Origin of the sequence: Hyphomicrobium facile, from assembly GCF_900116175.1 — a bacterium.
Classification (GTDB): domain Bacteria; phylum Pseudomonadota; class Alphaproteobacteria; order Rhizobiales; family Hyphomicrobiaceae; genus Hyphomicrobium_B; species Hyphomicrobium_B facile.
This window is the reverse complement of record NZ_FPCH01000001.1, coordinates 1,313,764-1,371,434: the sequence shown is the minus strand read 5'-3', so window position 1 is coordinate 1,371,434 and position 57,671 is coordinate 1,313,764. Positions and strand designations below refer to the sequence as shown.

At 59.2% G+C, this 57,671-nt stretch carries 52 protein-coding genes (2 of these 52 only partly in view); 15 read left to right on the top strand and 37 right to left on the bottom strand.

Translation table 11 applies throughout. From position 1 onward, the window contains the following. Both BM399_RS06610 and BM399_RS06605 read right to left on the bottom strand, forming a co-directional pair. A protein-coding gene (locus tag BM399_RS06610) for an ABC transporter ATP-binding protein (protein WP_092865799.1) crosses the window boundary here: on the bottom strand, positions 1-643 show its 5' portion. Its footprint begins 164 nt before the window's first position; 643 of the gene's 807 nt are visible here — the first part of the coding sequence; the start codon lies at positions 641-643; the stop codon falls past the left edge of the window. Position 644: 1 nt separating this feature from the next. After that, positions 645-1,367: an ABC transporter permease gene (locus tag BM399_RS06605; RefSeq protein ID WP_210186952.1), complete on the bottom strand. Its 723-nt coding sequence runs from the start codon at positions 1,365-1,367 to the stop codon at positions 645-647. Between the two features lie 103 nt (positions 1,368-1,470). Between BM399_RS06605 and BM399_RS06600 the strand changes: the two genes are divergently transcribed. Then, positions 1,471-1,761 (top strand): hypothetical protein, encoded by a 291-nt coding sequence (locus BM399_RS06600; protein ID WP_092865796.1) that lies wholly within the window; start codon positions 1,471-1,473, stop codon positions 1,759-1,761. On the opposite strand, the gene BM399_RS06595 is transcribed toward BM399_RS06600, so the two are convergent. The 4 genes from BM399_RS06595 to BM399_RS06580 all read right to left on the bottom strand — a co-directional run bounded on the left by BM399_RS06595 (position 1,758) and on the right by BM399_RS06580 (position 6,767). Continuing rightward, positions 1,758-2,726: a LysR family transcriptional regulator gene (locus BM399_RS06595; protein ID WP_177228060.1), complete on the bottom strand. Its 969-nt coding sequence runs from the start codon at positions 2,724-2,726 to the stop codon at positions 1,758-1,760. The genes BM399_RS06600 and BM399_RS06595 overlap by 4 nt on opposite strands. Before the next feature lie 202 nt (positions 2,727-2,928). After that, positions 2,929-3,840, bottom strand: a complete 912-nt coding sequence (gene folD, locus BM399_RS06590; protein ID WP_092865790.1) for a bifunctional methylenetetrahydrofolate dehydrogenase/methenyltetrahydrofolate cyclohydrolase FolD — start codon at positions 3,838-3,840, stop codon at positions 2,929-2,931. 149 nt (positions 3,841-3,989) lie between these two features. After that, entirely contained in the window at positions 3,990-5,666 is a 1,677-nt protein-coding gene (locus tag BM399_RS06585) for a formate--tetrahydrofolate ligase (RefSeq protein WP_092865787.1), read from the bottom strand. Between the two features lie 237 nt (positions 5,667-5,903). Beyond that, complete coding sequence (locus BM399_RS06580; RefSeq protein WP_092865784.1) at positions 5,904-6,767, bottom strand: DMT family transporter; 864 nt, start codon at positions 6,765-6,767, stop codon at positions 5,904-5,906. Between the two features lie 20 nt (positions 6,768-6,787). Here BM399_RS06580 and BM399_RS06575 point away from each other — a divergent pair, with 20 nt between their 5' ends. The 4 genes from BM399_RS06575 (at position 6,788) to BM399_RS06560 (ending at position 10,348) form a co-directional block, all read left to right on the top strand. Next, positions 6,788-7,771: a LysR family transcriptional regulator gene (locus BM399_RS06575; RefSeq protein ID WP_092865781.1), complete on the top strand. Its 984-nt coding sequence runs from the start codon at positions 6,788-6,790 to the stop codon at positions 7,769-7,771. A gap of 189 nt (positions 7,772-7,960) precedes the next feature. Next, positions 7,961-8,311 carry a hypothetical protein gene (locus BM399_RS06570; protein ID WP_143111349.1) on the top strand — a complete coding sequence of 117 codons (351 nt, stop codon included), beginning with the start codon at positions 7,961-7,963 and terminating at the stop codon, positions 8,309-8,311. Positions 8,312-8,529: 218 nt separating this feature from the next. Continuing rightward, on the top strand, positions 8,530-9,729 hold the full coding sequence (locus BM399_RS06565) for an NAD-dependent formate dehydrogenase (RefSeq protein WP_092866475.1): 1,200 nt from the start codon (positions 8,530-8,532) through the stop codon (positions 9,727-9,729). Between the two features lie 88 nt (positions 9,730-9,817). Then, positions 9,818-10,348, top strand: coding sequence for an HPP family protein (locus tag BM399_RS06560; protein WP_425284067.1), 531 nt, complete (start codon positions 9,818-9,820; stop codon positions 10,346-10,348). A gap of 19 nt (positions 10,349-10,367) precedes the next feature. Here the strand turns inward: BM399_RS06560 and BM399_RS06555 are convergent, their stop codons facing one another. The 13 genes from BM399_RS06555 to BM399_RS06495 form a co-directional block, all read right to left on the bottom strand. Next, a complete protein-coding gene (locus tag BM399_RS06555; protein WP_092865772.1) occupies positions 10,368-12,608 on the bottom strand; it encodes a family 2A encapsulin nanocompartment cargo protein cysteine desulfurase in 2,241 nt (746 codons plus the stop codon). Further along, positions 12,595-13,506 carry a family 2A encapsulin nanocompartment shell protein gene (locus BM399_RS06550; RefSeq protein ID WP_092865769.1) on the bottom strand — a complete coding sequence of 304 codons (912 nt, stop codon included), beginning with the start codon at positions 13,504-13,506 and terminating at the stop codon, positions 12,595-12,597. Before BM399_RS06550 ends, BM399_RS06555 begins: the two co-directional genes overlap by 14 nt. A 92-nt stretch (positions 13,507-13,598) precedes the next feature. Next, positions 13,599-14,585, bottom strand: coding sequence for a serine O-acetyltransferase EpsC (epsC, locus tag BM399_RS06545; RefSeq protein ID WP_092865766.1), 987 nt, complete (start codon positions 14,583-14,585; stop codon positions 13,599-13,601). 163 nt (positions 14,586-14,748) lie between these two features. Further along, positions 14,749-15,798, bottom strand: coding sequence for a cysteine synthase A (locus tag BM399_RS06540; RefSeq protein ID WP_092865763.1), 1,050 nt, complete (start codon positions 15,796-15,798; stop codon positions 14,749-14,751). A 293-nt stretch (positions 15,799-16,091) separates the two neighbouring features. Further along, positions 16,092-17,021, bottom strand: coding sequence for an electron transfer flavoprotein subunit alpha/FixB family protein (locus tag BM399_RS06535; protein WP_092865760.1), 930 nt, complete (start codon positions 17,019-17,021; stop codon positions 16,092-16,094). 23 nt (positions 17,022-17,044) lie between these two features. Next, a complete protein-coding gene (locus tag BM399_RS06530; protein WP_092865758.1) occupies positions 17,045-17,794 on the bottom strand; it encodes an electron transfer flavoprotein subunit beta/FixA family protein in 750 nt (249 codons plus the stop codon). Between the two features lie 6 nt (positions 17,795-17,800). Next, positions 17,801-18,757, bottom strand: a complete 957-nt coding sequence (locus tag BM399_RS06525; RefSeq protein ID WP_092865756.1) for a phosphotransferase — start codon at positions 18,755-18,757, stop codon at positions 17,801-17,803. Between the two features lie 17 nt (positions 18,758-18,774). After that, positions 18,775-21,186 (bottom strand): GcvT family protein, encoded by a 2,412-nt coding sequence (locus BM399_RS06520; RefSeq protein WP_092865754.1) that lies wholly within the window; start codon positions 21,184-21,186, stop codon positions 18,775-18,777. 23 nt (positions 21,187-21,209) lie between these two features. Next, positions 21,210-23,201, bottom strand: a complete 1,992-nt coding sequence (locus BM399_RS06515; protein WP_092865752.1) for an ABC transporter permease — start codon at positions 23,199-23,201, stop codon at positions 21,210-21,212. Between the two features lie 8 nt (positions 23,202-23,209). Then, positions 23,210-24,262 (bottom strand): ATP-binding cassette domain-containing protein, encoded by a 1,053-nt coding sequence (locus tag BM399_RS06510; RefSeq protein WP_092866472.1) that lies wholly within the window; start codon positions 24,260-24,262, stop codon positions 23,210-23,212. Positions 24,263-24,336: 74 nt separating this feature from the next. Then, the gene (locus BM399_RS06505) at positions 24,337-25,272 is read right to left on the bottom strand and encodes an ABC transporter substrate-binding protein (RefSeq protein ID WP_092865750.1); all 936 of its coding nucleotides are present in this window, start codon (positions 25,270-25,272) and stop codon (positions 24,337-24,339) included. A gap of 65 nt (positions 25,273-25,337) precedes the next feature. After that, a complete protein-coding gene (locus tag BM399_RS06500; protein WP_092865748.1) occupies positions 25,338-27,785 on the bottom strand; it encodes a GcvT family protein in 2,448 nt (815 codons plus the stop codon). A 53-nt stretch (positions 27,786-27,838) separates the two neighbouring features. Further along, a complete protein-coding gene (locus tag BM399_RS06495) occupies positions 27,839-28,786 on the bottom strand; it encodes a choline/ethanolamine kinase family protein (protein ID WP_177228059.1) in 948 nt (315 codons plus the stop codon). Between the two features lie 172 nt (positions 28,787-28,958). Here BM399_RS06495 and BM399_RS06490 point away from each other — a divergent pair, with 172 nt between their 5' ends. Further along, positions 28,959-29,732, top strand: a complete 774-nt coding sequence (locus BM399_RS06490; protein WP_177228058.1) for a DeoR/GlpR family DNA-binding transcription regulator — start codon at positions 28,959-28,961, stop codon at positions 29,730-29,732. Positions 29,733-29,788: 56 nt separating this feature from the next. Here BM399_RS06490 and BM399_RS06485 read toward each other — a convergent pair whose 3' ends face one another. Together BM399_RS06485 and BM399_RS06480 are read right to left on the bottom strand one after the other, a co-directional pair. Further along, complete coding sequence (locus tag BM399_RS06485) at positions 29,789-31,102, bottom strand: aspartate aminotransferase family protein (RefSeq protein ID WP_092865742.1); 1,314 nt, start codon at positions 31,100-31,102, stop codon at positions 29,789-29,791. A 159-nt stretch (positions 31,103-31,261) separates the two neighbouring features. Continuing rightward, a complete protein-coding gene (locus tag BM399_RS06480; protein ID WP_092865740.1) occupies positions 31,262-31,990 on the bottom strand; it encodes an HAD family hydrolase in 729 nt (242 codons plus the stop codon). 183 nt (positions 31,991-32,173) lie between these two features. On the opposite strand from BM399_RS06480, the gene BM399_RS06475 reads away from it, so the two are divergent. Next, positions 32,174-32,926 (top strand): haloacid dehalogenase-like hydrolase, encoded by a 753-nt coding sequence (locus BM399_RS06475; protein ID WP_092865738.1) that lies wholly within the window; start codon positions 32,174-32,176, stop codon positions 32,924-32,926. A gap of 82 nt (positions 32,927-33,008) precedes the next feature. On the opposite strand, the gene BM399_RS21095 is transcribed toward BM399_RS06475, so the two are convergent. Next, a complete protein-coding gene (locus tag BM399_RS21095; RefSeq protein WP_177228057.1) occupies positions 33,009-33,167 on the bottom strand; it encodes a hypothetical protein in 159 nt (52 codons plus the stop codon). Between the two features lie 290 nt (positions 33,168-33,457). Here BM399_RS21095 and BM399_RS06465 point away from each other — a divergent pair, with 290 nt between their 5' ends. Then, positions 33,458-34,036 carry a hypothetical protein gene (locus BM399_RS06465; RefSeq protein ID WP_092865734.1) on the top strand — a complete coding sequence of 193 codons (579 nt, stop codon included), beginning with the start codon at positions 33,458-33,460 and terminating at the stop codon, positions 34,034-34,036. A gap of 69 nt (positions 34,037-34,105) precedes the next feature. Here the strand turns inward: BM399_RS06465 and BM399_RS06460 are convergent, their stop codons facing one another. From BM399_RS06460 to BM399_RS06440, 5 genes are all read right to left on the bottom strand, one after another. Next, positions 34,106-35,158, bottom strand: coding sequence for a phenylacetaldoxime dehydratase family protein (locus BM399_RS06460; protein WP_092866469.1), 1,053 nt, complete (start codon positions 35,156-35,158; stop codon positions 34,106-34,108). Between the two features lie 317 nt (positions 35,159-35,475). Next, complete coding sequence (locus BM399_RS06455) at positions 35,476-37,155, bottom strand: globin-coupled sensor protein (protein ID WP_092865732.1); 1,680 nt, start codon at positions 37,153-37,155, stop codon at positions 35,476-35,478. 471 nt (positions 37,156-37,626) lie between these two features. After that, on the bottom strand, positions 37,627-37,884 hold the full coding sequence (locus BM399_RS06450; protein WP_092865730.1) for an EF-hand domain-containing protein: 258 nt from the start codon (positions 37,882-37,884) through the stop codon (positions 37,627-37,629). 280 nt (positions 37,885-38,164) lie between these two features. Then, positions 38,165-39,514 (bottom strand): NADP-specific glutamate dehydrogenase, encoded by a 1,350-nt coding sequence (gene gdhA, locus BM399_RS06445; protein ID WP_092865727.1) that lies wholly within the window; start codon positions 39,512-39,514, stop codon positions 38,165-38,167. A gap of 223 nt (positions 39,515-39,737) precedes the next feature. Then, the gene (locus tag BM399_RS06440) at positions 39,738-40,391 is read right to left on the bottom strand and encodes an SDR family NAD(P)-dependent oxidoreductase (protein WP_092865724.1); all 654 of its coding nucleotides are present in this window, start codon (positions 40,389-40,391) and stop codon (positions 39,738-39,740) included. 93 nt (positions 40,392-40,484) lie between these two features. Between BM399_RS06440 and BM399_RS06435 the strand changes: the two genes are divergently transcribed. Next, a complete protein-coding gene (locus BM399_RS06435; protein ID WP_177228056.1) occupies positions 40,485-41,414 on the top strand; it encodes a LysR family transcriptional regulator in 930 nt (309 codons plus the stop codon). Positions 41,415-41,488: 74 nt separating this feature from the next. On the opposite strand, the gene BM399_RS20865 is transcribed toward BM399_RS06435, so the two are convergent. From BM399_RS20865 to BM399_RS06410, 5 genes are all read right to left on the bottom strand, one after another. After that, positions 41,489-41,860, bottom strand: a complete 372-nt coding sequence (locus BM399_RS20865; protein WP_143111347.1) for a hypothetical protein — start codon at positions 41,858-41,860, stop codon at positions 41,489-41,491. A gap of 307 nt (positions 41,861-42,167) precedes the next feature. After that, a complete protein-coding gene (locus tag BM399_RS06425) occupies positions 42,168-42,788 on the bottom strand; it encodes a c-type cytochrome (RefSeq protein ID WP_092865718.1) in 621 nt (206 codons plus the stop codon). Between the two features lie 320 nt (positions 42,789-43,108). After that, the gene (locus tag BM399_RS06420; protein WP_092865715.1) at positions 43,109-43,819 is read right to left on the bottom strand and encodes a type 1 glutamine amidotransferase domain-containing protein; all 711 of its coding nucleotides are present in this window, start codon (positions 43,817-43,819) and stop codon (positions 43,109-43,111) included. Between the two features lie 272 nt (positions 43,820-44,091). Beyond that, complete coding sequence (locus BM399_RS06415) at positions 44,092-44,757, bottom strand: uracil-DNA glycosylase family protein (RefSeq protein WP_342028740.1); 666 nt, start codon at positions 44,755-44,757, stop codon at positions 44,092-44,094. Between the two features lie 116 nt (positions 44,758-44,873). Beyond that, positions 44,874-45,248: a DUF488 domain-containing protein gene (locus tag BM399_RS06410; RefSeq protein WP_092865708.1), complete on the bottom strand. Its 375-nt coding sequence runs from the start codon at positions 45,246-45,248 to the stop codon at positions 44,874-44,876. Between the two features lie 382 nt (positions 45,249-45,630). On the opposite strand from BM399_RS06410, the gene BM399_RS06405 reads away from it, so the two are divergent. Beyond that, the gene (locus tag BM399_RS06405; protein ID WP_092865705.1) at positions 45,631-47,331 is read left to right on the top strand and encodes a Na/Pi cotransporter family protein; all 1,701 of its coding nucleotides are present in this window, start codon (positions 45,631-45,633) and stop codon (positions 47,329-47,331) included. 85 nt (positions 47,332-47,416) lie between these two features. On the opposite strand, the gene BM399_RS06400 is transcribed toward BM399_RS06405, so the two are convergent. Continuing rightward, positions 47,417-49,735 (bottom strand): TonB-dependent receptor plug domain-containing protein, encoded by a 2,319-nt coding sequence (locus BM399_RS06400; RefSeq protein ID WP_092865702.1) that lies wholly within the window; start codon positions 49,733-49,735, stop codon positions 47,417-47,419. Between the two features lie 134 nt (positions 49,736-49,869). Further along, positions 49,870-50,814, bottom strand: coding sequence for a PepSY-associated TM helix domain-containing protein (locus tag BM399_RS06395; RefSeq protein ID WP_092865699.1), 945 nt, complete (start codon positions 50,812-50,814; stop codon positions 49,870-49,872). Positions 50,815-51,102: 288 nt separating this feature from the next. Here BM399_RS06395 and ada point away from each other — a divergent pair, with 288 nt between their 5' ends. Continuing rightward, positions 51,103-52,221 carry a bifunctional DNA-binding transcriptional regulator/O6-methylguanine-DNA methyltransferase Ada gene (gene ada / locus BM399_RS06390; protein WP_092865695.1) on the top strand — a complete coding sequence of 373 codons (1,119 nt, stop codon included), beginning with the start codon at positions 51,103-51,105 and terminating at the stop codon, positions 52,219-52,221. A 39-nt stretch (positions 52,222-52,260) separates the two neighbouring features. On the opposite strand, the gene BM399_RS06385 is transcribed toward ada, so the two are convergent. Next, positions 52,261-52,890, bottom strand: a complete 630-nt coding sequence (locus BM399_RS06385; RefSeq protein ID WP_092865692.1) for a COG3904 family protein — start codon at positions 52,888-52,890, stop codon at positions 52,261-52,263. A 36-nt stretch (positions 52,891-52,926) separates the two neighbouring features. Between BM399_RS06385 and BM399_RS06380 the strand changes: the two genes are divergently transcribed. The 4 genes from BM399_RS06380 to BM399_RS06365 all read left to right on the top strand — a co-directional run bounded on the left by BM399_RS06380 (position 52,927) and on the right by BM399_RS06365 (position 56,304). Beyond that, entirely contained in the window at positions 52,927-53,259 is a 333-nt protein-coding gene (locus tag BM399_RS06380) for a hypothetical protein (protein ID WP_143111346.1), read from the top strand. 244 nt (positions 53,260-53,503) lie between these two features. Next, positions 53,504-53,692 (top strand): hypothetical protein, encoded by a 189-nt coding sequence (locus BM399_RS06375; RefSeq protein ID WP_092865686.1) that lies wholly within the window; start codon positions 53,504-53,506, stop codon positions 53,690-53,692. Positions 53,693-53,860: 168 nt separating this feature from the next. Further along, the gene (locus BM399_RS06370; RefSeq protein ID WP_092865683.1) at positions 53,861-54,796 is read left to right on the top strand and encodes a DUF5996 family protein; all 936 of its coding nucleotides are present in this window, start codon (positions 53,861-53,863) and stop codon (positions 54,794-54,796) included. 359 nt (positions 54,797-55,155) lie between these two features. Continuing rightward, complete coding sequence (locus tag BM399_RS06365) at positions 55,156-56,304, top strand: Hint domain-containing protein (protein WP_092865680.1); 1,149 nt, start codon at positions 55,156-55,158, stop codon at positions 56,302-56,304. Between the two features lie 93 nt (positions 56,305-56,397). Here BM399_RS06365 and BM399_RS06360 read toward each other — a convergent pair whose 3' ends face one another. Together BM399_RS06360 and BM399_RS06355 are read right to left on the bottom strand one after the other, a co-directional pair. Then, positions 56,398-56,682, bottom strand: a complete 285-nt coding sequence (locus BM399_RS06360) for a hypothetical protein (protein ID WP_092865676.1) — start codon at positions 56,680-56,682, stop codon at positions 56,398-56,400. 174 nt (positions 56,683-56,856) lie between these two features. Next, positions 56,857-57,671, bottom strand: the 3' portion of a protein-coding gene (locus BM399_RS06355) for an RtcB family protein (RefSeq protein ID WP_092865673.1). The gene runs 541 nt beyond the window's last position; the window shows 815 of its 1,356 coding nt (coding positions 542-1,356); its start codon lies off the right edge, out of view; the stop codon is at positions 56,857-56,859.

Here is a 57,671-nt window from a genome sequence, read left to right as displayed (position 1 = left end):
GATCAGCCAGATAGATTGCTTCCTCGATGTCATGCGTGATCGCGACGACCGTCTTCTTCTCACGCTCGATCAACTCGATCATGAGTTCCTGCATTTCCCAACGCACCTGTGCGTCCAACGCGCCGAAGGGCTCGTCCATCAGGATGATCGCCGGGTTCTGCGCCAGCGTTCGAGCGAGCGCGACGCGTTGCTTCATGCCGCCGGACAGACTGCGCGGATAGGAGTCGGCAAACTTCTCGAGATGCACGAGCTTGAGAAAATTCATCGTGCGTTCGCGGCGTTCTGCAGCCGGAACCTTGAGAATCTTCATGCCGTATTCGACGTTCTGCATGGCGGTGAGCCAGGGGAACGACGTGTAGGCCTGGAAGATCATGCCGCGATCGGGACCAGGCCCCTGCACGTTCTTGCCGAAAACTTCCAGCCGTCCGCGTGTGGGATATTCCAGCCCCGCGATGATCCGCAGCATCGTCGTCTTTCCGCATCCTGACGGCCCGACGAACGCTGTGATTTGGTTCTCCTGCAGCTCGAACGACACGTCGTCGAGCGCTTTGAATGTTCCGCCCAGATACTCCTTGCTGATGCGGGACGCCTTGAGGGGGGGAACGGTTGTCACCGGCGTAAAATCCTTTGCGACGATGTTCATGTTACGACCTCCGCTCGACGTTCCACGGGAACAGCGCGCGGCAAATGCCCCGGAAAATGAGATCTGTGAGCAGACCCAATGCACCGATAGTGACGATGCCGGCCATGATCACGTCGACGTTGAGAAAACGTCCGGCACGCATCATCACGGCGCCGATGCCGTCCTGCGCGCCGACGATTTCGGCGATGACGAGATAGGTCCAGCTCACCGCGATCATGTTGCGCATGGAATCGAAGATCGCCGGAAGAGCAGCGGGCACCACGATGCCTGTGAGAATGGTGCGGCGTGATGCGCCCATCGTCAGTCCGGCTTCCACAAACTCCTTCTGGATTGCGGTGGTGTTATCCAGCACCAGCGAGATCAGGAAGAAGATAACGCCGATGAAGAGCAGCGCGATCTTTGCCTGGTCGGTGGGTCCAAACCAAACGAGCAGAAGCGGAATGAACGAAGCGGCCGGCAGATACCGCCAAGCCGTCAGCGTCGGGTTGAAGAGGGCACGAATGTTGCCGAAGCTGCCCATCAGAATGCCGATCGGCACGGCAATCGCGGAAGCCGCCATGAAGCTGATGAAAATCCGCCAACAGCTCACCGAGACGTCCTGCAGGAAGTTACGCTCGGCGAACAAGACGTAGAGTGCGGAGCCCACCTCGCCGATGGACGGAAAGAACTTGCGGGCCGATGCCGGCGTCAGATAGTGGCCAGCCTCCCACAGACCAAGGAACATCAACGCTCCGGCGCACGCCAACACCGCAGCCCGTTGCGCACTCGGCTGCCTTCGAAACTCGAGGAATCTTTCTTTCGGTGGAATATAAATTGGCGCGGCTTCGGTGTTCTCACTGGGCAAATTTTGTTGCGAGAATGACGAGGCGTCGCGCGATTTCGATATCGCACTTTCCAAGGCTCTACCTCCCGACAAAGACTGCAAAATCTACGTTTTGCTCGATCTAAGTTGTCGCGGAGAAAGTAGCGGCGCGGAGATGCTCAATAAAACGCCCAAAATTCAAATGGAAAGCATTGCCAGTATCTATGCTGCAGCGCGAACGCCATCTCGCATTGGCCGCGCACTGAAGCGCGCGTCCCGTTCAAATTCGGCGGTGGTCAATCTGGAATTTAGCTAGTCAGTCGCGTAGTCAGCGCCGACGAGTGAGCGAGCCCGTTTCGCTTCGCAGACGATCGCTTTCAACTCTTCGATGAACAAAATGTGCGCCATGTGCCAAGGCCGGTCTGGATTCGAGATGATGAAAATCTCCATGGCCGGAGCGTTGCGTTTGCCGAGCAGCGGCCACAGCCGGCCCGACGAAACGTCAGGCGCTGCATAACCATCGGGGAGGAAGCAAAGCCCAACTCCCAGGATTGCCAATCGGCGCGCTTCTTCAAGATGCTGAGAAATTCCCGAAACCTTTTGCCCTATTCCGTATTTGAGCCGGAAATCCGAGAGCTGATCGGGCTCGTCGGCGCCTGTCAGGATGAAAGGTTCTTCCGCCAGTGCTTTAGGATCGAGAATTTTCTGACCATAGAGGCGATGGCCGCGCCCGCAATAGGGACGATGCGTCTCGCGAAACAACGGATGATAGATGAGGTCAGCGCGTTTGCTGCGCGATGGTGCGACGCCGATGTCGATCTCTTTGCGAAGCAGCGCATTGATGACATCGGACCAGCTGGCCACATCGACGATCAACTCGACATTCGGACACTTCCTGTGAAACGACATGATGACGTCGTCCAAAATTTCGCTGACGACATTGCTTATCATTTTGATGCGCACATGGCCGCTGACAGTGTTGAGCGTGTCGGCCATCGCATCCGGAATGCCGCGCACCAGGGCCTTCAGCTTCATACACGTGTTGGCGAGCGCCCGGCCCTCGTCGGTCAGCTCGAAACCGCTCGGGCCTCGTTCGCATAGACGCACATTGAGTTGACCTTCGAGCCGTTGCAGCGCGAGACTTATCGAAGGTTGTTTGCGACGCAGAAGCGCCGCCGCCGCTGTGACGCCCCCGGTTTCAGCAATGATGCAGAAGATCTTGAACAGGTTCCAATCGAGATTCCGGAAAAAATCATCGTGCCGAGTGTTGTTCGAAGACATATTGCACCGCGGTAAAAACACCCAAAGGATCGCGCGCGGAAAGATTTGCCTTCCCCCCGAGAACATTAAGTGACTTCGACGGCGAGTTGCAAGCTTAGGCTGAAGACGAATGTTCGTGCAGACAAGTGTGGCGCTGACCGAAGGCAAGTGATCGCATGCGCCCGCTCAGGTTACACACGCGATCATGCTTGGCGCGCTCAGCTTAAATGCCCGGTGTAGCAGCACAAATGGAACGGCCAAGCATTGGCTGATGACCGGCGGCATTCAGAGAACGTTCGGCAGAGTTGATCGTGTTGACGAGCAGCATCGTCACCGTCATTGGGCCGACACCGCCCGGAACGGGCGTGATCATCGACGCGCGACGGCGCACACCTTCAAAATCGCAATCACCCACCAGCTGACCGTTCGCCAGGCGATTGATGCCGACATCGATGACGACCGCGCCCGACTTCACCATCGGCGCCGTTATGAGATTGGGATACCCCGCCGCCACGATCAGAATGTCGGCAAGAATTGTGAATTGTGCGAGATCACGGGTCTTCGCGTGACAAACCGAGACCGTCGCCTCGCGCTGCATCAACATCAGCGCCATCGGCTTGCCGACGATGTTGCTCGCACCGACGACGACCGCATTGCGGCCGGCGACGTCGACACCGGCATGATCGAGAAGCAGCATGACGCCGTATGGCGTGCAAGGCGGGAACACCGTATCGCCGATCACCAAGCCGCCGACGTTGTAGAGATGAAAACCGTCGACATCCTTTTCCTGATCGATGGCGCCAAGAACGGCCTTGACATCGAAATGTTTCGGCAGCGGCAGCTGCACCAGGATTCCGTGGATCGATGGGTTGGCGCTGAGCTCAGTAATTTTATCGATGACGGCTGACTGTTCTACGTCGGCCGGAAACAGAAACTTGCGGGAATCGATGCCAACGTCGGCGCAGGCCTGGATCTTCTTTCGCACATATACGGCCGACGCCGGGTCTTCTCCGACCATGATGACGGCAAGGCCCGGCGACACACCAAATTTCTTTTTGAGAACGTCAACCCGTTGGCGGCACTCTTGACGAACACCCGCTGCCACGGCCTTACCGTCGATAATTTTGGCTGTCATTGTGTTGCTCGCTGAAGTGTTGCTGCGCTCACAGAAGAACTCTGGAGCGCGTTGGCAGAAGTTTGATCGAGGCATTCCGAGCGCGTCTGGCGCATCATTTTTGGTCGGCACCGGCGCTTCCCGGCTGGGAGAAGCGCCGGCGCCAGATGTTAGAACAGTCCCTGGATCTGCCCCTTGTCGTCGAGCCGGATCGAGTCCGCCGATGGCACCTTCGGCAGGCCCGGCATCGTCATGATCTCGCCCGTGACGACGACGATGAACTCGGCGCCGGCGGACAATCTCAGCTCGCGGATGGGCACGATGTGGCCCGTCGGCGCGCCGCGCTTCGAGGCGTCGGTCGAGAACGAGTACTGCGTCTTCGCCATGCACACCGGGAAGTGCCCGAAGCCCGCGGCCTCGAGATCCTTGAACTGATTTTCGACACTCGCATCGCAGGCGATGTCGGCGGCGCGATAGATTTCCGTCGCGATCGTCTTCACCTTGTCGCGCAGCTTCATGTCGTCGGGATAGAGCGGCTTGAAGTTCGCCTTGCCCTCGTCGATCACCTTGACGACGTGATGGGCCAGACCCTCGGTGCCCTTGCCGCCATCGGCCCAGTGCGTGCACAGGAACGCCTTCGTGCCCATGCTTTCGGCCGCCTTCTGCACCTCGGCGATTTCGGCGTCGGTGTCGGTGATGAACTTGTTCACGGCGACGACGGCCGGCACGCCGAACTTGTTGACGTTCTCGATGTGGCGCTTGAGGTTTTCGCAGCCCTTGGCGACCGCGGCCGCGTTCTCGGCCTTGAGATCGTCCTTGGCGACGCCGCCGTGCATCTTCAGCGCGCGCACCGTGGCGACGATGACGACGACGGACGGTGCGATGCCGGCCTTGCGGCACTTGATGTCGAAGAACTTCTCGGCGCCCAAGTCGGCGCCGAAGCCGGCTTCGGTGACGACGTAATCGGCAAGCTTCATCGCCGTCTTCGTCGCCAGCACCGAGTTGCAGCCGTGCGCGATGTTGGCGAACGGGCCGCCGTGGATGAAGACGGGGTTGTTCTCGAGCGTCTGCACCAGGTTCGGCTGCAGCGCGTCCTTCAGGAGCACCGTCATGGCGCCGTCGGCCTTCAAGTCGCGGGCGCGGATCGGCTTCTTATCGCGCGTGTAGGCGACGATGATGTTGCCGAGACGGTTCTCGAGGTCTTTGAGATCCTTCGACAGGCAAAGGATGGCCATGACCTCGGAGGCGACGGTGATGTCGAAGCCGTCCTCACGCGGGAAGCCGTTCGAAACGCCGCCCAAGGAATTGACGATCGAGCGCAGCGCGCGATCGTTCATATCGAGCACGCGCTTCCAGCCGACGCGGCGCTGGTCGATACCCAGCGCGTTGCCCCAGTAGATGTGGTTGTCGATCAGCGCCGACAGCAGATTGTGGGCGCTGGTGATGGCGTGGAAGTCACCGGTGAAGTGGAGGTTGATGTCCTCCATCGGCACGACCTGGGCGTAGCCGCCGCCCGCCGCGCCGCCCTTGACGCCGAAGCACGGCCCGAGCGACGGTTCGCGCAGCGCCGCGATCGCCTTCTTGCCGATGTGGTTCAAGCCGTCGCTGAGACCGACCGTCGTTGTCGTCTTGCCCTCGCCCGCCGGCGTCGGGCTGATCGCCGTCACCAGGATGACCTTGCCGTCGCTAAAACTTTCAATGTCTTTGAGATAGTCGGACGAAATTTTGGCCTTGGTCCACCCATAAGGAATGAGTGCGTGCGATGGAACGCCGACCTTGGCGGCGACCTCCGCGATGGGCTTAATCTTTGCTTCGCGTGCAATTTCGATGTCGGACTTCACGGACATGCTGATGATTCCCCTCAGGACGCGAGAATACGAAGCAATCCGCGCAGGCGAAGGCCCGCTGTCCGAATCGGCGGCGTTTTTCGCGACTCCACTTTCCGGGGACGTCTACTATCACGAAACTTTCGTTCTCTCCAAGCAACTTTCGATGCGCACCTCATATTCGTAATATTTACCGTCTTGGCGCGACCCCGACGGAGTAGCTCCAGACCCTACGCAAAAAGACTGACAGCACCTGAATTAGCCCGATCCGGAAAGTACGGCCGTTCCCGCCGCGATCATCGCGACGGCGAGCCACTGCTGGTGGCTGACGGGTTCCTTCAGGACAAACTTCGCCAGCACAACGGTCACGACGCTGAAGGTCGAAGCGACGACCATTGTGATGTGTGGGCTGGCGGTCGTCGAGCCAGCAAGAAATGCCACGTATCCGATCGTTTCGAGAAGCCCCTGCGCACCGACAAACGGAAGCCATGCACGCGGAATGGCTATGCTCCGACACTGCAGCGCAAGGATGACACCTACCAGAAGAAAGCCGCTCAATCGGCCAAGCCACAAGGTCTGCAGTCCGCCGATCATCTGCGCCGACGCTTGGCCCGTCGTAACGAGGGCGACGTAGGCGAGGCAAGCACCGAGCGCGATAAGGACCGTCTTGCGTAGCTCCTTGCCGTCGGTCGCCGCAAATTGAGGATGCGCTTCTGCGCTCCTGGCGATGAGGATGCCGCCCACAATAACGACACCCATTGCCGCCCACTGGTACGTTGTCGGCCGAAGCCCCATCGCCACGTTGACGACGAGCACGAACGCAGGATGCGCCGCGACGATCGGAGCCACGATCGCAACCGGGCCACGCGCCAACCCCGCGTAGAGTAGCATGCACATGGTGGCGACGCTCAAACCGTGCGCTACGGCAAGACCACATCCGGCTGGGGTCCAAACGATTTTCTCGGCACTGACGGCGATCCATACCGACGACGTCATCACGCCGACAAGCAGCACAAAGGCATACGTCAACGTCGCGCCGAGCGCGCGTGAGCTGAAGCGGGCCATGAAATCCGCGAGCCCGACACTTGCTGCGCACGCCAAGCCGAATAAAACTGAGTTCATAGAATGCAGGGCATCGTATCATGACGACCACGGCGCGCATCCCGCGCGCCGTCGACCTGCGCTTCCCCTGGAATGAGGACACGGCCATGGCCAAGAACATCGCTTCCTTCTCGCGAAATCTCGACTGGAACCTTCTGAAGACGTTCCACGAGATCGCGCAGTCCGGAGGCATCAGCCGGGCGAGCGGAGCGCTCAGCCGCAAGCAGCCGGCGTTGAGCTTGGCGCTCAAGCGGCTCGAATCGCAGCTCGGCGTCAAGCTCTGCGAACGAGGACCGAGCGGCTTCGCGCTGACGGACGAAGGCATGCTGATCGCGGACTCCTGCGGGTCGATCAACGGACTTGTGCAGCAGTTGCCAAAAAAGGTTTCCAAGGCGGGCGACAGTGTCGCCGGACGTGTCTCTATCCAAGTTGTTTCCTGTCTCGTGTGCGATCAGCTGGACAGCGCCATTTCGCGCTTCCACGGCAGTCACCCCAAGGCTGAGATCATCATCGATATCAAGACCGGGGATTCGGTTGCGGGCGCGCTCCTGCGCGACGAGATCGACATCGGCGTGGCCCCCGCGAGCGCTCTGCGCAGCGATCTCAAATATGACTTTTTGTTCAATGAGGTGCACAGGCCGTACGTCGGCCCGGCACACCGGCTCTTCGGCCGCACGTTCGACGATCCCGGCGCTCTCGCATCGGAAGCCTTTATTTTGACTGGCGCCGATGAACCGGGCGCATTGACCGAGTTTAGAACCCGTCATGGCCTTGGCCGTGTCGTTGCCGGGCTGTCGGAGCATCTCGACGCTGCCAAGCGGCTGACCTTGTTGAACGTCGGCATTTGCTTCCTGCCCGAGAAATTCGCTGAGCCCGATGTCCAGGCCGGCCGCCTGTGGCCTCTGATCCAAGATACCGAGCGGCCGTCGACGCCGGTTTTCATCATCACCAACCCCCGCGCACCGAGAAAACTCGCGCGCCAGTTGCTGCTGTCGGAAATCAGCGGTTCGCTCGAAACCGATTGAACCTCGGAAAATCATTGCGTGCTTGTGCGGACCGGCACCTTGCCGTGCGCCGCAGCATTAATTCTGGCAATGCTGTCGATTGAAATTTTCGATCTTTTACGCCGCGGGGTCGCGCGTGATGCTGCTCGCTGCCCCCGGCGGTGCTTCGGCCGGCGGCTGTGCGAAGTCGACACAGGAGGAAGAGCGCGCATGTTCATGATGTCTGACCTGACGATCTCTGCCTTCCCGCGAACGCTCAGTCAGGGTCGGCGTCAGCCGAAATTCTCCTTCGTCGATCCGGTTCCGGTCGGGCCAGCGATAGGAAACTATCGCGGGCATGAGTTTCCGGAATATATGCGCGACGCATCAGGGCGCCACTTCATTTTCTCCGGCATCGCGTCGAGGCGGAGCGACCGGCGACTGATTGCGGACAATCTTCGAACGGGCGAGGTCCTCGCGATGCCCGGGCTTATTTATCGCCTCGTCGATGACGCAAATTCAGAACGAATTGCACGGCCGTTCCGCGGCCAGAAAAGATGCTTTCGGCCGGCGGAAGCATGAGGTGATCTCGGAGCTCGACCTTGAAGCGCAGCTCAGCCTTAAGTCGCTTCATAACGTTTGATCGATGGCATCAATGAGCCGTTAAATACCATTCGTTTGACCCAAAACGGTGCTGACTCGACAGTCCGCGCAGCCTGGCAATCCATGACTATATGTCATTCGTCCGGCGCCCCCTGACGAAGCGCCGCCTCATGGCCAATTCCATGAAGGAGATCAACATGGCAAAAATCGTATGTGTCCTCTATGACGATCCCATAGATGGCTACCCTAAATCCTACGCCCGCGACGACATCCCGAAGATCACGAAATATCCCGATGGCCAGACGACGCCGACACCGTCGGCCATCGATTTCAAACCCGGCGCGCTGCTCGGCAGTGTCTCAGGCGAACTCGGCCTGCGGAAATTCCTGGAAGCCGCCGGTCACACGCTTGTCGTGACGAGCGACAAGGACGGCGCGAACTCCAAGCTCGATCAAGAGCTGCACGACGCCGAAATCGTCATCTCGCAGCCGTTCTGGCCCGCCTACATGACGGCCGAACGCATCGCCAAGGCGCCTAAGCTCAAGATGATCGTTACTGCCGGCATCGGCTCCGATCACACCGATTTGCAAGCTGCGATGGACCGCAACATCACGGTCGCGGAAGTCACTTATTGCAACAGCAATAGCGTTGCCGAACACGTGGTGATGATGATGCTCTCGCTCGTCCGCAACTACATCCCCTCCTACAATTGGGTGATCAAGGGCGGCTGGAACATCGCCGATTGCGTTGCCCGCTCCTACGACATCGAAGGCATGCATATCGGCACAGTTGCAGCCGGTCGCATCGGCCTGCGCGTCCTGCGTATGCTCAAACCCTACGATGTCCACCTGCACTACATGGACCGCCATCGTCTGCCTGAGGCAGTCGAGAAGGAGCTCAACCTCACCCACCACACCAGCCTCGAGAGCCTCACCAAGGTTTGCGACGTGGTGACGTTGAACTGCCCGCTGCATCCCGAAACCGAGCACATGATCAACGATAAGTCGCTCAAGAACTTCAAGCGTGGCGCCTATCTGGTCAACACGGCACGCGGCAAGCTCTGCGATCGCGACGCCATCGTGCGCGCACTCGAAAGCGGGCAACTCGCTGGCTACGCGGGCGACGTGTGGTTCCCGCAGCCTCCGCCGCAGGACCATCCGTGGCGCACCATGCCGCATCACGGCATGACGCCCCACATCTCGGGCACGTCGCTCTCGGCGCAAACGCGCTACGCTGCGGGCACGCGCGAGATCCTCGAGTGCTACTTCGCAGGGAAGCCGATCCGCAACGAGTACCTCGTCGTGCAGGGCGGTAAGCTGGCGGGCGTCGGCGCCCATTCCTACAGCGCCGGTAACGCCACCAGCGGCTCGGAAGAGGCCGCGAAGTTCAAGAAGTGAAGTTCAAGAAATAGCGAACTTCAGTCGCCGAAGCAGACGTTCTGCTTCGGCGCCCCCTCGTCTTGCCCTCATGGATGCAATGACTTAAATCGATTCCGATGTAATACCGGCATCTTCGCAGAGCCGTGCCGTCGCTTGGCTGTTCGCGAGACCATGGCGCCTCTCGGCATTCGCGGGCTTTGGCGCTTTTCTTACGATCCTGCTGCTGACAATCGCAAACGCGGCAGACGTTGCGCCGTTGCTCATCGCCCCCTTCGGAGCGAGTTGCGCACTGGTATTCGGTGCGCCCGCGAGCCCGCTGGCTCAGCCGTACAACGTCGTCGGTGGACACCTTGTAACGGCGGCATGCGGACTGCTTGTCACAACGTGCATCGGATCATCGCCGATAGCGATCGCGCTTGGAGTTGGCATCGCCATTTCCGCAATGCTCCCGACGGACACGCTTCATCCGCCCGCCGGCGCGAACCCGATCGTCATCGCATTCGCGCATTCGGGACGGCCGTTCTTAGTTGCACCCATCCTGACTGGCGCAGCTTTCATCGTGATCTGCAGTTCGCTGTTCCACCGGCACGTCACCGGCCATTCCTACAAGCTCAACCTTTTGAGGCGCGGCCAATAAGAACTTTGCCGAAAACCGGTTAGAGCCGCGTCAGACCGGTCTCGGCTTGTATGTCCTTCAGTGCACCAACCAGCACATCGATCTCGCCGCACGTATTGTAGAATGCGAACGAGGGTCGAACCGTCGTCTCCTGGCCGAAGCGTCTCAGGATCGGCTGCGCGCAGTGATGCCCCGAGCGCACCGCGATCCCATACTTATTGAGACGCGACCCGATCTCTTCGCTCGGTATGCCCTTCAGCGTCAGCGAGATCACGCTCGCCTTCTCGGGCGCGGTCCCGATGATCCTTAGACCTGGGATCTGCAGAAGCCGCTCAGTCGCGTAGACGAGCAACTTGTGCTCGTAATCGGCGATGTTTTGGAGCCCGATGCGTTCGACGTAATCGATTGCTGCGCCCAAGCCGACGGCGTCGGCGATATTGCCGGTGCCCGCCTCGAACCGCTGCGGCGACTTGTGAAACTCGACCCGCTCGAACGTCACGTCGCGGATCATGTTGCCGCCGGTCTGATAGGGCGGCAGCGAGTCCATCAGCGCCTTCTTGCCGTAGAGAACGCCAATGCCGGTCGGAGCGAAGATCTTGTGGCCGGAGAAGACGAAGAAGTCGGCGTCGAGATCCTGCACATCGACTTTCATGTGCGAAACCGACTGCGCACCGTCGACGAGCACGCGAGCACCGACACGATGCGCCATTTCGACAATTGTCTTGGCGGGCGTGATCGTACCCAGCGCATTCGAGACCTGCGTGAACGCGACAAGCTTGGTCCGGCTGTTCAGAAGCTTCCCGAACTCATCGAGCAACAGCGCGCCGCAATCATCGACCGGCGCAACCCTGAGTTTCGCGCCCTTTGCGAGGCAAAGCTGCTGCCACGGTACGATGTTGGCATGATGCTCGAGGTTGGTGACGACGATTTCGTCGCCGGCCCCGATGTGCTGCTGTCCGAACGTAGCGGCGACCAGATTAATCGCTTCGGTCGCGCCGCGCGTGAAGATGATCTCTTCAGCCGATCCCGCGTTGAGGAAACGGGCGATTTTCGAGCGCGCGCCTTCGTAGGCGTCGGTCGCGCGAGCTGCAAGCTCGTGTGCCGCGCGGTGAATGTTCGAGTTTTCGTGCTCGTAGAAATATTTGAGTCGCTCGATGACGGATTTCGGCTTTTGCGTCGTCGCCGCGTTGTCGAACCAGATGAGCGGACGGCCGTTGACCCTCTCATTCAAAATGGGGAAATCGCGGCGAACGCCGTCGACGTCGAAGCCGATGCCGCCAGATGCCGGAAGACGGGCCGGTGCTTCGGCGCCCGGAACGCTGATACCGCGCGCAGACGGCTCTTGCCGGTCCAGAAAATAGAAACCCGACCCGACATCCGCGCCGCGACCATGCGCGTACGGCTCAGCCGCAAGCGGCGCCAACAGCGATCTGAGTTCGGCTTCGAATGGCAGGGCGATGCGGTCATACTGACGGATCGACCCGCCCGAATGCGGTGTCTCAATGCCGGTATGATTGGAGAGCACCTGGGGCGGCGGCGTCGCAGGCGGAGGTTGCGGAGGTGAAGACTGGGAAATCCCAGGGAGGGCATCCGCCGAGCGCGATGCTTCCGGTCGAGCGGGTATGTCCCTCGAGCCGCCAAAGCCGGAAAGCGATGGGCCCGCATCGACACTCGATGGCAGCAGCGGATCCGGTGTTCGCGTCAGGGTGTCGACGCCGTTGAGATCAATGACCGAGACATCGCGCGTCGAAGCCGGAACGGCAGTCGCTGGCGCGTCAATGCCCGGAATCGATGCGACGTTTGTCGTTGGCGCTGATTGAGCAACTGCTTGTCCGGCCGCTTCCGTCGGAGACGCTCCGAAACCGGGCAGCGAAGGCCCGGAAAGGGTGCTCGAAGGCGGCGAAGGGATTGCGGCACCGGCCAGGCTGTCGAATACCCGATCGTCAATTGCTGAACTGTCCAATGGCGAACCAATCGTCGGTGTCGCGAGCGTACCGGAGATTCCGGGCGTCGGCAGAGGAGACGTGGCAGACGCCGCAGCATGCGGCGCTGACGAACCGGCGACCTCAACCGGCGAAGCGCCGAACCCAGGCAGCGACGGCCCGGCCGATACCGGCAACGATTGCCCCGGCAAAGCCGCGTAGAACGCGTTGGCGAGCTTCGTCAGTGTAGCGACGTCCGGAAGCCCTGCTGGCGGTTGAACGCCGCCTCTGGGATCCCGCGCCGCTGCCGCCAAAGCGTCGAGGTCGGCAGCACCCGATCCGAGATTAGCTATAGACATGATACTTGCCCACCTCGACGTTCTCCAGAACTCCCAGCGCGTCGTCCGTCAGAACGGCGAGCGAGCAATAGAGTGAGACGAGATAGGAGGCGATCGCCTGATCATTGATGCCCATGAAGCGGACGGAAAGACCCTTGGTCAGTTCGCCCGGCAGACCGGGCTGGAAGAGACCGACGACGCCCTGCTTGGCTTCACCAGTTCTAATCAGAAGAATGTTGGTTTTTCCGCCCTTCACCTCGAGCTTGTCGGAGGGAATGAGCGGGATGCCGCGCCACGTGAGGAATGGCGAACCGAACAGCGTGACTGTCGGCGGCGGTACACCGCGACGGGTGCATTCGCGTCCGAACGCAGCGATCGCCTGCGGATGCGCAAGGAAGAACGCAGGCTCTTTCCAAACCTTGGCAATCAGCTCGTCGAGATCGTCGGGCGTCGGCGGGCCAGAGCGCGTTTTGATCTTCTGCGAGGCCGCAGCGTGCGCAAGGAGGCCGTACTCCTTGTTATTGATGAGTTCGCTCTCCTGGCGCTCCTTCACCGTCTCGATAGTCAGGCGCAGCTGCTCTTTGATCTGATTGTGCGGAACGCTGTAGAGATCGGAAACGCGCGTATGAATATCGAGAACCGTCTGCACAGCGCTCAAAAGATACTCGCGCGGGTTCTCGATGTAATCGACATAGGTTTGCGGCAGAACGCGCTCGTCGCGCACCGAGCATGCCACTTCGACGCTGTCGGCATCGCGCACTTTGTTGACGCGATAGATGCCCGCTTCGACCGGCACCCAGCTCAGGAAGTGCACCAGCCAACGCGGCGTGATGCTCGACATTTGCGGAACGGTCTTAGTCGCATTGGCTAATTGCCTTGCTGCAATATCGCCCAGCGCAGTTTGGGTATCGTCTGCCATAGCTCTCTCGCTGTCTGTTATATTAGAGCATTAAATTCCGATATAGGCTTATCGTTTGAAACGATATCCGCGTCAAGATCAGCATATTAGAATTATATTCCAGATCCGTGATCGAACGTCTCCGTGCGCGCTTGCGCCTGGACGACATTGCTGTTCGGCGGAACACTGCGCGTCAGCCAGATATTGCCGCCGATGGATGAGCCCCTGCCGATCGTGATGCGCCCGAGTATGGTCGCGCCGGCGTAGATGACGACGTCGTCTTCAACGATCGGGTGTCGTGGCTCGCCTTTGACGAGCGCACCGCCTTCATCGACGGAGAACCGTTTCGCCCCAAGCGTCACCGCCTGATAAATCCGCACGCGTTGACCAATGACGGCGGTCTCCCCGATTACGACGCCGGTGCCGTGATCGATGAAGAAGCTCCCGCCGATCTTCGCGCCCGGATGAATGTCGATGCCGGTTTGTGAATGCGCGAGCTCGGCGATAATCCGCGCAACGACCGGCGAACCGAGAAGATGCAGCGCGTGCGCGACGCGATGGTGCACAATGGCTTTGATACCCGGGAAACTCAGCAGAACTTCTTCTGTGCTCTTTGCTGACGGGTCGCCTTCGTAGGCGGCACGAATGTCGCTTTCCAGCAGCTCATAGATTTGCGGTAGTTCGCGTGAGAACGCCGTCACGATCTCCTCGGCGGAAAGCGAACTCTCGTGCGAAGCCCGCGTTTCATCGACGAAAGCGTGCTCGCGCCGAACCTGATCGAGCAAGATGTGCAGTGCCGCATTCAGCGTGTTGCCGACAAAGAACGCGATGCCTTCATCGCTATGATCGAACGCCCCCGCATGGCGCGGAAACAGCGATGCATAGATGCCTTGTATGGCTTGTTGAAGTTTCTCGGGACTGGGTAGCGGCGCACGGCGATTGCCCGCCTGGATTACTCTTTTGGTGCGCCCCCTCGCCTCCCTGAGTTCGGAAACGACGGTATCGATGTTCCAAGGTACAACGGGTTCTTCGGTGTTCGAATCGCTTGAAAGCAAACGGGGGCCGGCCGCAAGAAGGTCATGTACCACGATCGAAACCATCAGGAATGTGTGCGGATCATCAGTCGTCCAGAATGTTAGATTTTCGCGGCGTCATAACGAACAAAGAATAATTGCTTTGCTTATGACAACGGGAAGATAGGACGGCGCGCGCAACCGCGCCTTCCGGGCACGGTTTACACGCCGAATTTAGGCTATCGATGCCTCAACCCGGCACGAATACGTCGGGAACATCCGCTTGCTCGGCCGCGAGCCAAGCCGGGACCGGCAAGCCCTTCGCGCGCAGGAATTCGGCGTTGAAGAGCTTCGACTGGTAGCGCATTCCGTGATCACAGAGGATCGTCACGATCGTGCGGCCGGGTCCCAAGCTCTTCGCCAGCCGAATGGCGCCCGCAATATTCACGCCCGTGGAAGCGCCGACGCAAATCCCCTCCGCTTCGAGCAGGCGATGCGTTATGGCGACGGCCTCGTCATCCGGGATTTGATAAGCTTCGTCAGGCGCAAAGCCTTCGAGATTGCGCGTAATCCGTCCCTGCCCGATGCCTTCGGTGATCGATGTACCTTCGGCTTTGAGCACGCCGGATGTGTAATAAGAGTAGAGAGCTGCTCCGGGCGGATCGGCAAGCGCGACCTTGACGGCTTTATTCTTGTTCCGGAGACCGAGCGCGATACCGGCCAGCGTTCCCCCGGTTCCGACGGAGGCGACGAAGCCGTCGATCTTCCCGCCGGTCTGCTGCCATATCTCCTCGGCCGTCGTGCGCGCGTGGCCGTCGCGGTTTGCAGGATTGTCGAACTGATTGGCCCAGCAAGCACCGTTGGGCTCGCGAGCGCCAATCGCCTCGGCAAGGCGGCGCGAATAGTGCACGTAGTTATTCGGATTTACGTAAGGAACCGCCGGCACTTCGACGAGCGTCGCCCCCAGGATGCGCAGCGTCGCCTTCTTCTCAGCCGACTGCGTATCGGGAATGACGATCACGCTCCGCAGGTCATAATGCTTGCCGACAAGCGTCAATCCGATGCCCGTGTTGCCGGCGGTGCCTTCGACGATGACGCCCCCACGCGCAACCGCGCCCCGCTTCAACGCATCCTCGATCAGGAATACTGCAGCTCTGTCCTTCACGGATTGGCCGGGATTCATGAACTCGGCCTTGCCGAGAATGGTGCAGCCCGTCTGCTCCGAGGCCTCTTGCAAACGCACCAACGGCGTGTTGCCGACGGCATCGACGATATTCGATAGAACCGGCGCGTCGTTCATCCTCGCAATCCCCCAGACAGCGGAGACTCGCGCGGGAGACGCACGATCTCGGCGAACATGGGGCTTGCAAAGAGACCAAGCGCTCCCACCGCCGACTCATTACCTCTGTCCGGTTCGGCCAACAATTGGGTCGGCCGGAATTTGGTATGATGTCTGTGGGTCGCGGTGACGCAGAGATCGAAGGCGGGCGCGCGGAACGCGCGAGCCCGGATCTCAGATCTTGACTATTTGACCGTTGGATCGTTCGAGGCGAAAGCTGCGGCCTGCGTTGAGCGTTCCCGGCCGCAACCTCGTCACAGCGCCTTTTCGAACTCCGGAAGGACGTCGAACAAATCGGCGACCAATCCATAATCCGCGACCTGAAAGATCGGTGCGTCCGCGTCCTTATTGATCGCGACGATGAATTTGGAATCCTTCATGCCGGCGAGGTGTTGAATGGCTCCCGAGATACCGCAGGCGATGTAGAGCTGGGGAGCCACGACTTTCCCCGTCTGTCCCACCTGCCAATCGTTCGGCGCGTAGCCCGCATCGACGGCCGCGCGCGAGGCGCCGACAGCCGCCCCGAGTTTCTCGGCGACGGGAAGGATGACCTCTTTGAACTTTTCCGAAGATCCGAGCGCCCGGCCACCGGAGATGACGATCTTTGCGGACGTCAATTCGGGCCGGTCGCTGGATGAGATAGCGTCCTTCACGAAGCTCGACAAACCCGGGTCAGCTGCCGCCTGCACAGCCTCGATTGCAACCGAACCGCCCGCATCCGACGGTTGGAAAGCGGCGGCGCGCACGGTGATCACCTTCTTGGCGTCCGTCGTCTGCACGGTCTGGATGGCGTTGCCTGCATAGATCGGACGCTTGAAGGTATCGGGCGAAACGACTGCGATAATCTCCGAAACCTGTGCAACATCGAGAAGCGCAGCGACACGCGGCATCACGTTTTTCGCCGAAGCCGTCGCCGCGGCGATAATGGTGTCGTAGCCCCCGGCGATCGAAACGATCAATGCCGCGAGCGGTTCTGCCAGATTGTTGGCGAGAGCATCGCTATCGGCCAGAAGAACCTTTGAAACACCTGCAAGCTTGGCTGCTTCACCGGCTGCAGCATTTGCATCCTTGCCCGCGACCAGAACATGGATCTCGCTGCCGATCTCACGGGCGGCAGTCAACGCCCTGGCGGTCTGATCGGAAAGCGTACGATTGTCGTGTTCAGCCAGAAGAAGAATGGCCATTGCTCTGTTCTTTCCTTCTAATCTTAAAGTACGCCGGCTTCGCTTCTGAGCTTCTCGATGAGTTCCCCGACAGATGTTACCTTGATGCCTGCCTTGCGGGTCGCCGGCTCTTCGGTCTTCAAGACCTTGAGGCGCGGCGCGGTCGCGACACCCAAATCAGCGGCGATTCTCTTTTCGATCGGCTTTTTCTTCGCCTTCATGATGTTCGGAAGCGAAGCATAGCGCGGCTCGTTCAGTCTCAGATCGGTGGTGACCACCGCTGGAAGCTTGACCTCGATGGTCTGCAAACCACCATCTACTTCGCGCGTCACGGCCGCCTTTTGATCGCCCAGTTCGATCTTGGACGCGAACGTAGCCTGCGCCCAGCCGAGCAGTGCAGCAAGCATCTGGCCGGTTTGATTTGAATCATCATCGATCGCCTGCTTACCGACGATGATGAGGCCAGGCTTCTCGGTATCGGCGACACATTTGAGGATTTTGGCGACCGCCAGCGGCTCGACTGTGTCATCGGTTTCGATGAGGATCGCGCGGTCGGCGCCCATGGCGAGCGCGGACCGTAGCGTCTCCTCGGCCTTTGCCGGACCGATCGAAACGGCTACGACCTCGGTGGCCTGTCCGGCTTCTTTCAGGCGAACCGCCGCCTCGACCGAAATTTCATCGAACGGATTGATCGCCATCTTGACGTTGGCAAGATCGACGCCCGAGTTGTCCGGCTTCACGCGGATCTTCACGTTGAAGTCGACGACGCGCTTTACGGGAACGAGAACCTTCATTGCTCTTCAGCCCCCGGTGCGCACGACTTCGACGAGACCGCGGAAATTATCCGCATTCATGATTTTCTGGCACCGCGTGAAGCGGTCCATTGCATAGTCCCAGAAACTGGCGAAGTGATAAGCCGGACGCGGATTTTTGTTCGTCTCCTGGATCACGCCCCAGAGCGTCCAAAGAAGGAAGACCAGCGCTTTGTGCAAAACGATCCGGCCGTACTCGCTCTCCTTGGGGGGCCGTCCGAGATAGGCTTCAAGCAGAATGCGATCCTGCTCTTCCGTAAATCCCGTCTCAACCGAGAGATCGGCGAGGTCCCAGAATGGATCGTTGTTCCCGCCGAACTCCCAATCAAGGATGTGGACACGCTCGCCGGTATCGACGAGGTTTTCCGGAGCCGGGTCGTTGTGGCAAGGAGCGAGCTCTCCGCAGGTCGCCGCCAGGACTTCGCGAATGGCATCAGCCTCACTCTGGACGCGCTCGTAGCCATCCGGAAAACGCGCACCCTTGCTGCGAAGCATATCGAGGTATTCTTGCGCGATGACCTTTTCGTCGAAGCGATTGTGAAATTTCGCGCCACTCGTGTGAAGCTTGCGGAAGCTCAGCGCGGCTCGGCGAACGGCGTCCGGATCCTGGAAGAGATCGGCGTTCATCGTCTTGCCGTTCTCGATGAACTTCGTGATCTGCACGCCTGCGGCTGTATCGTAGTGGACGAGGTGTGCGTTGACTCCGAGATCCGAAGTTATCTGCGCCGCCTGCCCGTCGGCCTTGCGGTCCAAGTACTCTTCAGTCCCCTCGCCCGGAATGCGGACGACGTAGGTTCTGCCGTTCACGTTCACCAGATAATTGCGGTTCGTCATGCCGCCGAGCAGCTCGATGCCAACGTCTTCGGGCCCAACGATACCGCCGCCGATGACCGACGCTGCGACTTCGCGGGCACGGCGCTGCCGTTCCTGTTCCTGGATGTCCATTTTCTCTCCCCTGATTTTCAAAGAGTGAAGCGCAGCCCGGCCGGATCGTAGAGCGGTTCGCTCGCTCTCGTGGCAGGGACAATTTCGCTGTAGACTTCGATGTCGTAGTCTTCGTGGACAGCCTCGGAAGCTGCGACGTAGCCGTAAACGATCGGCGCACCGACCGTGTGTCCGAAGTCAGCGCTTGTCGTGACGCCAAGCACCTTCCCGTTACGTAGGATGGCTTCTCCGCCGTAGACCGGAACCTTGCGACTGAGCTTGAAGACGCAGAGCTTACGATCCGGACCTTCGGCAGCGATTTTTTCAAGAGCCTCGCGGCCGATGAAGTCCTTCTTGTTCTTTCCGATCACCCAATCGAGTCCGGCGGCGTAAGGGGAATAGTCCGGCGAGATATCGGTCGCCCAGATCTGGTATCCCTTCTCCATGCGCAGGCTGTTGAGCGCGCGATAGCCAAAGTCCCTGATGCCGAACTCTGCGCCTGCCTCGTGAAGCACTCGATAGACGTGGACTGCATATTCAGTCGGAATGTGCAGCTCATATCCAAGTTCTCCTGTGAACGACACGCGAAGTGCCATCACCGGCGCAGCGCCGACGGTCAGATGCTTCATCTCTCCGTACTTGAAGACATCGCCGCCGACGTTTTGCTCGGCGACCTTCGCAAGCACGTCGCGTGCTTTCGGTCCGCAAATATTGATGACGGCATAGGCCGATGTAACGTCGAGCGTTCGGACGGAACCGTCGGTCGGCAAGTGCTTGCGTATCCAGCCGAAGTCGTGGTCGCCGTATGCCGTACCCGTGATCACATAGAAGCGATCTTCTTCCAGGCGGCAGAAGGTGACGTCGGCCTCGATGCCGCCACGCTCGTTGCAAAGCTGCGTGTAGATGAGGCTGCCAACAGGCCGGTCGACATCGGCAACCGCCAGCCGCTGCAGACTGGAGAGCGCGCTCGGACCGAAGACCTCCATTTTTGCGAAGGAGGAAAGATCGATCAACCCAACGCTTTCGCGAACGTGGCGATGTTCGGCCGCGACCGGCTCGAACCAGTTCGGCCAATCGAAGGAGGGCTTGTCGACGGCTTCGATACCCGGAGGCGCGAACCAGTTCGGCCGTTCCCAACCCGCGCGAGAACCGAAAACACCGCCCCTTTCCTTCAACGGGAAATATAGTGGCGAGCAGCGGATGTTGCGGACGGAATCGCGCTCCTCGACGGGCCACTTCATCGCGTAGTGCTTGGCGTAGATCTCGATCGCACGGTCGTACATGAAGTACTTCGTGTTGTGATGGAAGTTGAACCGGCGCACGTCGAGCGGCCACAAGTTGTTGGTCGGGCGGCCTTCGAGGATCCATTCGGCCATCGCCGCGCCCGCTCCGCCGGCCGCCGCGATTCCATAGATGAAGCCGCACGACACGAAGACGTTATCGAGCTCGGAGACGCGGCCCATGACGAAGTCGCCGTCGGCCGAAATCGGAATGGCGCCGTTGATCATGGCTCTGACGCCGACCGTGCCGACGACCGGAGTGCGCTTGGCGGCGTTGATCGCCAGCTGTTCGAAGCGCTCGTAGTTCTCCTGGATCAGGCGCTGATCCCATCCTGCCGGAATACCGTCCCGCGCAAACGCGACCGTGTTCGGCTCATAACCACCGACGACGATGCCGCGCACCTCCGGCTTCCAGTAGAGAAGAAGATCGGGATCGCGAACCGTCGGCATGCCCTTAGGCAGATCGGGGATGGGATCGGTGATGAGGTATTGATGCTCGACGGCAAAAGCCGGCACCCGCGTGCCCATCATCTTGCCGAGTTCGTGACCCCACATACCGCTCGCGTTCACAACCGTCTCGGCGCGGATATTGCCTTGGCTCGTCTGCACTTCGACGATGCGGCGCCCTTCCGATTTGAAGCCGGTTACCTGGCAGTTTTGCACGAACTTCACGCCACGCTTGCGCGCGCCGGCCGCAAGTGCCTGGCACAAGCTCGCAGGATCGACGTAGCCGTCCGAGTCGATGTAGGTCGCGCCCTCGACACCATCGAGCGTCATGATGGGGAAGAGATCCTGCGCCTCCTTGGGTGTCAGAAGGTGCATTTCGAGACCGAAGGATTTCGCCGTCGTCGCGGAGCGCTTGTACTCCTTCATGCGATCTTTCGACGAGGCGATGCGGAGACTGCCGACCTTCTTCCAGTCGATTGCCTGTCCGGTATCGGCCTCGAGGGTGTCATAGAGCTCGATGCTCTTCTGCAGCATCCGCGTGACGTTCCGCGACGGGCGAAGCTGACCGACGACGCCGGCCGCGTGCCAGGTCGCGCCATGCGTCAGCTGAAACTGTTCCAGCACGACGATGTCGGTCTTGCCAGCCTTGGCAAGATGATAAGCGATGCTGCAGCCGATGATGCCGCCGCCAATGATTACGAATTCCGCTGAGGTCGGCACCATTGCCTACGGTCCTATTTTGCTTGCTATTTGACTTCGCTCGGCACCGGCTCATACCCGATGCCATCGTTTACGTGTGATCTGCGCTGCAAGCCGGCGACGCCCGCTTGAAAGAGCCGATCGATGAAGATTCCGAGAAACGCCAAGCCGAGGCCGGCAACGATGCCGCGACCCGGATCGGCGGCCGTCAGCGCCATGTAGACTTCCTGGCCAAGATCCCGTGTGCCGACGAGCGCCGTAATGACCACCATGGCGAGCGCGAACAGAATGGCTTGATTGATGCCGAGAAGGATTGTCGGAAACGCAATCGGCAAAAGAATATATCTGTCCAACTGCGACTTCGAGCAGCCCATGGACCGTCCCGCCTCGATCAGATCCGCGGGTACGGCACGCAAGGCCGTCATCGTGAATTTGATGATTGGCGTGATCGCAAATGCGACGATGGCGAGAAGTGCAGCAAAATCGCCAACGCGAAACAGCATCACCGCGGGAATGAGGTAGACGAAGCTCGGCAACGTCTGAAGCACTTCGACCGCAACCGTCGTCGCCCGATAGAGACCGTCAAACCGCGCTGCAAGAATGGCGATCGGAATACCGATCAAGGTCGCTACCACCGTCGCCGACAAGCACAGGTATAGCGTTATCATCGCCTTGTCCCACAGTCCGTCGACAAGGCAGAACCCGAATGCGAAGACGCTCAGCAGGGCCAAACGGAAGCCGGCGATGAGATAGGCCCCAATCGCCACGAAGCCCAAAGTGATGATCCACGGCGTCGTGGTCAGATAAATCTTGATCGGGTTCATTAGATACGACAGCACGAACACCCGCAGGGCTTCCATCGTGTCGAAGTAATTCACGTTGATCCAGCGCACGGCGTCGCCAAGAACGCCACCGGTCGAAAACCGCAACTCACGCGGAAAATTCTGCAGCCAACCGAATTCAGCGCCGAGCAGCGTCATCGCGATGATGAAGCCGATAGGCGCGATCCACACCCACCGCCGCGACCGCAGCGCCTCGGCGGGACGCGCAAGATGAGCGATAGCTACGCCTTGCCGGTCCAGCATCACCGCGATCGCAACGATCGCCGCACCTGCTTCGAAGCCGCGATCGATATCGAGTTGCCGCAAGGCGCGCAGAACGTCGAATCCCAAACCACCCGCGCCAATCATCGATGCCACGATGACCATGTTGAGGGTCATCATCACCGTTTGATTGAGACCGACGAGCAGCGACGGCAATACCGACGGCAGGAGAATGCGCCAGATAGTCTGCCGCTCGGTGCAGCCGATCATTTTCGCAAGTTCACGGATCTCGACCGGCGTCTGGTTGAGCGCGAGGCACGTCACGCGCGCCATCGGCGGCATCGCGAAAATCACGGTCGCGATCATCGCGGCCACGGGCCCAAAGCCGAACAGCAAAAGCGTTGGAATGAGATAGGCGAATGCCGGCACCGTCTGCATGATGTCGAGGCCGGGCGCCAAAAGCCACGTATTCAATTTCGGCCGAAGATGCGCGAGCACGCCGACGAGAAGACCGGATATGACGGCAACCGGAACACAAACGGCGACTGACGCCAGCGTCAACATCGCGCCGTTCCATTGGCCGAACAGCAGAAGATAGGCGCAGCCTAAGGCTTGCAGCAGGGCGAGCCGGAATCCGCCAGCGTAATAGCCGGCCCATATCACGGCGCCGGCAATTCCAGCCCACGACAGCGGCGGCAGCTCGATCCTTGTATTGCCGAACGGGATTTCCATCCCGTTCGCAAGCAATCCGGAGGCGAGCACCAGCGGAGCCTGTACGACCTGGGCGATGGCGCGGGTTATAAATGATATGTGCTCGACGAGGAACTCGAGCGCCGTCGTCAGCATGTTACCGAGCGGCAGCTTCCACGCCGGCGGATAGACGGCGGCGGCCGGCACCATCGTTGAGATGAGAACGAGAACGAGTGCGATCGCAACCGCGACGCCAAAGCGCCGTTCTCGAAATAAGCCGCCATCTCGCAGCGGTATTGAGTCCATCCTTACCGTCAAGACGCCAGCCTTTCTCTAGAGCCTGACGCCAACATGCGCAGAACCGTCGTAGCGTCGATCTCGCCGCTTACGTGTCCGCTTTGATCAACCACGCCCACGGGGCCATTCGAGTTCGCAACGAGATCCGCTACTTCAACAATTTTCGCGCGGTCATCCACCGTCACCGCATAGGCACTCGATTTCGCGGGTATCGCGATGCGGCCGCAGCTGATGACGCGCGTCTGATCGACGCCAGCCACGAACGAACCGACATAATCGTCGATAGGATTGGCGACGATATCCTCCGGCGCGCCCGTCTGAACGACCTTGCCGTCCTTCATGATGACGATCGTGTCGCCCAACCGGACCGCCTCGTTGAAATCATGCGTAACGAAGATCATCGTCTTCTTCAGGCGGGACTGCAGGCGGATCACTTCGCCTTGCAGTTCGCGACGGATCAACGGATCGAGAGCGGAAAAAGGTTCATCGAGAAAGAGAAGTTCAGGATCGCCGGCAAGTGCTCGAGCCAATCCGACACGCTGCTGTTGACCGCCCGAAAGCTGATGCGGCAGTCGCTGCGACATGCCCGAGAGCCCGACAAGCGCCGTCATCTCCGGGACAACCCGGTTGATTTCTGCTGTATCGGATCCCCGGATCTTCAGCGGCAGACCGATATTTTCGGCGACCGTCAGATGCGGCAGCAGCGCAAAATTCTGGAACACCATCGCCATCTTGTGACGGCGAATGTTCATCAGGCCTTGTGCGTCGAGTGACGTCAGCGGCGCACCATCCAGAAGGACTTCGCCGAAGCTCGGCTCCACAAGCCGCGTCAGACAGCGCAGAAGCGTTGACTTGCCCGAACCGGATAACCCCATCACGACAAAAATCTCGCCATGCCGGATATCGAGATTGATATCGCGAAGGGCTGTGAACTCGCGTCCGCTGTTCAGCGCTTGGCGAAGCTGCGATTCCTGCGCGAACCGCTCCGGAAAGGGTCCGTAGAGCTTCCACAAATTCCGGCAGCTCAGCTTCACCGAGCTATCGGAGAGTTGGCCAATCTCTTTCTTCATCGTCGGGATCATCCGGTCGGACGCGAGGGAAGACGATCCGCAGGCAGCGCCGAGCGGCTGCCTGCGGCGCTCATTTATTGAAACCAGGCCTTCCAGCGTGCCTCGTTTTCATCGAGCCATTTCGCGGCGACATCCTCCAAGGGCTGCTTATCACGATCGACCTTGACGATGAGCGCATTCATCTCGTCCGTCGGCATATTGAATTTCGAGATCGCGGCGTGCGCTTTCGGCCACTTGTCTTTGACGCCGGACCACGCGGCTTTCCAGATCGGACCAAATGGCTTGCCGCAGTCGTATTTTTTCTCGTCGTAGCAAGCGGGCGTGAACGGCGGGAACTCGACGAATTCTCCCTTGTAGACAGAAGGCGCCCAATGCGGCGAATAGATCCAAAGAATGATCGGCGCCTTGCGGGCGTAAGCGGAATCGAGCTCAGCGAAGAGAGCCGCATCCGTACCCGCGTGGATCACTTCGAAATCCAATCCGAGCGCCGCGATCCGCTCTTCATCAAACCCGCCCCAAGTGACAGGAGCACCGAGGTAGCGGCCTTTAGGCGCGGTATCGGCCGTCGAGAACGCTTTGACGCACTCGGGTTCTTTCAATGCCTTCCAGTCCGGCAGACCGGGGCATTTCTCCTTCATGTATTCCGGATACCACCATTCCTCGCGGGCGTTCATGCCTGACTCGCCGAGGTTCTCGACCTTGCCGGTCTTCAACGCCTTGTCGAACACATCCTTTTGGGTCGTCGACCAGACCTCCATCACGACGTGGAGATCGCCGGTCTGAAGTCCCTGGAACTGCGCCATAGCGTCGGCTTGAACGTAATCGACCTTGATCCCTTCCCGCTTCAGCGCTTCGCCCATGATCCGCGTGCTCAGGAGCTCACCCGTCCAGTCATTGAGGATGAGCTTTATGGGATCGGTCGAGTTGGCCGCCAGCGTCTGCCCGCTGAAGGTCGATGTCGACGTCGCGGCAATCGCGCCGAGTAATAAAGACAACTGGGTCTTTCGCATTTCAGTCCCCTGGTTTTCTTCTTTGCGGTTGGTCGCCGGATAAGCCGGTCCTTCTTATGTGCGCGTCAGGAGCGAACCTTCACTCCGGGCGCGTCATAAAGCGGTTCGAGATGCAGCGTTGCCGGAACCCGCCGGGTTCTGACTTCGAGCTCGTAGTTGTTTGCTGACTTGAGGATCGCGTCGTCCAAACCCTTGTCCGAACGCAAATAGCCAAGACCAATGCTCCGGCCGACGGTGTGACCCGACCCGCCCGAGGTCAGCCATCCGATACGCTCGCCGTCCCGGTAAATGGTCTCGCGGCCGAGCAGCACGATCTCCGGATCGACGCTGAAAGCAACGAGACGTTTGGTTAGTGGGCGCTCCTTCGCCTTCAGCAACGCCTCACGTCCGATGAAGTCGACGGCCTTTTTCAAGCGAACCGCGAAGCCCAGACCGGCTTCGTAAGGCGTGTAATCCGGCCCAATATCGGCCGACCAGACGCGATAGGTCTTCTCCAACCTGAGCGAGTCGATCGTTCTATATCCGGCGTCACGGATTCCGTACGAAGCGCCGGCGGCCTTGATCGCATCATAGAGCGTCAGCGCGTACTCGGTCGGAACATGAAGTTCCCAGCCAAGTTCGCCAACGAAGGTAACGCGCGCAGCGATGACGGGCGCACCGGCGATGAAGATCTGCTGACACGTCGCGAAGGGAAATGCAGTGTTGCTGAGATCGGCTTCGGCAAGTGGCTGCAGGATATTCCGGGCAGCGGGCCCCATCACGGAGAGACAGGCGTATGCGGACGTAACGTCCTGCACCGATAAACGCGCGCCGGGCGTGATGTGCCTGAGCAGATGGTCGGCATCGTGATTGGCGAAGCCGGTACCCGTCACCATATAGAAGCGGTTCTCACCGAGTCTGCTGATCGTGACGTCGGCTTCGATACCACCACGCCGATTGAGCATCTGCGTATAGATCAGGCTGCCGACGGGCTTCGCGACATCGTTGGCGCAAATGCGCTGCAGTTCCGCTTCGGCATCCGGACCTTCGATGATGAATTTCGCGAAGGACGTCTGATCGAAGATCGCGGCATTATTGCGCGCAGCGTGGTGCTCCTCGGCGACGTAAGGACGCCAGTTCTGGTGATCAAAGCTGTAGACGTCGACCGGTTCGACGCCCGCCGGGGCAAACCAATTCGGACGTTCCCAGCCATACTTGGCTCCGAAACTGCAGCCCTCTCCCTTTAGGCGATCATAAAGCGGGCTGCGCCGCAGCGGACGCGCCGCGTTCGTTTCAAGATGCGGCCATCCCATCGCGTAGTGCGCGGCCTGCCCTTCGAGCGAGCGAGCCATGACGGTGCGCCGCGACCGGTGATGTTTGCCGAACCGGCGGATGTCGACCGCCCACATGTCGAAGGCCGGCTCACCCTCGACGATCCATTCGGCAAGCGCTCTGCCCGCTCCGCCGCCCGCAGCGATACCGAACGCGTTAAAGCCGGCGCCGACAAAATAGTTCCTGACCTCCGGTGCCTCGCCCAGAATGAACATGCCATCTTCGGTGAAAGACTCGATGCCGTTGAACCAGGTCTTCACGCCGACATTCCGCAGCGCCGGCACGAGCCGCATCGCGTTTTCGAGCAACGGCTCGAAATGATCGACGTCGGGCTCCATCAGCTTGAATTCGTGGCCATCGGGAATACGCGGCACATCGAAGGGAATTGGATTGAACTCGTATCCGCCGACCTGAAGACCTCCGACGTCTTCCTTGAAATAGGTCTGATAGTCGGTGTCGCGGATCGTCGGCATGTGACGGCGCAGACCCTCGATCTGCTCCGTTACGAAGTACTGGTGGTAAGCGGGCTGCAACGGCACGTTGACGCCGGCCATCCGTCCTAATTCCGGAGCCCAGATCCCTCCGCAATTGACAACGATATCGCAGGCGATGCGGCCACGATTGGTGACGACCGCCTCGACCGACCCGTTATCGGTTTCGACCGCGGTCACGACGACGTCCTCGAAAATCCGCACGCCGCCTTGGCGCGCGCCCTTCGCCAGCGCCATCGTGATGTCGCTCGGATTTCCGACGCCGTCGCTCGGCACGAACCCCGCGCAATCGAGTCCCGTGATGTCGATTTGAGGAACGATCTCTTTCGCTTCTGCCGGCGTAATGATGTCGAACTGCAAGCCAAACGACCGCGCCGTGGTGGCCGCCCGCTCGAATTCCGCGCGGCGCTCTTTCGTGCGCGCAAGACGCAGCGACCCGTTCTTCACCCACCCGGTCGCCTGGCCCGTCTCGGCTTCGAGCCGATCGTAAAGCTCGACTGAATAGCCGAGGAGACGCGTGATATTAGAACTCGAACGAAGCTGTCCAATGGCGCCTGCTGCGTGCCACGTCGAGCCGGATGTCAGCTTGTTTCGCTCGAGAAGCACGACATCTTTCTGGCCGAGCTTTGCCAGGTGATAGGCAACAGAGCAGCCAACGATACCTCCTCCGATGATGACGATGTGTGCTTCTTTTGGGAGATTGCTTGTCATGGGAATCCTAGAGGGATTTCAATTTTCGAACGCGTTGAGAACGGCTGCAGACCTCAGCCGTAGAGAGTTTTGAATTGCGCGAAGTTTCGATAGAACCGCTTGCGGTTGAGTTCGGTGTAGCCAGAGTATCCCTGCTCTTGATCAGGGTAGATCGAGGCCATTCCGGCTTGGACGATTTCTTGATCGAGCGGCGAAGCGATTTCCTGCACAGCGCCCCAGAGCGCTTCACGCAGATTGACGATGAGCTTGAACAAGCGGAACTGCTTCCACAGTTCGTAGTGTGAGCCGCCCGCATAGAGATTGAGGATCTTGGGCTCAACCTCATCGCAGTCGTCTGCGTTTGCGGTAATGCCGGCAAGATCAAAAAGCGGATGCCCGTAGGCGCCGTAGTCCCAATCGATTAGCAGCACCTGCCCGCGTTCGTTCAGCATGATGTTTTGCGGAACGACGTCGTTGTGCGTGAAAGTGGGCCGAAACGGAGAGACCATGCGCTCGAGCGAAGCTGCATGATCGCCTAGAACCTCGATTTCGTCCTTCAGACGCGAGCCATTTTCCAAACAATAGCGCACGTACTGGCGAACGACATGGAACGGCCAGAAATAGCTGAGAGAGCCACGGATCGCCTCGCCGCCGTCGTGCAATTTTCGGATACGGCCGACGAGCGCTGTGAGGATCGCCTCGTTGCGAATGTCTTCAGATTGTAGATGTCGTCCTTCGACGAAATCGATGACGGTGATATTCGGCGTCGCGTAACGAAGTGCCGGCGTAACGCCGATTTCCGTCGCGGCGCGCATCGCCGTTTGGACGAAGCCCTGGAAGATTCCGTGAATGGGGATGTCGCGGCCGGACCGGACGACATAAGTGCCGGACGAATCCTGTGCGACGAAGTTATCGTTACAGAGACCGCCGACAAGAGGACGGAGAGCGACAGGACCGCGCCAAAACTGAAGAGCTTCGATCTCCGCTCTTAGAGTTCCGCTCGACGATCCCGTTTCGATCATTGCGCACCCCATTCAGACGCCAGGTCCGTCACATGGGATATTTCGTAATTGAATATTTTGGTGACTTCAACACTTTTTGTTGGAGGTTCCACATTTTTTGATTACTTATTGGCAAATGCCGCGAACAGGGACAACAAACATGGGCGAACAACAGCCCAAGAGCAGCAAGCCGATGACGAAGCTACGGCCGGACGATCGACGTGATCGCGTTCTCAAGGCGCTCAACACCAACGCATCTTTGCGCATCACGGAATTGGCGCGCACGCTGAACGTTTCCACCGAGACCATCCGGCGGGACCTCGACTTCCTGCACGAAAAGGATTTGGTTCAGAGGCACTACGGCGGCGCTGTTGCGAAGTCGGTCGGCTCCGAACCGCCGTGGGCCGAGCGGTTGATTGCATTTGCCGACGTCAAATCAGCAATCGCACGCAGCGCCATCAAGCTCTTTTCGGACAAGGATGTACTGATGCTTGGTCCTGGCGCGACCGCCTATACTTTTGCCAAGCATCTCGCCGCTGAAAATCGCCGGCTAACGGTCTTCACGAACAACTTGGCTGCGAGCAGTTGCTTCGCACCGGACTCCCGAACCCGAGTCGTCATTGCTCCCGGAGAATACGATCCCGCAGAGGGTTGCACGTGGGGACCTGAAACGACCGAATTCATCGGAAAATTTCGCTTCGACACATCGTTGCTGAGTGTCAGCGGCCTAAGCGCTCTCGGCGGCACCGAGGTCGTCTCGGGTATCGCATGGGCGGAGCGCGCAATCGTTGCTCAGTCGGCGCGAACCGTCCTGATGGTCGATCATTCGAAATTCGGCAATACGTGCTTGGAACTCGTATGCAAGCTCGATGATGTCGACATACTTATTACCGACATCGCGCCCGAGGGAGAGCTTCTCGAAGCACTCGAAGAAGCCGACGTTGAGATCATCGTCGCCGAAGAATAGACCGCGCGAGGACGGTGGGACATCGCCCCAGAACGCGAACGGTATTGCTCCTCGGCTCAGGTCGAAAGAGCATCCCGCAACGCGTCCGCGAAGATGTCGGCCTCGCTTTGGGTCAGACACAACGGCGGCCGCAATTTCAGCGTATTGGCGAACAGGCCGGCCGCACCGACCAATATGCCCTTGTCCTTGAGCTTATTGATCACGTCCGAAGTCTTCTTCGCATCCGGGCGACCATCGCTGCAGATATCGACGCCAACAAAAAGACCCGCGCCGCGAACCTCGCCGATACCGGATGTCGTTCGCTCGACGTCCTCGAGCCTGCTCTTCAGATATCCGCCGATTTTCCGGGCGTTTTCTTGAAGTCCCTCGGATTCGATGACCTCTAGAACAGCCATCCCTGCGGCAGCGGCGACAGGGTTGCCGCCAAACGTGTTGAAGTAACCGACCTCACGGCAGAAGCGTTCGAGCAGATCAGGGCGCGTCGCCATGCCAGCCATTGGAAAACCGTTTCCGATCGGTTTCCCCATCGTGACGATGTCGGGCTCAACGCCGTGGCGGCCGAAGCCCCAGAACGAATCACCGCTGCGCGCAAAGCCCGGCTGAACTTCATCCGCAATGTAGAGACCGCCCGCCTCCCGCGTCTTCTCGACTGCCTCCTTCAAGAAGCCCGCAGGATCTGCAAAAATTCCGTCGCTCGAAAAAATCGAGTCACAGATCAATGCCGCAAGTCCGTGCCCGCGCGCCGTCAACTCGGAAATCGCGCGCTCCACGCTTGCAGCAAAGTTTTTCCCGGCAAGCGGTCCCGAAGCGGGAGCCGGAATTGCTATGACATGATCCGGCAACGTGCGTTTCTTCAGAGCGGCCGGCGAGATCTCCGTCACCCACGCGGTGTTGCCGTGATAGGCATTCTCGGCAACGATGAAGCCTCGTTTCTCCGTGGCCGCGATTGCGACACGCATCGCGATATCGTTCGCCTCGCTGCCGCTGCATGTGAGGACCACGTTCGAGAGCGCCGATGGAAATGTCGACTTCAGCCGGTCGAGGTAGTCATCGACACGCGCATTTAAATAGCGCGTGTTGATATTGAGCCGGGCCATCTGATCCGCCACGGCTGCAACCACGTGAGGATGACAATGCCCGACTGACGGGACATTGTTGTAAAAATCCAAATAGCGCTTGCCGTTCGCGGCCACCATCCACGCACCGCTCCCCGAGACCATCTCTATGGGCTCGCGATAGAACAGCACGGACGACGCGCCGGCATTCCGAAGCCTGCGCTTCAGAAGCGGGCTTTGCTCTCTACTTTGCGGATCGCCACCGTACGCATTGAGCTCCAGAATCTGGACTGTCTTTTGCGCACCGTCCGGCATTCGATCCTCCAAAATTTCGCCCCTGCGCCGGTCATATTCCCGGCGCGGGGCGGCGCTCCCGACAGCCGGTCCCCGCTACCTAGGACCGGCCACGGTCATGAATTTGGAGATTGCAACATTTTCTGCGACGAGTACAACACTTTTACGAGGGCGATCGTCTCATGCAGGCGTCCCCGCGCCGCGTTCCCCGAGGACCTTGGTGAGATCGAGGATGCTATCGATCACGATATCCGCATGCGGCTCAAGGTCGACGCGCCGGGACGGACCAGTCAGAACACCGATACAAAGCCCAAAGCCCGCGCGTCGGCCCATCTCGAGATCGTGTGTTGAATCTCCGATTATCGCGCAGGCAGACGGATGGAGGCCGGTCATTTCAGCGAACGCCAATCCCATTCCCGGCTCGGGCTTCGCACCGTGGCCGCTATCGCATCCGACGCGAAATTCGAACATGTCGAGCAAGTTCTCGAAGCGCCCGAGCGACGCTTCCAGGCCATCGAACGTATCATTCGTCGCGAGCCCTAACCGGTATCCCGAAGAACCCAACCTTGCGATTTCCTCGGTCGCGCCGTCGATCAACGTCGCGTGCTTGGCGCCGCCTTCGCGAAAATTCTTCGCAATGATCTCGACCAAATTCGCCGGCGCCCGTTCTTTCAGAAAATCGGCAAAAAATACGGCGAGCTCGGCGACATCAGCTCCAATCAGAACGGCTCCTGGCGCGACGATATCGGTATCCGGATCATGACCACTTGCCCGGAGCAGCTTCGCGGCGAGCTCTACGTCTCCACCCGCAGCCTCCAGCACCGTGCTCCGGTTGATGGGAATCCACGTCTTGTAGAAATCCAGAATTGTGCCGTCTTTATCGAAAAGGAGACCTTTGATCTGGTTCATCGACTGTTCCACCGCGCCCTATCGTGAGGTTCAATGATCGTGGCGTTATAAATCGCTAATTTGCATATAGCGAGTGGCCCACATCAACAAAACCATTGAAATCTTATTGGCGCTTCTTATTGACGCGACGCTCGCCGCGTAACGGACAACTGCGCCCACGCTCAAAGAGAGAAAGATCCAAAAATGGAATACAAAGACGAAAAACCGCGCGTATGTCTTGTCGATTGGGATGGCACGCTGCGGAAAGGGTACATGTTCCTCGACTGGATGCCATTTCTCACTCGCGAATTGAACCTGCCGGCCATCCATCAAAAACGCGTAACGGACATTTTCGAAGATTTTCACGCAGAGCGCATTTCCTACGGCGGCTTGATCGATGACATCGCCGACGCCTATGCAGCGACCTTGGAAGGACAGAAGGCGGACGATGTGCGCGAGGTTGCGATCCAATTCGCCAAGCAGGACAATGGTCTTTTCTCATTTGTCCAAGACACCACCGCGCGTCTCTCAGAGATGGGCATGACCATCATCGTGGTCAGCGGAAGTCCAATCGAGGTCCTCGAAGCATTTGCGCCGCGGATCTACGCAGATCGTGTTCTGGCGTTGCAAATCGAGCAGAACGTTCAAGGCATCCATACGAAACGCGTCGTGCGGAATTTCGGCAACGTATCGGAGAAGGAAGCCGCCATCGAAATTCTGAAAACGGATTATTCGATATCCATGGCATTCGGCAATTCATTCGCGGATATTCCACTACTAAGAGCCGCGAATGATCGCTTTTACGTCATAGAGTCTCCAGACGATATCCAGAACTTGAATAAGAATGCGGAATTAAATGAATTGAATCCAACGTATCTTTTTCCAGACGATTCCGGGATTATCGACCATATATTTGGATCGGTCGTTAGCGCGCACAATGCCGTCGCGCCCGGGTAGCAAACCCGGCAAGCTGTTATGCGGCGTGCGGGGGCGACGCCGCATCTTGCAGGAAGCAGGGCCAGTTGGATCAACGTGTCTACTATTTTGCCTCCGAAAACACCGTCGGAGGCATCGCACTAATTCGGCATTCGTACCAATCGCATTTCTTCTTGCCGCGCGCGAGCATCGTCGTATCGACGATATCAGGTGTGTTGCCGCGGTCCTCGATATCCCGGTTGATGAACCGCTGTCTTGACACCCTCGCGGCTCAAGCATCTAATCTTCATTATTTAAGAAATGAAGCGAACGTCTCGCTGGCTCTTTGATGCAATGCCAAGGTCCGCCGAACTGAAGCAGCTTCAGGACTAACGAGAGAACGCTCAAAGGCCAGGCAGCAGCATCTTGCAATGATGCTCGAATATTTTTCGCCTCGCCTCCATCGACAAAATTCGGAGCAAGGACCGCTATCCGCGTCGCAGCCGGAAAGTTGTAGCAAAAAGCTTCAATCGATCGCACGCGGGTCCTATTCGAACAGAGAGACGTGCCATCATGGGCGATCAAGACGAGAGCATCGAAATCCGGGTTGATAAAATCTCGCAGCTTTTCGATTCACTTGACCCGTTCCCTTTTCGCGAGCGGGACCTCGATCGTCATGCAGAAGAATACATCGTGAGTTGGGCTCGTGAGCTTCCCCACGACAAGCCAATCCGGATCGTCATCCACGTACCCGCAAGCGAGCTCAGAAGCGAGCATGCGAAGGAACTCAATGAATCATTTCACCGGTACTTTGAATATCGAGCTGGAGTGACTGCTCGCGAACTCAAGCAACTTTTTAGTATTGGCCGGAAGTCAGCGCTGATCGGCGCGGCGGTGCTCGCACTTTGTATTCTTGGTGCGCAGGTCATTCCGAGGGCTCTCGGAACAGGCAACATCAGCATTTACCTAAGGGAAAATCTGTACATCCTCGGCTGGGTTGCGAACTGGAAGCCACTCGAAATTTTCTTGTACGATTGGTGGCCGATTGCCAAACGGCGCGACCTCTATCGACGCCTGAGTGGAGCGAATGTTCAGCTTAAGCCTGCTGAAACGTCGTTGCGCCAACCCTCCCAGGTTGCGCCCTATCGCTGAGTATCTTTCGAATTCAACTCCCCCACAGGTCGAGGCCGGTGACGCTTTCCAGAGCCACCGGCCCAGCCGTCATACGGCGCGCAACAATCCGGTCTTCGGATGGCAGTTGATGTATTCGTAATACTGGTTTGCCGCGTCGAATACCGAGACCTCGTGATAGAGCGTGAGGTTCTTGAATTTCTTGGCGAGGCGGTTGAACGTCACAAATATCTGCAGATGGGTATGGTGCGATTCCGCCCACTGCTCGAGATTGGTGATTGAACGCCAAAGGCTGTATCCAAAGCCCTTCTCCAAGAGATTGCCGTTCTCGTCCATGTGATGGAGATAGCGGTTGCAATAGCAGCCGGATTCGAGGCCGTCGTCGCGCAGGTAATTCATACCTTCGTGAAGCACGGGCTCGATGTCTTCGAACCAAGTGCGCCGCTCTTCGCCTTCCGTCAAACTCCAATCCTCGCCCGAGCGGATGAGCGCCACGTTCTGATGCCCGCCCACGATGACACGGCCGCCGAGAGCCGGCGTTCCTTCCTTCAAAGTGAGGGTGCCCGAGGGGTCCAAGGTATCGGTCTGCGACAACGGCAAACGATCGCGCATCGATCCCCAATAACCGTGCTCGATGATAGGTTCGCTCATCCCACCCAGCAAAATGCTGACGCCTTCGAGCGGCCCGTGCTCATGCGTGAAGATGGTCTCGAACTGCTCCATGCGCGGGCGGAGCACTTCGCGAAAATAGCCGACACCTTCCTTGAGACGATCTTCGGAAGCCCACCAATGTGAGATGGCCGGGCTCTCGTTCCACTTATCGTAGGTCGTCGGGTCGATCCAATATGCGACGGCGATCAAATTCAGATAGCCCTCAGCATCGACGAACTGAACGAGATCGTGCCGGCCCGGCCCGTCAGGTTGTTTGAAGCTCTGCAGGATATTCTGAAACGCCGCGCACGCGCGCCCTTTCATCTCGTCGCCTTTGGACTGCACGCCGAGGTAAGCCATGACGAGGTTCTGAACGGATTCCTCACCGCGCGCCGAATACATCGGGACTGGGGGATTCCAGCTGTCGCTGACCCGGCGCGTTCGCGTGCGCGGACATCTCAGATGGCTCGGAATCGAAGAGTCTAAAGGCATTTTTTCCTCCCGGCTTTTTTTATGGTAACGCAGATATCGATATAGCATGCGAACTATATCGTATATCCCACCAAAGCGTCCGATTGTCGGTCGAAGGCGTCATTGAGGAATGCCAACTCACGCCGGCACGCCCGATACCTACCGATGACCCTCGAAGGAAAATTGCCTAAGCATATGGGAGGCGCCAGAGCACGGTGCCCGCATCGGCCGGGCACGATGCCCGGCCCCCGACGAGAACTTCGCGATTAGGAAGAGATCGTCCGACAGAGGTCACGCAACTGGCTGAAACCAATGACGCAGACCTGCGTGCATCGTTCTCAGAATTCTTCCCACTCTGGCTTTTCCTGAGCGGAGGCAGCCCGCAAGGACGACCCGCTCTTTTTGCCGGACGATTGCAGCAGCCTCGGCGTGATCTTCGAAGCCATGCGATCCGCGGTCTTACGAAGCGACGCAACGCCGCTTGCCCCGAGCTTGAACTCGCTGACGAGGCGCGAGAGCTGGCCGGTCTCCTGGCCGAGACTGTGACAGGCAGCTGTCGTCTCCTCCACCATGGCGGCATTCTGTTGCGTGGTCTGATCGAGATCGTTGATCGCGATGTTGACCTGCGCCAGGCCCGTTGCCTGTTCTTCGGCGGCGTGGGCAATGGACAAGATCATCTCGTTGATGCTCGTCACGTGCGAAATGATTTGTTCGAGCGTCGCGCCGCTGTCGGAAACGAAGCGTACGCCGTGCTCCACTTGCTCGCTCGAGCGAGAGATCAGCGACTTGATTTGCTTCGCCGCTTCTGCGGAGCGTTGCGCCAGCGCCCGCACTTCCGACGCCACGACCGCGAACCCCCGCCCAGCATCGCCAGCGCGCGCGGCCTCGACGCCCGCGTTGAGAGCCAACAGGTTTGTCTGAAAAGCAATTTCGTCGATGACGCCGATGATTTTCGCGATTTCCTTCGAGGAATTTTCGATATCGGCCATCGCGTCCACTGCCTCGCGAACGACTTTTCGGCTTGCTTCCGCAGCGCCTTTAGCCGTCGCTGCCACATCGCGTGCTTGAGCGGATTCGCTCGCGGTTTTCGTCACTGTCGTGGTGATCTCCGCCAGCGCAGCGGCGGTTTCTTCGAGGCTTGCCGCCTGCTGCTCGGTGCGCCGCGACAGATCATCGGCCGCCGAGGAAATCTCCTTGGTGCCGGACACCATCGCATCGGCGCTTGTCGCGACGTGTTGGAGCGCGGTTTCGAACTGCTCCACGGCGGAGTCAAACTCACGTTGCACACCCTGATAGGCGACAGGAAGGTCGTGCTTCATCCGTGAGGTCAAATCTTTTTTGGCGAGCTTCGCAATCGCCGTGCTCATGGCGGTCAGGACCGCCGTGCGCTCGCTGTTGGCCGTTTCCTCTTGAGCTTTTCTCTCGGCTTCCCGTTGCGCTTCCTCATCGCGCTTGCGTTCTTCTTCGAGTGCCATCTCCCTTTCGAGCTTCAATCGCGCGGCTTCCGCAGCTTCCACGTAAACGGAAATCGAGAGATCCATATCCAGCATCATGGCCTTCACCAACGCTCCAAGGCATTGGCCGATTTCTTCAGGTCCCTTCCTTTGGCGCCCGAACGAGAAGCCCTTTTGCCACGTATCGTTCAGAATGGATTTGATGAGGTGCTGAACGACAATCGCATAGCCCCCGATGTACCACCGCGGTTCAAGGCCGATACGCGCATGGGCCTCGCCGACCCTCCGGACATTGGTGAAATACTGCTCATCGAATCGTGCCGCGGTTATAGACTCCCAATGGGCGATCTGCGCGCTCTTCGCGGCATTCATATGCGCAGAATTCTTGAAGAATTTGCGAGTTTCGGGCGTTTCTTGAATGGTGCGATAGAACTGATCCAGGGCAACCGGAAGCTCTCCGTCGACAATGTTTTTGATGCTGCGGATGCTCGCGCATTGATCGCTATCGAGCCCGATGAAGGCGAGGCGGTCATTCAGTGTAGCGTTGCGCGTTTCATTTTCCATCGTTGTGCCTTGTATCCCAACCCAGGCGCTATCGGCCCCATGCACCGCGAACAGAAAACGAATCGCGTCGTCGGGTTCTATAACCCACGGATGATGGAATTATTCATTCGCATATGGAAAAATTGATCTCTGTCACTCACGATCGGCATCTGCGCAGGAACTGCGCGCTCCGCACATTTTTACGTCGCGCCGACAGTGGCGTCCGCAAGAGCATGCTCGGGTTCGCACTCAGTTCGGCAATTGCTAAGGAGAAGCGATGAGCGATGCCTTCCATTTGATGCAGATCAATGTCTCATGCGCTGCGGGAACCACAGAATGCGCCGCCTGCATTACGTGAAGCGAACCGAGACGCGACGCCTTCCCTCAGCACGACGTCGCCATGCGTATATCTAAGGCAACCAGATAAAAAACGATCGACGCGAGCTTTCCACGCGCCGATCGGACAAAAGCGCTTAACGCCATCCTACGACGTTATTTGTGCACCAAGCCGTTCGCGCACCCAGCCTTGAACTCCTCCCAATTGATCGCGCCGTTTTTGTCGGTGTCGAGCTGCACGAAGTCCTTGATGAACGGCTTCGCCTGGTCCGGGCTAAGGTCATGCCCGCCGGCTTTCTTCCAGACGTCAGCGCACTCGACTTCACCCAACGGTGTCTGCGCTTCCGCCCGCACCACCGCGCCGGCAGTGCAGGACAGCACGACCAAGAACCAAACGATGAGGGATTTTCCCATATGGAACTCTCCTACCTAGATGAGTGCGCCTCAAATGCCTGGGCGCACGTCTTCCAACTAGATGCCGCGAACGGACGTCGCGCATTAGCGTTGTCGGATTGTGATTGCCAGTTTCAAAGAATGAGACGAACGAATTAGATTAAATTCTAGGTGCTCAGTATCGGCAGCGATTGCGCGTCGATTCATGACCCGAACGGCATCGGGGAAGCCTTCGCAGCTCCGGACGCACAAAGCGCCCGGAGCGATCTATAGTGTGTTGCATCCGCCTTCAGCGCTGGCCTTACACGACGCCAAGGGCGCGCATTGCCTCCGCGACCCTGATGAAGCCGGTGACGTTCGCACCGAGAACGTAGTTTCCAGGCGAGCCGTAGACATCCGCCACTTCCGCGCAGCGGTCATGGATGCCGTTCATAATGTTGGCGAGGCGCTGTTCAGTCGCTTCGAATGTCCAGGAATCGCGCGATGCATTTTGCTGCATCTCAAGCGCACTCGTCGCGACGCCGCCGGCATTCGCCGCCTTGCCGGGCGCAAACAGCACGTTCCCCTCCATGAACACGCGGACGGCTTCCGGTGTGCAGGGCATGTTGGCGCCTTCTCCAACAGCGATCACCCCGTTCTTCACGAGCGTCCGCGCGTCATGCGCTGTCAGCTCGTTCTGAGTTGCAGAAGGCATCGCAATGTCCGCCGGAACATCCCAGATCTGCCCACCCGGAACGTATGTCACCCCAGCGCCGCGCGCCGCGGCGTAATCGGCAACGCGGCCCCGCTTCTTCTCCTTGATTTCCTTGAGCAGGTCGAGATCGATACCCGAGCCGCTATTCTCGACCACGTAACCGTGGGAATCCGAGCACGCGATCACACGGCCGCCGAGCTTGCTCACCTTTTCGATCGTGTAGATGGCAACGTTGCCCGCGCCGGAGACGATAACCTTCTTGCCGTCGAAACTTTGTTTGCGCGTGCCGAGCATGCGCTCGACGAAATAGACGGCGCCGTATCCCGTCGCTTCTGTGCGCACCCGCGATCCGCCCCACGTCAGGCCCTTGCCCGTGAGAACGCCCGACTCGTAGCGGTTGGTTATCCGCTTGTACTGGCCGAACATGTAGCCGATCTCACGCTGACCGACGCCGATGTCGCCGGCCGGAACGTCCGTGTATTCTCCGAGATGGCGCGAGAGCTCCGTCATGAACGACTGACAAAAGCGCATGATCTCATGCTCGGAGCGTCCCTTGGGATCGAAGTCCGAGCCGCCCTTGCCGCCGCCGATAGGCATTCCGGTGAGCGCGTTCTTGAAGACCTGCTCGAAGCCGAGGAATTTGACCGTGCCGAGCAACACGCTCGGATGGAAGCGCAAGCCGCCTTTGAACGGGCCGAGCGCCGAGTTGAACTGGACGCGAAAGCCGCGATTGATCTGCACTTGCCCCTTGTCGTCGACCCAAGGCACCCGGAAGATGATTTGCCGCTCCGGCTCGCAAATGCGCTCGATCAGCGCCCCTTCGGCATAATCGGGATGTTTGGCGATCACCGCACCGAGGCTATCCAGAACCTCGCGTACTGCCTGGTGAAATTCGTCCTCGCCAGGATTGCGGCGCAGAACATCAGCAAAAATCGGTTCAAGCTTTTCGTCGAGCATTTCTTATTTTTCTTTCGCGCCTGCATTTCGGGAGATGGACAGAACAACGGGCTCACGGGGCCTCGGTTCACGTCCGAGCGCGTCATATATCCCGAAATGCCGAAAGTCATCGAAGAAAAGGCCGAAGGGGTTTAACATTCCGTCGCGCTAGGTTCCGAAATTTGTATGGCAGACATGACGTCACCACCGGCACGAGGATGAAATTTGTGGGTCAGATCATCGATCAACCCTTGTATATTGCCTCCACTGTCCACGCCCCTTTTGGCTGGCTGTGAAGCTTCCAGAACTCTTCCGCCACGGCCTGCGCGTCCTTCGATCCCGGATTGACGAATGCTGCAACGGTGACGGTTGCAACGTGGACGCCCTTCGCCTTCAAGTTCTCGAACAACCCGAGCGCCAGCGCGCGAATCCCTGCTTTGCCGATGCTGAGCGACAGATATTCGGGGCTCGGCTCCAGCGCAAAGCCGCCGCCGGTCAGGAGAATTGATCCTGAACCCCGCTCGCCCATTTTCGCCGCAACAGCTTGAGCCGCAACGAGCGCTCCTCCAACGTTCACGGCCAAATCGCTATTGAACGAGTCGAGCGGCTGTTCGGCGATCGTCGCCTTGCGCATGGAAGCGGCGTTGTAGTGAAGAACATCGATCGCGCCAAATTCCTTCTCCATCTGCGCAATCAGAGAGACAACGCTCGCCGGATCGCTTGCATCTACCGAGCGAGCATCGGCGTCATAGCCGTTGGCTTTCAGCTGGGTTGCAAGCTCTTCCGCCTTGGCCTTGTTCCTGCCGCTCAAGACAACCCGAAATCCCTCCTTGGCGAACCGTTCGGCTGTTGCGAAGCCCATGCCTGGACCGGCTCCGATGCTGAGGAAAGTTTTCATCGCAATAAACTCCTGGAATTTTTGATGATGCTGAGATAACCCCAAAACGCGAGCGAAATAATCAGGCTCCAACGCATTTAATTGTTGCATACCATGCAGGAAAGTCGCGAGCCGCCGGGGCTGGAACAGCTGGAAGCTTTCGCGGCCGTGGCGGAAACAGGGAGCTTCACGACGGCTGCACGCAAGCTCGATCGTGATGCGTCCGTCATTTCGCGGCGGCTCAGTCAGCTCGAGGAGCAACTGGGCGTCCGCTTGATGTCCCGCACGACGAGACGGGTGACGCTCACCGAAGCCGGCAAACTCTACTACAGACGCATTCAGGTCATCTTGGACGAACTCGCTCAGGCGAACCGGGAAGCAAGTGACATTGCCACTAGGCCGCAAGGCGTCTTGAGGATCTCTCTGCCCGTTACATTTGGCCGCCAATGGATCGCGCCTCTCCTTCCGGCGTTTCTGAAGCAACACCCGCAAATTCGGATCGACGCTCATTTCTCCGACCGCCGCGTCGATCTCGTCGCGGATGGATTTGATCTCGCCATTCGCGTGGGCACACTGCGCGACAACTCGCTCACGGTACGGAAAATTGCCTCTTACCGCTATGTGATTGTGGCCGCCCCAAGCTATCTCACCAAGCGCGGCACGCCGCGCACGCCGGAAGCCTTGGCCAATCACGATTGCTTAGGATTTTCTGGACACGCCGCTTGGCCTGACTGGCTTCTCATGAAGGACGGCAAGCGTAGGACGGTGCATCCTGCAGGCCCCCTCGTTGCGGACAATTCGGAAGCGGTGCTGATGGCAGCGATTGAGGGACTTGGGATCACCTACATGGCCGATTGGCTGGCAGGCCCTGCGATCCGTGCCGGAAAACTCATTGAAGTCTTGCCCGGATGGGGCGGACGCGGCGATGACGGAGTCTATGCAGTCTTGCCGCCAGGGCATTTAGTGCCGACCAAAACGAGGCTGTTCGTTGAGGAAATTTCTAAAGCCATCAAAGCTGGATGGGGAACCGGTAAGCGCAAATAGCGGCCCCCGGTAAATGACGCCCCGGAGAGAGTTCCCCCCGGGGCGCGGAATGATTGCCTTGCGCGATCTGCTGCTCAGCGACGGCCGTCGAAATCGCCGAGACGGTTGAAGCAGTCCTGAAGTTGTTCGGACCGGCCCCGCTGCTCATCGGCGACCACACGGCGGGGCGTCCACCGGCACCACGTGAAATGGGGCCTCAAATCGCGATCCCAGCGCGGGCCGCGAAATCCGCATCTAAAACGGTCGTTGGCATCTGCTTGAACCTGCGCGATACGGGCGTAGACTTCACAATTGGCCCGCTTTCCTTCGACGTCTCCCTGCCGGTCATTCGGACCGAACTTGAAAGAAAAGCCCCGGTCATCGAGACGGAGACTTTGGGCTTCGGCCGATACCGCCGATACAAGAAGAGCGGCCGCAGTCAGACCAATCGAAAAAATGCGCATCATGTCACCTCGGTTGCAGTTCTGGGCGCTGGATTATCGGCCGATTGTGTCCACCTGATTGCGCCCGAATGGCCAATACTTGTCACGGTCACATCTGGCAACCCCGCAGATGGCCAATTTCAGCTCGCTCGTCGCGGCAACCTTTCGCGCGCGCAGGCCGTGCGTCAGCAATGCGCGATGACCTTCGCGACAAGCACAAAGCTCCGTCCGCATCGGGTTCGATGTGTCCGACCGACGCGAACGCCATAGTGATCACGACGCTCCCCCGGAGCCGCGACCAACCGCGTCAGAATGAAGACGCCCGAGTTGACTAGTGGGGCTGATCAATATGGCCGGGCAGCTTCAGAGCGGCCAGATACGCCCCGAGCGCTTTGATATCCGCTTCATCGATGGACTTCATCAAGGCGACCATACCGAGATACGTCTTGCGGTCGCCCGTATGGAAATCCGTCATCGTCTTAACCAGGTAATCGTCCTGCTGGCCGGCAAGACGCGGCCTCACCATATCGCCCTGATAGTGCTCCTGGTGACAGCCCCGGCAATTCAACGGATTGAGGATCGCACGGGCCTTGGCCTTTACATCATCCGGCACGGGCGGTTGCTGCAAATCCGGCCACGACAGTTTCGAGAAGTGCGTTGCAAGCGCTTCCATGTCCGTCTTGCTGAGCGCCTCGACCATAGGGCTCATCTGCTCATTCACACGGTGCCCCCGTTTGAAATCGAGAAGCTGGGTCAGCAGGTAGGAGCGGTTCTGCCCCCAGATGTTCGGAATTGTCTTGTCGATCGGAACGCCGTTCTCGCCGTGGCAACCCGCGCAACCCGTTGCGAGCTCATCTAACGATTGGGCGACTGCGGAAGCGGGTTGGACAACGGTGAAATATCCAATCGCCAAAATGCCGATAAGAAACGCGCCGGTGGTGAGCTTTGTCATCGAATTCTCCTGAATATTCCGCACGGAAAACCGTCGCTCGAAACAACGTCTCCAAGCGGCACTGGCTATTCCTAGTCGTGGGGTGGGAGTTCTGACGTCGTCTACTTAGCTTCCTTTGGCCAATCCTAGACTGCAATCAAACGGAATGGCGGGCATTCTGCAAGGGCGAACTTTGGGAATTTCGGGCGCGTTACTCAGAACACTGCATATCTTGGAGGAAGTTTACAAACAGCTCGACTTGAAATTGATGAGTGGCGAGGACACTCGCCACTCTGGTCCGCCGGTTGCACACGGATCAGGTGGTCCGCTCAAGGGCCAAATCATGATTTCGCAACCGCGGGTGCCTTGCGGTGCTCGGCTATTTGGGCGAGGAGAACATTGGCCGCCGGGCCCGAGGAATGCGGATTCTGTCCCGTCGTCAGTAGGCCGTCGGTCACGACGTGAGGCTCCCAGTTCGCCTTCTTCGAAAAGACGGCACCGAGCTTCAACATTTCATCTTCGACCAGGAAGGGCACGATTTTCGTGAGACCAACGGCTTCCTCTTCGCCGTCGGTAAAGCCAGTAACTTCCTTTCCCTCTACGAGAACCTTGCCGTCCGGCGTTTTGACATGACGCAGCGCTCCGGTGGAATGACAGACGACACCTATCGGTTTGCCGGCGGCAAGGAAGGATTCGATCAACTTGATCGAGTGCTTGTCTTCGGCGAGATCCCACATTGGCCCATGACCGCCCGGATAGAAAACGCTGTCGAAGTCTTCTTGCCTGACGCTGTCAAGACGAAGCGTTTTGTCGAGCTGAGCCTCAGCGGCCGCGTCCTTCTCGAACCGGAGTGTCAACTCAGTTCGGAATTCAGGCTCGTTGCTCTTGGGGTCAAGCGGTGGCCGGCCGCCCTTCGGGGATGCGAGCGTAATCTCGGCTCCCGAGTCCTTGAACACGTAATAGGGAGCAGCGAGCTCTTCGAGCCAAAAGCCGGTCTTGCGGCCGGTATTACCGAGAGTGTCATGCGAGGTTATCACCATCAGAACTTTCATCTGTCGCTCCTTCTCGATCGGTCAGCGCAATGAATAGTTTCGCAACGGCTTCTGGCGCGTCTCTGCACATCCCAATCAAGTGCACTCAGGCATCGGCAGAACCAAAGTATCGGCGGCAGATGGCGTCCCGAAGCATCTTACTGCCAACCAAATTACATCGACGACGCCTGCTCCCGCCTAAAGGATTTGGCACGCATTTAATACGATCTCTGCGCACGATGACCTGCGGATGAAATCAAACGGAGAAGCCTTGTCGCCGTCCCACATCGGATTCACTTGAGCAGGCGGCGCACGTCTGCTCGCAGCACCGGAAGCAGATCCGTGTCGAACCACGTATTGCTTTCAAGCCATTTGTTGTTGCGCCACGATGGATGCGGCAACGGAATTCTGCGCAATGACGGATCTGCGTCGTAAACATCGCGCCATTGCTGCACGGTCTGATTGACGCCCTGGCGCGCGGCCTCCCGGCCGAGATGCCATCGTTGAGCGTAGCCGCCAATAATCACGAACAGCTTCACATTCTGCAAATGCGCGAACAATGCCGCTCGCCATATCTCCGCGCACTCCCGGCGGGGCGGCAAGTCGCTACCGTCAGGCGTCAACCCCGGAAAGCAAAATCCCATCCCGATGATCGCGATCTTGGAGGAATCGTAGAATGCAGTCTCATCAATACCGAGCCACTGCCTCAACCTGACACCAGATGGATCATCAAACGGACGGCCGCTTTTATGGACGCGCGTTCCGGGAGCTTGGCCAACGACGCAGATGCGCGCCGTCTTCGAAATCTGGAGGATGGGTCGTGGCTCATGAGCCAACGGCTTCCCATGGCGGGGATTGTCACGGCAGACCCGGCACGCGCGGATAGACCTCACCAACCCGTCGAGTGTGTTGGCATGAGACGGCGGGCTCTCGATTGGGACGATCGTTGACGCAGACACGTACTGGGCTTCCTCGCAAACGCGTGCCAGGCTCAGGCTGTGTTGATCTGAGAGACAACTGGCCTGCGAACTTGGCACCTCGACTTGCCATTACCTGGATAGCGCAAAGAAAACACTTAGGTATTCCGTCCGAGCAGGACGTCCTTCAGCACAACCGCATCATTGTGTTCCTCGTCATGCGCGCTGTAAACGAGCGTGACGGTATGCGACTTGGCGAGCGCACGAATGCGCTTCAGTATATCGTCATGCTCTCGAAGTTCGGCGCGGTAGCGGCGTTGAAATTCCGCCCAGCGCTCCGGATCATGGCCGAACCATTTGCGAAGCTCGGTGCTCGGCGCAATGTCTTTTTCCCACTCGTCGAGCGAAGCCTTTTCTTTACTGACCCCGCGAGGCCAGAGCCGATCGACGAGTATCCGAACGCCGTCGGAAGACTCCGGCGGTTCGTACGCACGTTTCAAGCGCAGATGGGATGCGGGAAAACTTGCTGTCATGAGACGCTCCCTTGAAGCAGATTGCGCGGCAATGCCGCGGCGTTTGATCTCTGACTAAACTCTGCTAATTATAGAAGATCAGCGAGCGAGAAAATAGAACCATGGCTGCGCTACGTTATCGGATGCCCGCGAACATTCAGCCGAGCGCTCGTTTCGCATCGAACGTTACGGTCGTGGCGTCGCGTTAAGCTGGCGACTGATATTAACGCCGTATCGAGTTCTGCATTCTCCGCTTCGGGACGTAGGCTTACGAAGCACTCACACAAATTCGAAATTACGGGGCATTTTGGGAGCTCACTTGATTTCGCAAGGGCGCTCTAGGCTAATGGCTATGAGAGTTTAACTCTGACGAACGCCATATCGATGCGTAGGCGGGACGAACATGTCTACAGCAATTGCCATTCTCGGCGGCGTCGGGCTGTTTCTCCTCGGCATGTCCATTATGACCGATGGTCTGAAGGCGCTGGCGGGATCTGCCTTGCGCACCGTCCTCGGCAAAGCGGCGGCTACGCCGGTGTCGGGAGCCTTGTGGGGCGCTGTCGTCACGCTGCTCGTACAGTCATCGAGCGCGGTGACGATGATGACGATCGGCCTCGTTAGCGCCGGCCTCCTGACATTTCAACAAGGGCTCGGACTGGTGTTCGGCGCCAACGTCGGCACGACGGGCACGGGCTGGCTCGTCGCGCTTATCGGCGTGCGCGTTTCGCTCTCGACCTATGCGTTGCCACTGATCTTCGCCGGCGCGCTGGCAAAATTGCTTGGCAGCGGGCGGATCGCAGCGGCGGGCGCCGCAGTTGCTGGCTTCGCGCTGGTACTCTACGGCCTGACGACCCTCCAAGAAGGGATGAGCGGTTTGGCGGAGGTCCTGAATCCGTCCGATCTGCCCGCGGTGCTAGGCGCGCCGGGCGTCGGCTGGATTTCGGGCTTCGGCGGCCTCATGACCCTGATCGCCATCGGCTTGGTCATGACCGCGGTGATGCAGTCATCGACGGCTGCCATTGCAGTCACCCTTTCGGCTTTCTACGCCGGAGCGGTGAACTTGGAACAGGGCGCGGCGCTGATCATCGGTCAGAATATCGGGACGGCGACGAGCTCCGCGTTGGCTGCCATTGGCGCCAGCACGACAGCGAAGCGCCTCGCCCTCGCTTATGTGCTGTTCAAGGTAATCGCGGCGCTCATCGCGATCGTGGCCTTTCCGTTCACGGCGGCACTGATGAACGCCTTCGCCGCGTCGATTGATGGAATGACGCTCCTTGCCGCCTACCACACTCTCTATAACGTCGTGGGTGTAGCAGTACTCCTTCCGGCAACGCAGGGGTTTACGGAAGTCGTGGAGCGGCTCCTGCCGTCCAAGCAGACGGCGCTTCAGCGCGCGCTCGATCCGAACGCGCTCGCTAATCCGGTGATCGCGGTCGAGACCGCCCGGCGCGTGGTGGCTGACATCCTCACGACAGTCGCCGCCTCGGTTTCCGCCGCTCTTTCAGGCGGGCCCAGCGTCGCTGAGGCGGACGTTGCGAAATCGGGTGCTGCGCTCAAAGAGGTGCGGGATTTCTTGTCTGAATTGCAAGAGCCGCCCGAGACGGAAGCCGAGCGGCTGCGCATGACGAGCACGCTGCACGCACTCGATCACGCCTTGCGCCTCATCGAAGTCCTGGCGGACGGCGGCCTTGGAAAACAGCTAGCCGAAGCTCCCTATGACCTTCGCAATGCCGAGCTGTGCAGAGAGGCCATGCGCGCGGCAGAGGCGGTGGGTAGCTCGATCACATCGGAAACCGCGCTAAGTGCGCGAGCCGAGGCCATCGGCTGGGGTGTTTCGCCCGACGTTGCCGCGGCGCTCACTGAAGTGGCGAGGGCCGCGACAGAACTCGATGCGCGTCAGCGGGACTATCGCGCTGCGATGCTTGCCTCTGTCGCGCCGGAAAAATTGACCGCGGCGGATGCCTTCGCGCGGATCGAAGTCGCCCGGCGGCTCAACCGCATCGCCCATCATGCCTGGCGTTCGGCGGCACATCTCGTCGGCCTTGGCGAGCCCGACGATCCGGCCTCCTGGCCACAACCAGAGACCGCCGCGAGCGGACACTGATATCTTCTTCGGAAACAAAATTTGCGCACGATCCGAAGACCGTACGCAAATTTTTAGCGCATCATCGTTTGCGATCAAATCGATCTTACCAGCCGTACGACAGGCGAGCGTAGTAGACCGAAGGTGACGGCTCGATGCTGTGAGTCCGAGCCGTGATCGCCCCGGCAGAATTGCGCGTCGTTATCGTGCGATCATCGTCGGCGCGAAGCAGGTTACTGGCCGACAAAGTGAGCACGACGTTCTCATCGAGCGAGATGCGTGCCGAAGCATCCAAGCGATCGAGATTTGAGAAGCTCGTATGCTGGCTGGTCCCGTTCACCTGCTCAATGTTTTGGTCATATGCGTAAGTGCGGTTGTAGCCCAATCCGAACGTCGTCGCCCATGCACGCACGTAGTAGTCGGCGCCGACGTTCGTGATCAGGTCCGGTTGCTCCGCAAAGCGACGCGTCTGTCCCGTCTGCTGATCGGTGAGTTCCGACTTCATCGCCGTTCCGTTGGCCCAGAGCGTCAGATCCGGAAGCCCGATCATGTGCATCGGCAGCCGGCCTTCGAGTTCCACGCCGTAGAGTTCGCCGTCGCCCGCGTTACGCGGCGTTGAGATCCAGCGGGAACCGTCCTGCGCCAGGGTTCTCTCGATCTTGTCCTCGAAAGACCGCGCAAAGAAATTGGCCGACAAGAGCCCCGATCGCTGGAAGAGGAAGAAATCGGTGCCGACATCCAAGCCCCAAATTTTTTCTGGCGAGATGTCGGGATTGCCCTGCTGATCCGGATCGGCGATCGTTCCGCTTCCGGTAACGACGGTCGGAGTGAGATCGCGCAGGTCGGGACGGCGCAGCGTCCGGGCGACACCGACCCGGAAGTCGAGGTTCGGCGTTGCCGCTAACTTGTATTGGATGGACGGATTCAAATCCGCTGCATCGTTGTCGAAGCTGTTCTTCGCAAAATCTATCGTTTCGACAATGCTATATTCGAACCTGAGGCCGAGCGTCAGCTTGTCGTGACCAAAAACCGAAAACGCATCGCTGACGTAGGCGTGATAAATGGCTTCGCTGATCTCGTAGTTGCGCTCCGGAAGGGGAACGTTGGTCAAACCGCGCACCTCGTTCTCGGCCCGCTGCGTCTGCGCCCAGCCAATTCCGGCTTCGAGTTCATGGCCGCGGACGCGCGTCGTAACCGAGCCGCCGGAAGCGATGCGTTCGAGCTCTATAGGTACAAAGCGCGGCGCCTGCACGACGGGCGAGCCGCCCGGCAGGCTCGTTTGCGTGGATTCACGCGTCGTGTCCTCGCGTCCGCGCTGATAATCGAAGAAGACGCTCGAGCTCGACAGCCCGCTGAATGCGTGCTGCCATTCAAGATAGCTGCCGTATGTTTCGCGGATGCGATGACGAACTTCATGCGTATCGCGATTGGCCGAAGCTTGGTCGTTGTTTAGCCGGAGTGTGTGCTGGTCGCGAAATTCGTTTGTACGTAGATAGGTCGGTGAGAAAATAATCGTGTTGGCGGGGTCGATAGCGAGTTCAAAGCGAGACAGGAACGTATATTCGTCGAACTTCCGATGCTGGTCGACAAGGCTGCCGCCCCTGGGCGTCGTCCCGTTCGCGCCGAAAACGAACTCATTCGAGCTTTCCTGAACGAGACGGCGCTGATATCCGCCGCCGATGAAATAGCGGAGAGCACCGACTTGTCCGCCATTCCAGGCCGAAAATTCGCCGGGCGTCCCGTTGCCTTCGACGTAGCCGGAGCCAATCGTAATCTGTCCGCCCGATGGGCCGAAATCGCGGCGCGTTATGATGTTGACGGTGCCGGCGGCACCCTCCGAACGCATGCTGGCCAACGGGCTGCGCGTTATTTCAATCCGCTCAATGAAAGTTGCGGGAATGCGATCAACTTCCATGTTGCGGCTGGAATCGCCATCGAGGAGCGGACGCCCGTCGAGCAAGACCTGTGTGTATTCCTTGCCTATGCCGCGCAACTTGATATCGCGCGAGCGATTGACGCCTGGGAACGTCACCCCCGGAAGCCGGCGCACAGCGTCGCCGATGCTCAAATTGTTATACTGCTGGAGTTGCGCGCCCTCGATCACGACGGTGGCGTTCGGAGCCTCGGAACGGAGCGCGAGCGCGTCGACCGCGGCATTGCTGACCGCGTTGCCGGAAGCAACGGCCGAAGTTGCGGACTGGGAATCCGTTGGTTGCGTTGCTGGAGCTTGCGAGGAAGAAGACGAACCGCTTTGAGACGCCTTGGCCTTTTTGCTTGCTGCTTTCTTGCCGGGGTTTTCTTGGTCGGTCGCCGTGACGGTGACCGGCGGGAGCGCGGTTCCCTCTTCTTGCGCATTCGCAACCGTGAAGGAGCCCGCCAAAGCCAGCGCCGCACACGCCGAATGAACACGCACGTCCCAAGTCATTCCGTTTCCCCTCAAGACAAAAATTTGAAGGGGTAAACATCATGCCGGATACAAGCTTACAACATTGTATACCAAAAATTGAAGCATTAGGATGACGGTGGCACAAAAGTGTCACACATGCGCATGTATGCTGATCAATTTACGAGGAATTTCTCTAAGCTCCGTTCGGATTTCACGGCGCCGCGTGAAGGCCGGCGGCGCCTCAACCGGCGTCGCGCCCACATGAGAAGTCCCGTCGAAAGCAACAGGATCAGAACCAGCGAGGTCACCGCATTGGCGGAAGCGGACCAGACGCCCGCCCAGTTGCCTTCGTGCAGCAGCTTCGGCCAATTACGCGGCTTGACGACGAGACCGTCCGTCGAAACGGCATAGTTTCGATATTCGCCGTCTTCGATGAATCGCGCTTCGGCACCGCTCTTTCTCAGGCGCAAGGTCAAGAGCGTCGCCAGATCTCGTTCGCGTGCAACGATGCGCAGCGCTTCGATGATCGAGCGCGGTGCAGCCTCGGCCGCAATGGTCGGCTCCGGCCCGGCAAACGTCACCTTGTATATCAGCGCCAGTCCGGTGAGCGGCGCAATGAGGATCAGCGGCAGGGCTGTCCATGCGGCGCCCGTGTGCCAACCGCTGACCGTGTTGCGCAATGGCCTCGTACCCATCACAAGCCCGATCACAACCAGAGAGACCATCGCGATGGTGGAGATGGTCACGCCCCAACCGCCGTCTTCGAGCAGCAGTGTTTTGTGAATCCGGCGCGCCAGCGCATACACGGCAAGCGTGGTGCTCGGTTGGCTGGCAATCTCGCCGGTCTCGAGATCAATTTCCGTACCGCCGCGATCGCGGAGAACAAGCGTGCCGAGATAACCATGAATAAAGATGCGCTCTACGGTGCCTTCCGGATCATGCTTGGCGAGAGCCGCTTCGATTTTAGTGGCGTCGACAACGTTTGGTTTTAGCGTCGAAGCCACAATCCCGGGCTCGAATGCCAGGATGAGGCCTGTCAAAAAGACGATCATCAAGGGCAAGGCAAAAATGAGCGCCAACCATCGGTGGAGGCGGAGTGTCCAGGCTTTCAGCAACATCAGACTCGGATTGTTTTGGTGTTGTCAGGGCATATGGGAAAGCTGATCAGCCGCACTTCCGCACGCGCTTGAGGCTCGCTTCGCGCTTCTTTCTACAGCGAATGGAGCGCTCTTTGCCAGCAGTGATTTTCACATCCGCAAGCCACGCTTCGAGCACTTACTTGATGGCAAGGCACGTTATCGCGTTGTACTGGACATCTAGGCCTCCGATGTCGACAATCTGAATTTGACAGCAAGGACCGGAGTGAAGGGACAGAGATCACCGCTTATTTTGCGGGGCATAATTCAATGACGAAAGAACGCAAAATGATCCCTGTTTCCCATGGCCACGTCGCGAGAACCAAAAGAGCGCGCTCGGCCGGCGTCGATACCAAAACGATCTACTGGAATGCCGTTAAGGCCCGTGACCGGAATTTCGACGGCACGTTCTTTTATTCCGTCGCAACAACCGGCGTCTATTGCCGGCCGTCGTGCGCGGCGCGCCTCGCGAACCGCGAGAATGTTGCGTTTCATGCCTCTTGCGAGGATGCCGAGCGCGCCGGCTTTCGTCCGTGCAAACGTTGCAAGCCGAACGAGCCCTCGCTCCATCAGCGCTATGCCGCCAAGGTCGCGGAAGCCTGCCAATTGATCGCCGAGTCAGAAGAGGCGCCAACGCTCGACGACTTGGCGCACACGGCGGGCCTCAGTGCGTATCACTTCCATCGCGTCTTCAAGACGATCGCAGGCGTCACGCCGAAGGACTACGCTGTCGCGCATCGCCAGAAGCGCGTACGAGAAAATCTGACGAAATCACGCTCGGTGACGGAAGCTATCCATGAGTCGGGTTTCAATTCGAGCGGCCGCTTCTACGCGAATTCCGCCGAGGTGCTCGGCATGACGCCGACCGACTTTCGCTCGGGCGGCACGAACGCGGACATGCGCTTTGCGGTCGGCGAGTGCTCACTCGGATCGATCCTCGTCGCCGCCAGTGACAAGGGCATCGCCGCGATCCTCTTCGGTGACGATCCCGAAGTGCTGATCCATGACCTCGAGGACCGCTTTCCGAAAGCCAACCTGATCGGTGGAGATAGCGCCTTCGAAGACGTCATGGCGAAAGTCGTGGGCCTGGTCGAAGCGCCGGAGTCAGGCATCGATCTCCCCCTCGACATGCGCGGCACGGCCTTCCAGCACCGCGTTTGGCAGGCGCTCCGCGAAATTCCCGTCGGAACAACCGCTACCTACAGCGAGATCGCCGAGAAGATCGGGATGCCAAAGGCCGTCCGGGCGGTCGCCGCCGCCTGCGCCGCCAACAAGATCGCAGTTGCCATCCCGTGCCACCGCGTGGTGCGCAACGACGGCTCGTTGTCCGGCTATCGCTGGGGCGTAGAGCGCAAACGCAAGCTCATCGCGCGCGAGGCAAAATCATGAGCGGCCCGACATTCGCGCACTTTCTTTGGGCTTTTGCACTCACTGGACCAGTTCTGTTACGACGTTCGCTGCCATCAGCTCCTTGGGGCTCGGATACCAAGCGCTTTCGACCGGCGTCGCGAGCATTCGCTGAATGAACGGCTCAGGCACATTCGCGGTCCGATAAACTGACAACACTTTTGCGGTGCCGGCTGCAATCGAGTTGCCCGCTTCGCCACCGACGGCGTGGAACCCCAACTTCGCGCCCTTCTGCAGATACCTGTTGTTGCCTCCGAGGAACGGTATGATGCACGCGCTCGCACACTGCTCCGTCGTATAGGTATCGAGCCCGCGCGACTTGATCACATCGTAGAGACGCGTACCGACGCCGACATGGCCGCCCGGACTGTTCAAGATAAACATTTGCACGCCGGGATTAGCGGAGAGTTCACGCGACACGGCGCCGAGCACGCCCCACGCCAGATATCCTGAGATGACCAGATTCTTATCCTCGATCGTAACCGAATAGCCGTTCTGGCCGATCCAGTCTTGATCCGCTGCCTCAAGATAAAGCGATGACATACCCCGGGGGATCCCGCTCAGCATCAATAGCCCGACGATGCAAACGATGACCGCCACCGAGCGCGCGATCCAGCGGCTGATCCGATTGCCGCCGTTCCGATCGCCCACTACGTTACCGTCCACAGATAGTCAGGAGGCGTCCCGATGCGCCTGCGGTTTCGTCTTAGTCCACGGCAGTTGGCGTTCGCGGCAATCGCGCTTCTGAGCGCGATCGTACCGGCAAGCGCGGGATCACCAGAACTTATCTGCCTCAAATCGGGTGATCCGGCGTCCCTCAATGAACTGGCAGTCGCCTGCTATTCCGATCAGGCCTGCGCGTACGTCGAACAGCACAAAGGCGAAGCGCTGCGCGACTATGATGAAACGAGCGTCGTCGCCGCGCTCGGCCGCGAAAAGATCGAAGGCATCGTGACGTCGTCCGCGCCGATTATGAAAAAGATCAAAGGCTACGGCTATAATTGCCTGCCGCTACCGTAAATCGATCTTCGAACCCACCAGAAAGGCAATGAGCTTTCTGTCGATCATCTACCGAGCGCATTGAACGCCGGCCGGGAAACTGGCAATCTCGCCATGAGCGACGGGGCGAAGACATCTCTCACTGCACTGCAGAAAATCATATTTTCAAAATCTGGACTTGCTTACTCCGCCCTGTGAACTCCAAGCATTCACCTGCGCGAAACGGCACGGAAAATTCAGACCAATTTCTTTGGGAGGTGATTTCATGGCTGATTCTGCTCTGGGTATTTTGCAACGTGAGGGTGAGCAGCGCGGTGCTTCAGGTCATGTACCAGACACCCAAGACTTTGATGAGCATGTGCGGTTCTATCGAAGCGCGCTGCGCATTGCGAGAATGTTCCTAGCGTTCATGGCAGTACTCCTGCTGGGAATGTATTTCTTCCTCGTCAGATGAACTTCGATTGCTGAGCTTGAATTCGTCCTTCGCCCTTTCCACACTGTATGGAGGGATCGGGGCACGTGCGTGCCGTTTCGATCAGGGCCGCCGCCCCGAAACTCCGCTTTATCGATGCTAAGCGGACACCCCGGGATCGCCGCTAACGGTAGCGATGGGTGACGAGACATGACAGATGCGTGGCCCGACATTCCTTATGGCCCATGGAAAGAGTCCTGCGCCACCTTGCACTTATGGACCCAGATTGTCGGCAAGTATCGTCTCGCGCGCACGCCATGGGTAAACCACTCCTGGCACGCGACGTTCTATGTCACGTCCCGCGGCCTCACGACATCCTTGATCCCTGCGGGCAGCCGGGGCCTGCAGTTCGACTTCGACTTCATAGATCATAGCCTGATCGGCACCGTCACCGATGGCTCGCGACGAGCTTTCGCGCTGCAGCCGATGAGCGTGGCTGATTTCTACAAGCGCTTCGGCGAGCTGACTGATGAGCTCGGAGTTACGACGAAAATCAATGGCCGACCAAACGAAGTCCCTGACGCGGTTCCATTCGCGATGGACACCATGCATGGGTCCTACGACGCGGATGCGGTAAACCGGTTTTGGCGTGCCCTCGTCCAGGTTGATCGCGTGCTGAAGTATTTTCGAACGGGCTTCCTGGGCAAGGTCAGCCCGGTCCATCTCTTCTGGGGCAGTTTCGATCTGGCAGTAACGCGATTTTCGGGACGCCGCGCGCCCCTCCATCCGGGCGGCATTCCAGGGCTGCCTGATCCCGTGACGCGCGAAGCCTATTCACACGAAGTCAGTTCTGCTGGATTTTGGCCAGGGGGCGGTCCGGTCGACTATCCCGCATTCTATTCTTATGCCTATCCAGCACCGAATGGCTTTTCATCTCAACGGGTCACCCCCGACGAAGCCTTCTTTGACGAGAAGGCGGGCGAGTTCCTCCTGCCGTACAGCGTCGTGAAAAGTGCTTCCGATCCCGATCAATCGCTTCTGGGATTCCTCGAAACGACATACGAGGCAGCGGCTCGGCTGGCCAATTGGGATCGAGCAGCCTTGGAATGTCCGCGCGGCCAAATCGATGTTCCGCGCCCCCTCTGACGTTTCACGGCCCCAGCCTTCGCAATTGCGCAGACTGCGAGGGTCATGAGTGTCCGGTCGCCCCCGGGATTAAATTACTTATCGGCGCGGACAACATGGTGCGGCATACTTCAACTGCATCTGTCGACGCCTGGTTCGTACTGAAATCATTGAATCGCCCCGATTAGTTCTGGCGGCGCAACACGCCAACTCGAGCACCACGCGGCGCAGCAAGAAAAAGAGATTCCACGTCGGACTTATTCCCGATATCCTGCGGCATCGTGGGGGTTTCCTTAATCGGGGTATTCCGCTCGCAAATTGCGTCGAGATTGTCACCCATCTTGCAAGGTGGGCGTCCAAGTTGTCGTGAGTAATGAAAAATGTCCCATATTAAAACGCAAACGGTTCAATCAGGCGATGTGACGAAGGTCAGCCCTGGAAGAACACGGCGCAATGTCATCGCAATTGCGGGTATAGTTGGCTCTACGGCTCTCGCATCGACGATTACAGCGAAAAGCGCTTTGGCCGGATTGAGGAATGATCGATTTTGCGACACTTCCCGTCGTGCCTGCCAAGGCGGCGGCGGTAGTGGTGGCAACGCTGGTGGCGGCGGCCCCAACTCCGGCAGCGGAGGCGGTGCTGGCGGCGGCGGTGGTGCTGGCGGTGGCGGTGGCGGCAACGCTCGAGGCAGAGATTCCGGCGGCGGCAGCGCCAACGCTGGCGGCAGACGCAATTCCGGCGGCGGCAGTACCAAGCCAGGCGGAGGGAGTTCCGGTGGCGATCATGCCAACGCCGGTGGCGGGGGAGGTGGCAATTCCGGCGGCGGCGCCAACACTGGTGGCGGAAATTCCGGCGGCGGCGGCGGCGGTGGCTGGGACTTTGGCTTTGGCGACGGCCCTGGTTCCGGTGGTTCGGGCTGGAGCGGTGGCGGCGGTGGCGGCGGTCTGGTTGCCTGCTTTCTAACGGGCACCAAGATCCTCACGGCAAACTGCGAACGAACAGTGGAGGACCTTCGAGCGGGAGATACTCTCCCCACGATTTCAGGAGGCACCCGAACAATTAAGAAAATTCGAAGTTGGACGGCTGAACGTCGTGGCGACGAGAAATGGAGTGACGACGTTGCTCCGATCAAGGTGTGTCAGGGTGCGCTCGGTCCGAACCAGCCTCAGAGAGACCTTTACCTCTCGCCCAATCACGCGCTCTACGTCGATGGCGTCCTTATACCGGCCCGCAATTTGGTCAACGGCAAGTCGATCGTGCGTTGCTCGGATTATGACCGCGACTCGATCACGTATTTCCACATCGAATTGGAAGATCATCACGTGATTTGGGCAAATGGCGCGCCGGTCGAGTCTCGGCTTGCAGAATGGATGACGCCATGCGCACCAATCTGGACTGGCGGCCGTCGCTTCGAATTGAATTCGCGGCTGAGAAGCGCAATTTCACCTTGGTTCGATACCCGCACAACGTTCGATAGGATTCGCGATCGAATTGAGGAACGATCGGAATCCGATTTTGCGATTGCGTAGTGTGCGTCAGCCAAACTGGCGCCACCTATCGCTCAGCCTGCGATCGCACTGAAGCCATGATCAGCGGAAGCAGACGGACAAAACTTCGGGCCGCTATCGAAACAGCGACCCGAACCACGACGGCTGTCTGCGTTCGATACGATAGAGTAGTCCCGGCTTCAGGATGAATTCTCCGGACCGAAGGGCGTCAACGTCGAAATCTCCATTCTGTCGGCGCGGCGCGATGCCGGCAAAGACATAGCGCCGGCCAAAATCGTCGACGACGGACTCCGGGATTTCCCGGTTTGCGTAGAGCCCGACTGATTGGCCGGTAGGCTTTGCGTCATGCAGAATGAAGTATTCAATGGACCGACCCCGTTGTGGTGGCGCGAACGGCATGGCTTTTCCTCCCAAGTCGTTGGCGGCGCTCGGGCGCCTTTTTCTTAGCCCCGCTGCCGGCGCCGTGGACGAAGCGGCTAACGGGGCGCGGCGCAATTTTTAGAACTCTCCGAAAGGCAATCGGTTCAAGAGCCGGACCGCAGCGACCCGAAGCGCCGATGGCCCTTTCTGTTTCTAGTCTTTCCACGGATCGAATTCGCCATCACCGGCCATGACGACGACGAACGGGGTGAGTCTGTGCAGCACGCGGACGCTACTGGTATGATGCGCAAGCACCTCATCCAACCGGCGATAGGCCATCGGGCTCTCGTCTAGATCGGCCCCTACGAGCGTGACGCCCCGCGACCGCAACCATTCATCCATTTGCTGGCGCGAAAACCGCCGTTTGGCTTCCTTGCGACCGAAGACGCGGCCAGCGCCGTGGACCGTGGAGTAAAGCGACGCCTTTGCCTGTGGGCTGTCGATGCCTTCGAGGATCACGGCATCATCACCCATCGAGCCGCCGACAAAGCCACGCTGGCCGGGGAACGCCGGGGTGGCGCCCTTACGGACAACCCAGAGATCGCGGCCGCCGTGCATCTCGCGCCAAGCGTAGTTGTGATGGTTATGAACGAGATCGGTGATGTGGCCGCCGATGATCTGGCGCACGCGCTCGACAACCCACTCCCGTCCTGCATAGGAATACCGGCCGGCGAGTTCCATGGCCGCGATGTAGCGCGTCCCCAACTCGGAGTCTTCATCGACGACCGCGGGCGGGACGTTCATGCCATCCTGTCCGCCAGCGGCTTTCAGGTAGCGCGTCGCGCTCGTGTGGCCGAGGCCGCGTGAGCCGAAGTGCACGCCAATCCAGACGAAGCCGTCTTCGTCGCGCAGAAGATCGACATAGTGGTTCCCAGACCCGACGGTGCCGAGCTGGGCGGCTGCCTTCGGCCGATAGGCGTCCATATCCGACGCCTTCCACGCGTCGCCATCGTCGAAAAGATCATGCT

Coding starts and splice junctions, on each gene's coding strand:
- BM399_RS06605 (WP_210186952.1), bottom strand. CDS start 1,367: ATGTTCCTTGGTCTGTGGGAGGCTGGCCACTATCTGACGCCGGCATCG.
- BM399_RS06595 (WP_177228060.1), bottom strand. CDS start 2,726: ATGTCTTCGAACAACACTCGGCACGATGATTTTTTCCGGAATCTCGAT.
- folD (WP_092865790.1), bottom strand. CDS start 3,840: ATGACAGCCAAAATTATCGACGGTAAGGCCGTGGCAGCGGGTGTTCGT.
- BM399_RS06585 (WP_092865787.1), bottom strand. CDS start 5,666: ATGTCCGTGAAGTCCGACATCGAAATTGCACGCGAAGCAAAGATTAAG.
- BM399_RS06580 (WP_092865784.1), bottom strand. CDS start 6,767: ATGAACTCAGTTTTATTCGGCTTGGCGTGCGCAGCAAGTGTCGGGCTC.
- BM399_RS06575 (WP_092865781.1), top strand. CDS start 6,788: ATGACGACCACGGCGCGCATCCCGCGCGCCGTCGACCTGCGCTTCCCC.
- BM399_RS06570 (WP_143111349.1), top strand. CDS start 7,961: ATGTTCATGATGTCTGACCTGACGATCTCTGCCTTCCCGCGAACGCTC.
- BM399_RS06565 (WP_092866475.1), top strand. CDS start 8,530: ATGGCAAAAATCGTATGTGTCCTCTATGACGATCCCATAGATGGCTAC.
- BM399_RS06555 (WP_092865772.1), bottom strand. CDS start 12,608: ATGTCTATAGCTAATCTCGGATCGGGTGCTGCCGACCTCGACGCTTTG.
- BM399_RS06550 (WP_092865769.1), bottom strand. CDS start 13,506: ATGGCAGACGATACCCAAACTGCGCTGGGCGATATTGCAGCAAGGCAA.
- epsC (WP_092865766.1), bottom strand. CDS start 14,585: ATGGTTTCGATCGTGGTACATGACCTTCTTGCGGCCGGCCCCCGTTTG.
- BM399_RS06540 (WP_092865763.1), bottom strand. CDS start 15,798: ATGAACGACGCGCCGGTTCTATCGAATATCGTCGATGCCGTCGGCAAC.
- BM399_RS06535 (WP_092865760.1), bottom strand. CDS start 17,021: ATGGCCATTCTTCTTCTGGCTGAACACGACAATCGTACGCTTTCCGAT.
- BM399_RS06530 (WP_092865758.1), bottom strand. CDS start 17,794: ATGAAGGTTCTCGTTCCCGTAAAGCGCGTCGTCGACTTCAACGTGAAG.
- BM399_RS06525 (WP_092865756.1), bottom strand. CDS start 18,757: ATGGACATCCAGGAACAGGAACGGCAGCGCCGTGCCCGCGAAGTCGCA.
- BM399_RS06520 (WP_092865754.1), bottom strand. CDS start 21,186: ATGGTGCCGACCTCAGCGGAATTCGTAATCATTGGCGGCGGCATCATC.
- BM399_RS06515 (WP_092865752.1), bottom strand. CDS start 23,201: ATGGACTCAATACCGCTGCGAGATGGCGGCTTATTTCGAGAACGGCGC.
- BM399_RS06510 (WP_092866472.1), bottom strand. CDS start 24,262: ATGAAGAAAGAGATTGGCCAACTCTCCGATAGCTCGGTGAAGCTGAGC.
- BM399_RS06505 (WP_092865750.1), bottom strand. CDS start 25,272: ATGCGAAAGACCCAGTTGTCTTTATTACTCGGCGCGATTGCCGCGACG.
- BM399_RS06500 (WP_092865748.1), bottom strand. CDS start 27,785: ATGACAAGCAATCTCCCAAAAGAAGCACACATCGTCATCATCGGAGGA.
- BM399_RS06495 (WP_177228059.1), bottom strand. CDS start 28,786: ATGATCGAAACGGGATCGTCGAGCGGAACTCTAAGAGCGGAGATCGAA.
- BM399_RS06490 (WP_177228058.1), top strand. CDS start 28,959: ATGACGAAGCTACGGCCGGACGATCGACGTGATCGCGTTCTCAAGGCG.
- BM399_RS06485 (WP_092865742.1), bottom strand. CDS start 31,102: ATGCCGGACGGTGCGCAAAAGACAGTCCAGATTCTGGAGCTCAATGCG.
- BM399_RS06480 (WP_092865740.1), bottom strand. CDS start 31,990: ATGAACCAGATCAAAGGTCTCCTTTTCGATAAAGACGGCACAATTCTG.
- BM399_RS06475 (WP_092865738.1), top strand. CDS start 32,174: ATGGAATACAAAGACGAAAAACCGCGCGTATGTCTTGTCGATTGGGAT.
- BM399_RS06465 (WP_092865734.1), top strand. CDS start 33,458: ATGGGCGATCAAGACGAGAGCATCGAAATCCGGGTTGATAAAATCTCG.
- BM399_RS06460 (WP_092866469.1), bottom strand. CDS start 35,158: ATGCCTTTAGACTCTTCGATTCCGAGCCATCTGAGATGTCCGCGCACG.
- BM399_RS06455 (WP_092865732.1), bottom strand. CDS start 37,155: ATGGAAAATGAAACGCGCAACGCTACACTGAATGACCGCCTCGCCTTC.
- BM399_RS06450 (WP_092865730.1), bottom strand. CDS start 37,884: ATGGGAAAATCCCTCATCGTTTGGTTCTTGGTCGTGCTGTCCTGCACT.
- gdhA (WP_092865727.1), bottom strand. CDS start 39,514: ATGCTCGACGAAAAGCTTGAACCGATTTTTGCTGATGTTCTGCGCCGC.
- BM399_RS06440 (WP_092865724.1), bottom strand. CDS start 40,391: ATGAAAACTTTCCTCAGCATCGGAGCCGGTCCAGGCATGGGCTTCGCA.
- BM399_RS06435 (WP_177228056.1), top strand. CDS start 40,485: ATGCAGGAAAGTCGCGAGCCGCCGGGGCTGGAACAGCTGGAAGCTTTC.
- BM399_RS20865 (WP_143111347.1), bottom strand. CDS start 41,860: ATGATGCGCATTTTTTCGATTGGTCTGACTGCGGCCGCTCTTCTTGTA.
- BM399_RS06425 (WP_092865718.1), bottom strand. CDS start 42,788: ATGACAAAGCTCACCACCGGCGCGTTTCTTATCGGCATTTTGGCGATT.
- BM399_RS06420 (WP_092865715.1), bottom strand. CDS start 43,819: ATGAAAGTTCTGATGGTGATAACCTCGCATGACACTCTCGGTAATACC.
- BM399_RS06410 (WP_092865708.1), bottom strand. CDS start 45,248: ATGACAGCAAGTTTTCCCGCATCCCATCTGCGCTTGAAACGTGCGTAC.
- BM399_RS06405 (WP_092865705.1), top strand. CDS start 45,631: ATGTCTACAGCAATTGCCATTCTCGGCGGCGTCGGGCTGTTTCTCCTC.
- BM399_RS06400 (WP_092865702.1), bottom strand. CDS start 49,735: ATGACTTGGGACGTGCGTGTTCATTCGGCGTGTGCGGCGCTGGCTTTG.
- BM399_RS06395 (WP_092865699.1), bottom strand. CDS start 50,814: ATGTTGCTGAAAGCCTGGACACTCCGCCTCCACCGATGGTTGGCGCTC.
- ada (WP_092865695.1), top strand. CDS start 51,103: ATGACGAAAGAACGCAAAATGATCCCTGTTTCCCATGGCCACGTCGCG.
- BM399_RS06380 (WP_143111346.1), top strand. CDS start 52,927: ATGCGCCTGCGGTTTCGTCTTAGTCCACGGCAGTTGGCGTTCGCGGCA.
- BM399_RS06375 (WP_092865686.1), top strand. CDS start 53,504: ATGGCTGATTCTGCTCTGGGTATTTTGCAACGTGAGGGTGAGCAGCGC.
- BM399_RS06370 (WP_092865683.1), top strand. CDS start 53,861: ATGACAGATGCGTGGCCCGACATTCCTTATGGCCCATGGAAAGAGTCC.
- BM399_RS06365 (WP_092865680.1), top strand. CDS start 55,156: ATGTCCCATATTAAAACGCAAACGGTTCAATCAGGCGATGTGACGAAG.
- BM399_RS06360 (WP_092865676.1), bottom strand. CDS start 56,682: ATGCCGTTCGCGCCACCACAACGGGGTCGGTCCATTGAATACTTCATT.